Annotated in this window: 44 protein-coding genes, 1 tRNA gene and 1 riboswitch (1 of these 46 running past the window's edge); of the genes, 31 read left to right on the top strand and 14 right to left on the bottom strand. The window is 57.3% G+C overall.

Features of this window, described 5'->3' with window-relative positions; genetic code table 11:
• From CSQ86_RS06610 to CSQ86_RS06585, 6 genes are all read left to right on the top strand, one after another.
• On the top strand, window positions 1-192 hold the final stretch of the coding sequence (locus tag CSQ86_RS06610; RefSeq protein WP_100494332.1) for a PHP domain-containing protein. 702 nt of this gene lie to the left of the window's left edge; 192 of the gene's 894 nt are visible here — the last part of the coding sequence; its start codon lies off the left edge, out of view; the stop codon is at window positions 190-192.
• Between the two features lie 169 nt (window positions 193-361).
• Window positions 362-1,714, top strand: a complete 1,353-nt coding sequence (locus CSQ86_RS06605) for an ABC transporter substrate-binding protein (RefSeq protein WP_100494331.1) — start codon at window positions 362-364, stop codon at window positions 1,712-1,714.
• 95 nt (window positions 1,715-1,809) lie between these two features.
• Window positions 1,810-2,745, top strand: a complete 936-nt coding sequence (locus CSQ86_RS06600; RefSeq protein ID WP_100494330.1) for a carbohydrate ABC transporter permease — start codon at window positions 1,810-1,812, stop codon at window positions 2,743-2,745.
• A gap of 2 nt (window positions 2,746-2,747) precedes the next feature.
• Window positions 2,748-3,755, top strand: a complete 1,008-nt coding sequence (locus CSQ86_RS06595) for a carbohydrate ABC transporter permease (protein WP_100494329.1) — start codon at window positions 2,748-2,750, stop codon at window positions 3,753-3,755.
• Between the two features lie 76 nt (window positions 3,756-3,831).
• Window positions 3,832-5,913, top strand: coding sequence for a beta-galactosidase (locus tag CSQ86_RS06590; RefSeq protein ID WP_100494540.1), 2,082 nt, complete (start codon window positions 3,832-3,834; stop codon window positions 5,911-5,913).
• A 42-nt stretch (window positions 5,914-5,955) separates the two neighbouring features.
• Window positions 5,956-7,014, top strand: a complete 1,059-nt coding sequence (locus tag CSQ86_RS06585) for a LacI family DNA-binding transcriptional regulator (protein ID WP_100494328.1) — start codon at window positions 5,956-5,958, stop codon at window positions 7,012-7,014.
• 80 nt (window positions 7,015-7,094) lie between these two features.
• Here CSQ86_RS06585 and CSQ86_RS06580 read toward each other — a convergent pair whose 3' ends face one another.
• Both CSQ86_RS06580 and CSQ86_RS06575 read right to left on the bottom strand, forming a co-directional pair.
• Entirely contained in the window at window positions 7,095-7,319 is a 225-nt protein-coding gene (locus CSQ86_RS06580; protein WP_100494327.1) for a DUF3107 domain-containing protein, read from the bottom strand.
• 70 nt (window positions 7,320-7,389) lie between these two features.
• Window positions 7,390-9,081, bottom strand: coding sequence for a phosphotransferase (locus CSQ86_RS06575; RefSeq protein WP_100494326.1), 1,692 nt, complete (start codon window positions 9,079-9,081; stop codon window positions 7,390-7,392).
• Window positions 9,082-9,192: 111 nt separating this feature from the next.
• On the opposite strand from CSQ86_RS06575, the gene CSQ86_RS06570 reads away from it, so the two are divergent.
• The gene (locus CSQ86_RS06570; RefSeq protein WP_100494325.1) at window positions 9,193-10,779 is read left to right on the top strand and encodes an ATP-dependent helicase; all 1,587 of its coding nucleotides are present in this window, start codon (window positions 9,193-9,195) and stop codon (window positions 10,777-10,779) included.
• Between the two features lie 21 nt (window positions 10,780-10,800).
• On the opposite strand, the gene CSQ86_RS06565 is transcribed toward CSQ86_RS06570, so the two are convergent.
• The gene (locus CSQ86_RS06565) at window positions 10,801-12,507 is read right to left on the bottom strand and encodes a zinc-dependent metalloprotease (RefSeq protein WP_100494324.1); all 1,707 of its coding nucleotides are present in this window, start codon (window positions 12,505-12,507) and stop codon (window positions 10,801-10,803) included.
• A 151-nt stretch (window positions 12,508-12,658) separates the two neighbouring features.
• On the opposite strand from CSQ86_RS06565, the gene CSQ86_RS06560 reads away from it, so the two are divergent.
• The 10 genes from CSQ86_RS06560 (at window position 12,659) to CSQ86_RS06515 (ending at window position 25,591) form a co-directional block, all read left to right on the top strand.
• Complete coding sequence (locus CSQ86_RS06560) at window positions 12,659-13,498, top strand: S16 family serine protease (RefSeq protein WP_243387687.1); 840 nt, start codon at window positions 12,659-12,661, stop codon at window positions 13,496-13,498.
• Window positions 13,499-13,587: 89 nt separating this feature from the next.
• Window positions 13,588-14,004: a DUF3052 domain-containing protein gene (locus CSQ86_RS06555; protein WP_100494323.1), complete on the top strand. Its 417-nt coding sequence runs from the start codon at window positions 13,588-13,590 to the stop codon at window positions 14,002-14,004.
• Window positions 14,005-14,108: 104 nt separating this feature from the next.
• A tRNA-Val gene (locus CSQ86_RS06550) sits at window positions 14,109-14,182 on the top strand.
• A gap of 273 nt (window positions 14,183-14,455) precedes the next feature.
• The gene (locus CSQ86_RS06545) at window positions 14,456-16,024 is read left to right on the top strand and encodes a DivIVA domain-containing protein (RefSeq protein WP_100494322.1); all 1,569 of its coding nucleotides are present in this window, start codon (window positions 14,456-14,458) and stop codon (window positions 16,022-16,024) included.
• Entirely contained in the window at window positions 16,021-17,208 is a 1,188-nt protein-coding gene (gene dxr, locus CSQ86_RS06540; protein WP_100494321.1) for a 1-deoxy-D-xylulose-5-phosphate reductoisomerase, read from the top strand. The genes CSQ86_RS06545 and dxr overlap by 4 nt, the downstream gene beginning before the upstream one ends.
• 58 nt (window positions 17,209-17,266) lie before the next feature.
• On the top strand, window positions 17,267-18,475 hold the full coding sequence (gene ispG, locus CSQ86_RS06535) for a flavodoxin-dependent (E)-4-hydroxy-3-methylbut-2-enyl-diphosphate synthase (protein ID WP_100494320.1): 1,209 nt from the start codon (window positions 17,267-17,269) through the stop codon (window positions 18,473-18,475).
• Window positions 18,476-18,543: 68 nt separating this feature from the next.
• Entirely contained in the window at window positions 18,544-20,256 is a 1,713-nt protein-coding gene (locus CSQ86_RS06530) for an alpha/beta hydrolase family protein (RefSeq protein ID WP_165773794.1), read from the top strand.
• Window positions 20,257-20,532: 276 nt separating this feature from the next.
• Complete coding sequence (locus tag CSQ86_RS06525; protein WP_165773776.1) at window positions 20,533-24,015, top strand: tetratricopeptide repeat protein; 3,483 nt, start codon at window positions 20,533-20,535, stop codon at window positions 24,013-24,015.
• A gap of 62 nt (window positions 24,016-24,077) precedes the next feature.
• Window positions 24,078-24,797, top strand: a complete 720-nt coding sequence (gene recO, locus CSQ86_RS06520) for a DNA repair protein RecO (RefSeq protein WP_100494317.1) — start codon at window positions 24,078-24,080, stop codon at window positions 24,795-24,797.
• Window positions 24,798-24,799: 2 nt separating this feature from the next.
• Complete coding sequence (locus tag CSQ86_RS06515) at window positions 24,800-25,591, top strand: isoprenyl transferase (RefSeq protein ID WP_100494316.1); 792 nt, start codon at window positions 24,800-24,802, stop codon at window positions 25,589-25,591.
• A gap of 271 nt (window positions 25,592-25,862) precedes the next feature.
• Here the strand turns inward: CSQ86_RS06515 and CSQ86_RS06510 are convergent, their stop codons facing one another.
• The 11 genes from CSQ86_RS06510 to thiM form a co-directional block, all read right to left on the bottom strand.
• On the bottom strand, window positions 25,863-26,639 hold the full coding sequence (locus CSQ86_RS06510) for an ABC transporter permease (RefSeq protein WP_100494315.1): 777 nt from the start codon (window positions 26,637-26,639) through the stop codon (window positions 25,863-25,865).
• A 138-nt stretch (window positions 26,640-26,777) separates the two neighbouring features.
• A complete protein-coding gene (locus tag CSQ86_RS06505; protein WP_100494314.1) occupies window positions 26,778-27,833 on the bottom strand; it encodes an ABC transporter substrate-binding protein in 1,056 nt (351 codons plus the stop codon).
• Window positions 27,834-28,322: 489 nt separating this feature from the next.
• Complete coding sequence (locus tag CSQ86_RS06500) at window positions 28,323-29,885, bottom strand: glycoside hydrolase family 32 protein (RefSeq protein ID WP_100494313.1); 1,563 nt, start codon at window positions 29,883-29,885, stop codon at window positions 28,323-28,325.
• A gap of 152 nt (window positions 29,886-30,037) precedes the next feature.
• Complete coding sequence (locus CSQ86_RS06495) at window positions 30,038-31,081, bottom strand: LacI family DNA-binding transcriptional regulator (protein ID WP_100494312.1); 1,044 nt, start codon at window positions 31,079-31,081, stop codon at window positions 30,038-30,040.
• A 20-nt stretch (window positions 31,082-31,101) separates the two neighbouring features.
• On the bottom strand, window positions 31,102-32,472 hold the full coding sequence (locus CSQ86_RS06490; RefSeq protein WP_100494311.1) for a serpin family protein: 1,371 nt from the start codon (window positions 32,470-32,472) through the stop codon (window positions 31,102-31,104).
• A 9-nt stretch (window positions 32,473-32,481) separates the two neighbouring features.
• A complete protein-coding gene (locus CSQ86_RS06485) occupies window positions 32,482-32,955 on the bottom strand; it encodes a hypothetical protein (protein ID WP_100494310.1) in 474 nt (157 codons plus the stop codon).
• 116 nt (window positions 32,956-33,071) lie between these two features.
• Window positions 33,072-34,445, bottom strand: a complete 1,374-nt coding sequence (locus tag CSQ86_RS06480) for an MFS transporter (protein WP_100494309.1) — start codon at window positions 34,443-34,445, stop codon at window positions 33,072-33,074.
• A 295-nt stretch (window positions 34,446-34,740) separates the two neighbouring features.
• Window positions 34,741-35,118 carry a thiamine-binding protein gene (locus tag CSQ86_RS06475; RefSeq protein ID WP_100494308.1) on the bottom strand — a complete coding sequence of 126 codons (378 nt, stop codon included), beginning with the start codon at window positions 35,116-35,118 and terminating at the stop codon, window positions 34,741-34,743.
• 10 nt (window positions 35,119-35,128) lie between these two features.
• Window positions 35,129-35,926, bottom strand: coding sequence for a bifunctional hydroxymethylpyrimidine kinase/phosphomethylpyrimidine kinase (thiD, locus tag CSQ86_RS06470; RefSeq protein ID WP_100494307.1), 798 nt, complete (start codon window positions 35,924-35,926; stop codon window positions 35,129-35,131).
• Between the two features lie 54 nt (window positions 35,927-35,980).
• Window positions 35,981-38,722, bottom strand: coding sequence for a phosphomethylpyrimidine synthase ThiC (gene thiC / locus CSQ86_RS06465; protein ID WP_100494306.1), 2,742 nt, complete (start codon window positions 38,720-38,722; stop codon window positions 35,981-35,983).
• Between the two features lie 93 nt (window positions 38,723-38,815).
• A complete protein-coding gene (thiM, locus tag CSQ86_RS06460) occupies window positions 38,816-39,712 on the bottom strand; it encodes a hydroxyethylthiazole kinase (RefSeq protein ID WP_100494305.1) in 897 nt (298 codons plus the stop codon).
• Window positions 39,704-39,811, bottom strand: a riboswitch (TPP riboswitch). It overlaps the preceding gene by 9 nt.
• 173 nt (window positions 39,812-39,984) lie before the next feature.
• Here thiM and CSQ86_RS06455 point away from each other — a divergent pair.
• From CSQ86_RS06455 to CSQ86_RS06390, 14 genes are all read left to right on the top strand, one after another.
• On the top strand, window positions 39,985-41,406 hold the full coding sequence (locus tag CSQ86_RS06455) for a C1 family peptidase (RefSeq protein ID WP_100494304.1): 1,422 nt from the start codon (window positions 39,985-39,987) through the stop codon (window positions 41,404-41,406).
• Window positions 41,407-41,523: 117 nt separating this feature from the next.
• A complete protein-coding gene (locus CSQ86_RS06450; RefSeq protein ID WP_100494303.1) occupies window positions 41,524-42,996 on the top strand; it encodes a glycine--tRNA ligase in 1,473 nt (490 codons plus the stop codon).
• Between the two features lie 155 nt (window positions 42,997-43,151).
• Window positions 43,152-44,393 carry a tRNA dihydrouridine synthase DusB gene (gene dusB, locus CSQ86_RS06445; protein WP_100494302.1) on the top strand — a complete coding sequence of 414 codons (1,242 nt, stop codon included), beginning with the start codon at window positions 43,152-43,154 and terminating at the stop codon, window positions 44,391-44,393.
• A gap of 100 nt (window positions 44,394-44,493) precedes the next feature.
• Window positions 44,494-45,702, top strand: coding sequence for a cell division protein FtsZ (gene ftsZ / locus CSQ86_RS06440; RefSeq protein WP_100494301.1), 1,209 nt, complete (start codon window positions 44,494-44,496; stop codon window positions 45,700-45,702).
• 12 nt (window positions 45,703-45,714) lie between these two features.
• Window positions 45,715-46,203 (top strand): cell division protein SepF, encoded by a 489-nt coding sequence (locus CSQ86_RS06435; RefSeq protein WP_100494300.1) that lies wholly within the window; start codon window positions 45,715-45,717, stop codon window positions 46,201-46,203.
• A gap of 125 nt (window positions 46,204-46,328) precedes the next feature.
• Window positions 46,329-46,631 (top strand): YggT family protein, encoded by a 303-nt coding sequence (locus tag CSQ86_RS06430; RefSeq protein ID WP_100494299.1) that lies wholly within the window; start codon window positions 46,329-46,331, stop codon window positions 46,629-46,631.
• 150 nt (window positions 46,632-46,781) lie between these two features.
• A complete protein-coding gene (locus CSQ86_RS06425) occupies window positions 46,782-48,092 on the top strand; it encodes a DivIVA domain-containing protein (protein WP_100494298.1) in 1,311 nt (436 codons plus the stop codon).
• A 20-nt stretch (window positions 48,093-48,112) separates the two neighbouring features.
• Entirely contained in the window at window positions 48,113-48,655 is a 543-nt protein-coding gene (locus CSQ86_RS06420; protein WP_100494297.1) for a signal peptidase II, read from the top strand.
• Window positions 48,655-49,596, top strand: a complete 942-nt coding sequence (locus CSQ86_RS06415) for an RluA family pseudouridine synthase (RefSeq protein ID WP_100494296.1) — start codon at window positions 48,655-48,657, stop codon at window positions 49,594-49,596. Before CSQ86_RS06420 ends, CSQ86_RS06415 begins: the two co-directional genes overlap by 1 nt.
• Before the next feature lie 148 nt (window positions 49,597-49,744).
• Window positions 49,745-53,302 (top strand): DNA polymerase III subunit alpha, encoded by a 3,558-nt coding sequence (gene dnaE / locus CSQ86_RS06410; RefSeq protein WP_165773775.1) that lies wholly within the window; start codon window positions 49,745-49,747, stop codon window positions 53,300-53,302.
• Between the two features lie 22 nt (window positions 53,303-53,324).
• The gene (locus CSQ86_RS06405) at window positions 53,325-53,723 is read left to right on the top strand and encodes a DUF4186 domain-containing protein (protein ID WP_100494294.1); all 399 of its coding nucleotides are present in this window, start codon (window positions 53,325-53,327) and stop codon (window positions 53,721-53,723) included.
• Window positions 53,724-53,805: 82 nt separating this feature from the next.
• Complete coding sequence (locus CSQ86_RS06400; RefSeq protein WP_100494293.1) at window positions 53,806-54,687, top strand: aldo/keto reductase; 882 nt, start codon at window positions 53,806-53,808, stop codon at window positions 54,685-54,687.
• Between the two features lie 111 nt (window positions 54,688-54,798).
• The gene (locus tag CSQ86_RS06395) at window positions 54,799-56,676 is read left to right on the top strand and encodes an oleate hydratase (RefSeq protein WP_100494292.1); all 1,878 of its coding nucleotides are present in this window, start codon (window positions 54,799-54,801) and stop codon (window positions 56,674-56,676) included.
• 22 nt (window positions 56,677-56,698) lie between these two features.
• Window positions 56,699-57,199, top strand: a complete 501-nt coding sequence (locus tag CSQ86_RS06390) for a GNAT family N-acetyltransferase (protein ID WP_100494291.1) — start codon at window positions 56,699-56,701, stop codon at window positions 57,197-57,199.
• Window positions 57,200-57,671 lie beyond the last annotated feature (472 nt).

The raw sequence follows: 57,671 nt of genomic DNA, 5'->3' as shown, positions 1-57,671 counted from the left end.
GTGTGGCATCGTGGCAATCCGCCGGAACAGCGTGAACGGTTGCTGGGGCTTTGCCGGCGTTTCCATCTACTGGTGACCGGTGGTTCGGACTGGCATGGTAAAGGCAAGCCGAATCTGTTGGGGGAGAACCTCACCGATGAGGCGACCGTGGCGGAAATAGTGCGCCGCGGTGTGCTGCCGTTGTATCGATAGATCTCGATGTGAATCGCGGGATATGATTCATATCCTGCTGAATAATGTGCGGAAATTTACTGCGTGTCGCTCGGTTTGACATTTTGGTACACAGGTGTATCATCATGGGTATTGGTACATAGGTGTACCAAGGAAGCATCCCGAACAATGGGGTAGGAGGAGACACATCATGCGTAACGTCAAGAAGGCCATCGCGGCAACAGCGGCAATCGCCACTCTCGTCGGCCTTGCGGCCTGCGGCAACGGAAGCGGTGACGGCAACGCCAACAAGGGCGACGCCGATAAGGCCGAACTGGTGTTCTGGGGCTGGGATTCCGGCAATTCGATGAAGGACATCATCGCCAAGTTCGAAAAGGCCAACCCCGGCATCACCGTGAAGTTCAACAACACCGGTACCGCCGAGAAGACCTCCACTGCGCTTTCCAACGCCATCGCAGCCGGCAATGGCGCTCCGGACGTCGTGATGCTCGAAGACCCGACCGTCACTCAATTCGCCGTCACCGACGGTCTTGTGGATCTGAGCGAATTCGGTGCCGACAAACTCGCCGATGACTTCGCAGCTGGCCCGTGGAACAAACTCCAATACAACAGCAAGCCATACGCACTGCCGATTGATTCCGGCCCGGAAATGTTCTTCTACAACAAGGCCGTGTTCGACAAGGCCGGAGTGGACGGCGAATCCATCAAGACCTGGGACGACTACTACGAGGCAGCCAAGAAGATTCGCGCCACCGGTTCCTACATCACCAACCTGGCCGGCACCTCCAACGACTACCAGCCGTTCACCGCACAGATCTGGCAGGCCGGCGCCCAGCCTTGGAAGGTCGATGGCGAGAAGATCACCATCAACATGACCAAGGACGAAGGCATGCAGCGCTACATCAAGTTCGTCCAGAAGCTCATCGACGAAGACCTTGTAGACACCAAGACCCCGAACTGGTCCGACGATTGGAACCGCGAACTCAACGACGGTACCATCGCATCCCTGACCATCGGCGCCTGGATGCCGATCAACCTGATGACCGGCGCCCCTGACCAGGCCGGCAACTGGCGCGTCGCCCAACTGCCGCAGTGGGAGGAAGGCCAGGAGGTCTCCGCTGAAGACGGCGGCTCCGCACTCGCCGTGGTCAAGCTCTCCAAGAACCAGGCCGCAGCCTACAAGTTCATCGAATACATGACCCACGGTGATGGTGCCCAGGTCATGGCCGATACCGGTACCTTCCCGTCCCTGAAGAAGATCCTCACCTCCGACTCCTTCACCGATCCAACCACTGAAGCCAACAAGAAGACCAACGACTACTTCGGTGGCCAGAACGTGAACGAGGTGCTCTCCGAAGCGGCACAGCGCCCGACCGAAAAGTTCCAGTACCTGCCGTACAACCCGTTCGCCCAGTCCTCTTACGGTGACGAGGTCTCCAAGGCCTACACTGGCGAAATCACCTTGGAACAGGCGCTCGAGAACTACGGCAAGAAACTGGCCGAGCAGGGCGAGCAGCAGGGCTACACCGTCACCGTCAAGTAAGATTCAGCCGGCGTGATCCGGGTGACCAGGAGCGGGGATGCTCCCCAGTATCCCCGCTCTTTTTATGCCCGGACGTTGATGGAAAAGGAAAAGAAATGTCACAAACAGTAGGTGTGAGCCCGGAAATGGCGGGGCTGCACACGCCTGAGGCTCGAATCAACAAGCATAAGGCCGACTGGCGTGGTTGGAAATTCATGTGGCCATTCGCCGTGGTGTTCATCTTCGTGTTCATCATTCCGATTTGCTACGCCATCTACATCAGCTTCTTCAAGAAGCAGATGATCGGTGGCACCAAATTCGTAGGACTTGAGAATTACTCCCGTCTGCTGAGTGACACCCAGTTCTGGAGCTCTGTAGGCCGCGTGGCTATCTTCACCATCTTCCAGGTGCCGGTCATGCTCTTCCTCGCGGCGGCGATGGCATTGGCGCTGGACTCCATGAAGCTGCACGGTACGAAGTTCTTCCGCATCTCCACATTCCTGCCGTACGCTGTGCCGGCCGTGGTCTCCACGTTGATCTGGGGCTTCGTATACGGCGCCAAGTACGGCCTGGTCGGCTCCTTCAATAGCTTCTTCGGCACCCATATTGATGTACTTAGCCCAGATGTACTGCTTGCCGCCATCGCGAACATCAACACGTGGGAGTTCACCGGCTACAACATGCTGATCTTCTACAGCTCGCTGTCCACGATTCCGCATTCCCTGTATGAGGCGGCTTCCATTGACGGTGCTTCCGAATGGCAGATTGTCAAGTCCATCAAGCTGCCGGAGTTGAAGGGCTCCCTGGCGATCACGGTGATTTTCTCCATTATCGGCAGCTTCCAGCTGTTCAACGAGCCAAGCATCCTGCAAAATATGGTCCCCGGTAATGCGATCACCACGTACTACACGCCGAACATGTACGCCTACAACCTGAGCTTCTCCGGTAACCAAAGCAACTACGCCGCGGCCCTGGCCATCGTCATGGCAATCATCACCATGGCCATCGCCTACATTGTGCAGCTGAAGAGCATGAAGGAGCAGATGAAGTAACCATGAGCACTGCAACTATGACTTCGAACGGACGCCTCACCGAGGCTGAGCTCAAGGCTCAGGAAAAAGCAGCCAAGGCCGCCGAAAAAGCTCGTCAGAAGCGCATCGCCGCCGACGAAAAAGCAGAACGTAAGCGTGCGGCCAAGAACGGATTCTCCAATCCGGCCAACCCGACCCGCTCCATTGGCCTGACCGTCGTCTGCGCGATTTTCGCCATCTACTGCCTGTTCCCGTTCGCCTATCTGGCGATCAACGCCACCAAGACCCAGGCCGACTTCACCAGTACGTTCGGCATGGGCTTTGGCAAGACCTTCGCCTTGTGGGACAACATCGTGACGGTCTTCACCTACCAGGACGGCATCTTCGGCCGCTGGTTCATCAACACCATACTCTACGTGGTGGTGGGCGCCGGCGGCGCGACGCTGCTCGCCATCATGGGTGGCTACGCGCTGGCGAAATTCCGCTTCCCCGGCCGCAACCTATGCTTCGCCATCATCATCGGTGCCATATCGGTGCCGGGCATCGCGCTGGCTGTGCCGCAGTTCCTGCTGTTCGCCAAGCTGAACCTCACCAACACCCCATGGTCGATGATTATCCCCAGCTTGGTATCCACGTTCGGCTTGTACCTCATGTGGATCTTCTCCGATCAGGCTGTACCTGATGAACTGTTGGAAGCTGCCCGCGTGGACGGCGCGGGAGAATTCCGCACATTCTTCCAGATTTCCCTGCCTCTCTTGGCTCCTGGCATTGTGACCACCGCATTGTTCGCCATCGTGGCGACGTGGAACAACTACTTCCTGCCGTTGATCATGCTGAAGGATTCCAACTGGTATCCGCTGACCATCGGTCTGAACCAGTGGAAGGACCAGGCCTCGACGGCCGGCGGCCAGGCCATCCAGAACCTGGTGATCACGGGCTCGTTGATCACGATCATCCCGCTGGTTATTTCCTTCCTGTGCCTGCAGAAGTACTGGCAGTCGGGCCTCGCCGCAGGAGCCGTCAAGGAATAATCCCAAAACTCTGGCTCCCTTCAACGGGCTCATGACCCACAAGGGAGCCAATACCAATACCATTCAAGGAAACATCATGGCAGCACGCAGATCGTTTACATGGCCGGCATTGTTGACGAGCGACGGTCGAGGCATCGCATTCGGTGGCGACTACAATCCCGATCAATGGTCAGACGACATGGTGGATGAAGACATCCGCCTGATGCATAAAGCACATGTCAACACTGTGGCCCTCGCCATCTTCAGCTGGGACAAGATCGAGCCGCGTGAAGGCGAATTCACGTTCGATTGGCTCGACCAGATTATCGGCAAGCTGGGCGAAGCCGGCATCGCCGTCGATCTTGCATCCGCCACGGCTTCCGCTCCGATGTGGCTGTATGCTAAGCATCCGGAAGTACTGCCTCAAGACAAATATGGCCATACCGTGAACCCCGGTTCCCGCCAATCCTGGCAGCCCACGAGTCCGGTGTTCAAGGAGTACGCGCTCACCCTATGCCGCAAGCTCGCCGAACACTACAAGAACAACCCGTATGTGACCGCTTGGCACATGGGCAACGAATACGGCTGGAACAACCGGTACGACTACTCGGACAACGCCCTCAATGCCTTCCGCGTATGGTGCGAAGCCAAATACGGCGACATCGAGGCACTAAACGCGGCATGGGGCACCGCCTTCTGGTCCCAGCATGTCAATGATTTCAGCGAAGTGTTGCTGCCACGTCACATGGGCGGCGATGCGATGGTGAACCCCGCCCAACAGCTCGACTATGAACGGTTCGGCAATGATATGCTGCTCGACTTCTACAAGGCCGAGCGTGACGCCATCGCCGAGATCTGCCCGGATAAGCCATTCACCACGAACTTCATGGTCTCCACCGACCAGTGCTGCATGGACTACGCCAAGTGGGCAAACGAAGTGGACTTCGTGTCCAACGACCACTACTTCCACGAGGGCGAATCCCATCTGGACGAGCTCTTATGCTCGGACGCGCTCATGGACTCATTGTCCCTGGGCAAACCCTGGTACGTGATGGAGCACTCCACGTCCGCGGTCCAGTGGAAGCCGCTGAACACGCGCAAACGCCACGGCGAGCTCATGCGCGACGCTTTGGCACATGTGGCCATGGGGGCCGACGCCATCAACTTCTTCCAATGGCGGCAATCCTCCTCAGGCGCCGAAGCGTTCCACTCGGCCATGGTGCCGCACGCCGGCGAAGATTCCAAGATCTTTCGCGGCGTATGCGAGCTCGGTGAGGCGTTGCACACACTCTCCGAGGCAGGGCTGCAAGGCGCCGAACTGGAACATGCAGACACGGCCATTCTGTTCAGCGCCGAATCCGAATGGGCCACGCGCAGCCAGACGCTGCCCAGCATGCAACTCGGCCATTGGCATGATGTGCGCGACTGGTACCGGGGGCTTCTGGACGCAGGTCATCGTGCCGATGTGGTGCCGCTCGCCTACGATTGGAGCGGCTATCGGACCATCATCCTGCCCACCATGTTGATTCTGTTCGATCAGGACGCCCAACGTATCGCGGACTTCGCGCAGGCCGGCGGCACCGTGATCGTCGGATATGCCACGGGCATTATCGACGAGAACTTCCGTGTTGGTCTCGGCGGGTACCCGGGTGCCGGGCAAGGACTCCTGCGCGATATGCTTGGCGTTCGTAGCGAGGAATTCAATATCCTTGGGCGTGAAGCCGAAGGCGAGTCCCATGAGATACGGCTCACCAACGGAAACGTGTCAAGGCTCTGGCAGAACGACGTGACCTCCCTGGCATCGGATGCAACGGTTATCGCCGCGTACGTTGGCGCAGAAGCCGCCGACTGGGAACTTGACGGAGTGCCTGCCATCACCAGCCATCCATACGGCGCCGGCACCGCCATCTATGTCGGCTGCGATATGGATCGGCAAGGCATTGCCCTGTTGGCTGGCGCCCTCGGGTTCAAGACAGGAGACCCACGAATTGTGCACACTGTTCGGCGGACGGCGGACGGCACTGGATTCGACTGCTATCTCAACCGCGGCAAACAACCTGCAACCCTGCCGAACATTGATGGTGAACCCATTATCGCCTATCGATGCGGCAGCGGTTCGGTGTCTGGCGAATATGTACTGCAGAGCAATTCCATACTCATCACCAAGCGGGTAGAATGACCCTGTTATCGAAGCGGCGCATGGGATAGTGAGGAGATTCACGTGAGCGAGGCACATCCGGGGGCAAAAAGGCGCGTAACGTTGCGCGATGTGGCTCAGACGGCCGGTGTCTCGCTCAAAACCGCTTCGAACGTAATCAATGGTTCCGGGCGCATGAGCAGTGAAACAAGGGCCAAAGTCGAGGCGGTTATCAAGGAACTTGGCTATCAGGTGAATGTGGCCGCGCGTAACCTAAGCCGCAACCATACCGGATTCATTACGCTCGCAGTACCTTCGCTCACGCCGCCATACTTAGCTGAGCTCGCCAATCGCACCATCGATGCCGCACGCCAGCATGATTACTCCGTATACGTGACCACCTATGCGGAAGGATCCGCCAAAGGCGCCCGGGATCTGCTGAAGAAATTCAATTCCACTGTGTCTGATGGCATGATCCTCTCCATGAGTGAGGTGGAAAACATCAGCAAAAAGGATTTGGAGGTCGACTTCCCGCTGGTGGTGGTCGGCGCTCGCACCACATGGGGCATTGCCGACCATGTGACCCCGGATGATGTGAATGCCGCGGCCCAAGCGGCAGGTTACTTATATGATCACGGGTCGAAGAGATTGGCGGTGATTGGTGCTCGTGGCGACTATGACGAGGCCGCGTTGCTGCAATCAGTGGAAGGCAATGCGCAATTGCGATTGCGTGGTGTGATTGAAGAGGCACATCGTCGAGGATTGGCCATTGACCCGCGATTGGTTGGTGCCACCGATCAGGATTGGACGATTGGTGCCGGTGCCCGTGTGACCCAGCAGCTGATCGATTCAGACGTGCCATTCGATGGGGTAGTGGCACTGAACGATCAATTGGCCATCGGCGCGTTGACTGCACTGCGCATATCGGGTTACGACGTGCCTGAACAAGTGCAGGTGATTGGTTTCGACAACATCGAAGAAGCCCCATACCTGCAGATCCCGCTTACCACCATGGATTCCCGGCTGGAATGGACGGCGCCGACAGCCGTGAATCGTATTCTTGCCCGTATCCGAGGGGAAATTACCGAGCCGGAATTATTGACCTGTTCCTCCCAAGTGATCGCACGAGCCACCACACGTTAGCAATGTGCCCATGTATGCAATGATCCCCTCTGACCATCGGCCAGAGGGAATCGATCAGCGGTAGTTTTGGGTAATGCCGATCACAGTGCGCCGAAGCCCACTGCATGCTTGGTGTCGGAGCCGATGATGGCGTAGCCCAATGCCTTTGCCGGCACGATGATGCGGCGGCCCTTGTCGTCGGTCAGGTCGATGGTCGTTCCTTCGGCAACAGCCTGTGCGATGGCGCTGCTTACTTCATCGGCGGACTGTTCGGTGCTGAAGTTCACCGGACGTGCCACATTCTCGATGCCCAGTTCGATATCCATAATGCTCCTTGATATATGAGATGGTTCTCTGCTCTATTGTGCCGTATTTATTGTGCCGCATGCGCACAGGTTACGCCTGCGGCGTGGAAACCTGCTGACTCGTGATGGTATTGCCTTCATGATCGTAGCCGCTCAATCCGGCTCGAGCGTCACGCAGTGCGCGTTCCTCACGTTCAAGCAATGGAATCACCGTGGTCTCCGCGGAGTTGAACGCCTGTGGCTCATGCTCGCCCGTATCGTCATCATCGCCCGTGTCCACGGCAGTTTCCTGCGGATGGGCCTTCATGCTTTGGCTTTCGGCAAGCGCGTCATTGATGGCCTTGCGAGAGGCCTTCTCACGCTCGTTCAGGTCGATAAGTTCCCTCAACGTGATGGTGGACGAGGAACTTGGGGCTGCCGTGCCTGCAGGCTGCGGTTTGGTGGAACCTGTGGCCGTCACCGGGCGGTTGGCGGTTTGGTCATCGTTCTGTGCTGCGGCTTGTGCGGCGTCGCGGACCGCCGCTGCGGTGAGCTTCGGCGTCACATCCACACTGCCAGCGGCAACGATGTCCGCAGAACCGGTGCGGTCCGGATCATTGGTATCGTCATTACCCTTGTCAGCAGTGCCGGATTGCTGAGGTGCAGCTGCCGCGGCAGAGGTCTTCCGCTGGTCATCATTGAGTAGCGTGCCGACCGTGATGGTTGACGGATTGCTGCCGGATTTACCCGCAGCGCTCGATTGCGGAGCGGTGGTGGCTGACTTATGGCTGATCACACCCAGCTGATGTGCGAGGCGTTCTACCTGAGCCTTGAACTGCACGATACGGTCATTATCGGCACGATTCAGAGCCTGAATGAAATCACCCACTTGCTCCATCTGCAGCCAGAGGTTGGCGCGCAGCATAATGAGGTCGTCCAAACGGGAACCCATCATGCGGCCATAGGCGGAAAGCACGGCATTGCGGTGAGACTCGTCCAATTTGCCGAAAATCCATGCCAGATCACGTGCCGGATCATTGACCTGCATATCCTGCCAATTGGTGATTGCCGTGATGGTGGACCCGGAGAACAGCAGATCGCCATCGGAAAAACCACCATGCACTGTGCAAGTGGTGAACGACCATAAGCCTTCGGTCTCGATGATACGGGCCCAACTATTCGTGATCTCCTGCGGCACGTGGCCAGCCGAGCGCAGACGGCGAATCCATGCGATGAGTTGGGCGCGAATCTGCCCGGTGGAGAACACGGGATATTTGGCGGCTTTGAGAAAAGCCGTGGGAAGACGGTGGATCGCGCCCAATGCGGTACCCACTGCAGTGCAATCATCCAACGTGAGCAGGTCAAGGGGACGAACCTGACCCTCATTGTGCGCGGCGATCAGCACCGTCGTCTCACCAGTGGGACTTGGTTTTTGGTTCGGCTTCGTCGCGGCGGCGGGGGACTGGTCCAATGCCTGTGCAGTCGAACTTGCACCCGGTTGCGGCACATTGCCTGGCGCAAACGCAATAACATGATCCAAGCCGAAGCCAAGACCACCCGGCTCACGAGCGGCATTCAGCGTCTGTGCCGCCTGCACGCGTCGAATCAGGCGGGCACGGCCCTCCTTGGTGTCGGTGGCGTATACGTCATACAGTTTGCCGGAGGCATCCTGCACAACCGCCTGGTCAATGCCTTTCGCCTGATCGGTGGCGCTTTGCTGGGTGCTCTCTCGCACTCCGGCAACGGCCAGATTCGGCAGAACGGCCGAGCTCAATGCCGCCAACATGTAATTGCTTCGTCTCATCACCCTTCCACACTAATACATGTCTTGTGCTTCAGGGGCGTGGCGCGGGCCAAAAAGTTCGTGAAATGGACGTTGCCGCGTCTCACATGGCAGCGTGCCACAATGGAGGGCATGGAACAGGCGCAAAAAATCCTTGAAGGCCTCGATGAACGTCAACGTGCCGCGGCCACCACGCTCAACGGGCCGGTGCGCATCATCGCCGGTGCCGGCGCCGGCAAAACACGTACCGTCACCCGCCGCATCGCCTATGCCTGCGCCACGGGGGCATGGAAGCCGGAACGTGTGCTCGCCGTGACCTTCTCCGTGAAGGCGGCGGCTGAAATGCGTGCCCGACTCGCGCAATTGGGGCTTGCCGGTGGCGCGAGGGAAGGAGGCTCCACCGCTATAGGCCACGGTGCTGCGTCTGCGGCAGTCACCGCCGCCACATTCCATTCCGCGGCGCTGCGCCAACTCAACGGCGTTTGGATGGACGTGTGTGATGCTCCCTTCCCTCATTTGATTGAAGATCAGCGTGACGTGGTGTCCCGCGCCATCACACGAGTCACAGCCTCCAGCGATATCGATCCATTGATGGTCCGTGACGTGCTCGCCGAAATCAACTGGGCCAAAGTCTCTCTTGTGTCACTCGATGATTATGCCCGCGTATGCGCATCCGCACGCCATATGCCACCAGCCGGATTGGAACCTCAACGATTCGCCGATATCTATGGCGAATACGAGAAGGAAAAAACCTCTCGCGGGGAAATCGATTTCGATGACATCCTGCTTCTGGTGTGCCATATCATGGATGATTTCCCCGAAGCTGCCGCCCGGATACGCTCCTCCATCGGTTGGCTGACCGTGGACGAATACCAGGACATTTCCCCGTTGCAACACCGCCTGATGATGCTGTGGCTCGGTTCTGGCCCGGACGGCAAAACCGCGATGAACCGCAATGTATGCGTAGTGGGGGATCCGGCGCAGACCATCTATTCCTTTGCCGGCGCCTCAAGCTGGGATCTGCTGCGATTCTCCGATGAATTCGGTCCGCTCGCCGCAGATATCGATCTCAATACCGATTATCGATCCACACCCGAAGTGGTGTCGCTCGCCAATGAGGTGCTCGCCAAGTCACCGAACCGTGAAGACTATCTCAAACTGGTTTCCGCCCGGGCATCCGGGCCGCGAATCAGCAGAACGGTATATGACACCGATTTCGAGGAAGCGCAGGGAGTGGCCGCACGCATACTACGACTGATACGCCAGGGGGTGAAACCGTCCGAATGCGCCATCCTGACACGTATCAACGCTCAACAATCAGTGTTCGGTGCCGCACTGCGCCAAGCAGGATTGAAATTCCGAGTGCGTCGGGATGCCGGGTGGCAATCGTCCGCGCTTGCCGATGATGCCGCATCGAAGCGGGCATTGCTTGAGGCCATGGGGCTCAATGCCAATGGCGTTGAATTCGCCGACGATCCGGGCGTGACCATTTCCACGATTCATGCATCCAAAGGTCTGGAATTCAATCATGTATTCCTCATTGGATGCTCCGAAGGCCTATTGCCCTATGGTGCACCGGGGGCAGGTGATGCGTTGGAAGAGGAGCGCCGCCTGATGTATGTGGGCGTCACACGTGCTCAGGATTCGTTGCATGTCTCATACGCCAGAACCAAGGACGGCTATGGCGCCCAGCAGCGCCAGCCGTCCCGGTTCCTGTAATCCGCGGATTATGCGGTTCGATTATTGGGCGTCGTTTCCGGTGTTGCCTTCATCGTCGCCGTCTTCGCCTTCGTCAAGCAGCTTCGACAATTCGGCGTCCCAGTCAATATCGGAAGTCTTGCCATCCGCCGCCGGATGTCCGGAATGGGCGTCTCCGGAAGCGGTGGAGGCGTCACCGTTCGCCGTGCCGGAAGACTGCGGATCGGCAGGTGCATCCGAAGGCAGGGTCGGCAGCAGATCGGGGTGCGACCATTTGGCGTCACGGCCTTCGGAGCCCTCCGCTGCCGTGATCATCTCCCACAAGCCGGCGGCTTCGCGCATGCGCTTCGGGCGCAGCTGCAGGCCGAGCAGACTTTCGAATGTGCGCTCGGCGGGACCGCCCATGGCGCGTTCGCGACGCATCATCTCACGAAGCTGTTCGATATGCGGCAGATGCGCCATGCCTGCGCGCCACACCACGCAATCCACCCAGCCTTCCACCATGGCCAGTAGGGATTCCAGCGAAGCCAATGCCTCACGTTGCTCCGGTGTATCCGGAATGCCCACCTTGGTGAGGTTCACGGCGCCGGAAATCGACTCAGGGTCCATGGAGGTGGCATCGCGCAACTGCTCTTCCATCGCGTCCAAATCAATCGAAATACCGCGGGCATACTTGCCGATCAGCGCCTCGAATCGTGGCATCAGCCACGGAACGGAAGCGTACAGGCGAGCATGCGCCATCTCCTGCAGGGCCAGGAAGGAAAGCACTTCGGACTCGGGAATCTTCTCAGTGGTGTTGAAGTCGGCGAACGCGGCCTCGAATTGCGCGTTCAGTTCGGCATCCTGCGCATTGGCATCCTCGGTGGTCATCGCAGGAGTCTGAGCCGAAGTAAAGCCAATCGGATTGCCGGAAGCTGTGGTGGAAGCGTCATCAGCCGAAGCTGCGGATTGCGCGTCGCTGGGAGTCTTGCCGTTTAACATCGCGGCATATTCAGTGGCATTCTGAGCGATCAGACCGCCTGCAGGGTTCTTGAGCAGTGCAATTCCCTGGTCGAAACTGCCATGCACCTCATGACTGAGATTGCCGGCGGCGTGGCCTAGCTGCATGGCGAACGATGTATTGCCCAGCAGCTTCATCAATTGCGCAGGATCCTTCATGCCATCGGGGATCGGAATCGGCACCGGACCGGCGAACATACCGGCGATCTCGCCCTCGCCGTCGCCCAACATGCCGCCGAGTCGTTCGGAAATCACAGAAGCCAGGGCGTCGTTCATCGATTCGGCAACCGGAGCGGCGAACTTGGCCCACTGGTCGATGGTTCCTTCCACCCAAGCGGCGCGGGTGAGCACATCCGGTTCACCGGGAGCGGGATTGAATTCGCAGGCGGTATCCAGCCACAGATTCGCTTCGCTCATCGCACGACGTGCCGCCTCGCCGTCCACAGCGGAGACATTGGAATCAGATCCGGATGCATTGGCCTGCTGCAGGGCGATGGATTTGGCCAGCTTCACATTGATCGGGCCTTCCTCGACCGTGCGCTGCATGTCGGACATGGTATTGAGCCCGCCTGCGGTGAACGCTGCCATCATCTGCTGTACTTCGTTGGGATCGGGCAAGCGGCTCGGATCCTGGCTCATCAATTGCTCGCGGATCTCTTCAGGCAATTGGCTGATCTGCTGCCATGCCATTTCACCCTGAATCGGGCCGAAACATTTGATCAACCATTCGTGAATCGCGTTCTCGTCCATGCGTATCCTTCTTTACCGCGGTATGGGTACCCCAAGATGTGATTACCACAAGTGTAGGCGGTGCCCGCGCCCGTTCGCCCCGGGCCAAGCGCCGATAATGTCGATGAAGCCGAATGACTGCGGCTTCCACCCCTTGCCTACACTATTGGATATGTTCGCACGATTCAGGAAGTATATTGCCGGTCGCTCCCCGCGATATTTTGCGGGAGCTTTGGCTGTGATAGTGGGCGTAGTGGTGTTGTTGCTGCCCAGTCCGTATGTGATTGAGATGCCGGGACCTACCCAGGACGTGCTTGGAAAGGCAGACGGCAGCGATGTCATCGTCGTTTCCGGCGATGGAGTCACCACCTATAAGGATTCAGGCAAGCTGCTGTTGGTCACTGTAAGTGCTTCCGGTGTGCCTGGATATCCGATTATCAATGCGCAGGCGGTGTGGGGGTGGGCGAACCCCCATGTGGAGGTCATGCCGCGTGAAGCTGTGGTGCCTATCGGGCAAACGGCGGATGAGTATCAGCGCAAGGTCGATAAGGACATGTCCGGTTCGCAGGGCAAAGCCAGCGAAGTGGGGCTGCAATATGTCGAGCAGCATGCGAGTGAGCTCGGCCTCGACGCCGGCAGTCTCAAAAACGCGAACGTGGAGATGCACGTCGATAAGATTGGTGGCCCCTCCGCCGGCATGATGTATACGCTGGGACTGATCGACAAACTGACTCCGGCCAAGGAAAGCGGTGGCAAGACCATCGCCGGCACCGGCACCATCAACGCTAAAGGCAAGGTCGGCAAAATCGGCGGCATCCGCTTGAAGATGCTTGGCGCCAAGCGCGATGGCGCCACATGGTTCCTCGCTCCGGAAGGCAATTGCGGCGAGGTGGTCGGTCATGTGCCGCAAGGGTTGCGCGATGTGCGCGTCGCCACGCTTGAGGAGGCGTATCAGGCTCTGGTGTCCATCGGCAAAGGGCAAGGCGAGCAGTTGCCGCACTGTGCCGCGTGACCGGTGTGCGACACATTTGGTGGTCAATCAGCGAGATTTTTTATGAAAGTTAACGCGATTGTTCGCTAAGACTTGCTAATGTGTGCTCTGTGAATCAAACGGCATCACAGAACGCGGAAGAATTTGGGTTTGAGCCTGGCGACATCGTCCAGGAGTGGCTTTGGGACGACGACGTGGATGATTCCATCCGCGCCAAGATCGAGGACCTCACGGGCGAAGACCTCGTGGACGAGGACTACAACTCCGCCGTGGACGGAGTCATTCTGTGGTGGCGCGATGGTGATGATGAGGATGAATTGTCCGACACCATCGTCGACGCCTGCGGTGTATTGGATGACGATGCTCCGATGTGGGTGCTGACCCCCAAGCCGGGCCGTCCGGGTGCTGCAAGCTCCTCCACCGTACAGTCCGCAGCCCAAACCGCTGGCATGAATGCCGCCACCCCGCTGACCGTCAGCAAGGATTGGAATGGTATTCGCCTGCGTGCCTTCGGCAAGGGCCGCTGACTTTTTCTTAACGCATAGGTCCGCAAGCCAGACGCGATGCGCGGCACGCCCGAACAGGGGAAGTTGACAGATTATGCCGGTCATGCGCTATTGTGGACACCCGCGGGCAATTAGCTCAGTTGGTTAGAGCGCCACCTTTACACGGTGGATGTCGGGGGTTCGAGTCCCTCATTGCCCACAGTTCGAGATTGTTGGAAACAAGCCGCAAAGCCTTATTGGAGTAGGGTTGAGCGGTTTTTTCATTTTCATCCGGTTTCACCGTTTTTCACCCGTTTTCAGAAAAATGTGCCCAAAATGTGCCCAAAATGTATCTGCGTCATGCGGTAATCGGCATGATTGCTCCAACAAACGCTATAAACTGTGAAACTCCATCGAACGGGAGAGACTGAGTCGTAACAGTCACGTAAAGTGGTGAACAGAGTGTTTCATCCAGCAGGAGGTTGATTAACCGATGGCGAAGGAAGTTCGTGAAGGGGACGGCAAGGCAGGAATCGCGCATGCCGGTAAGCGCAAGCTGGGATACGATACCGCGCAGGTGGATGCTTTTCTGGAACGTGCGCATGCCTTGTACGACAGTGATGGCATCAATCTCACCCAGCAGGACATTCAATCTGTTTCCTTTGATTTGGCCAAAAACGGTTATGTGATTAGCCAAGTCGATGCAACGTTGAACCGCCTTGAGCGTGCCGTGGTCGATAAGCAGACCGCGTGGGAAATCTCGCAGCAGGGTCGTGTGGCATGGAAGGCCCAGACCGAGAAGCTGTATCAGGAAGTTGCCTCACATGTGGAGCGCGCCCCACTTGAACGATTCAAGCCCGGTGAGCCGAAACACCCCTCATACGATAAGAAGCAAGTGGATCGCATCGCCGATCAAGTGGTTGATAAGGCAGCGGCCGCACTCGGCGTCGACGGTGTTACTCAGGACGATGTGAAAGGTTTGGCGGACCTTAATGCCAGCTCGGTGAATAACGTGATCTTCACGCAGCGCAAAGGCAAGAAAGGCTATGACGAGCGTCAGGTCGATTACTTCCTCAATGTATGCGTCCAACTGCTCAGCCGTTTGGAATCCTACGCACGCGTGAGTGATTATGTGACCAACGGTCCCGCTTCGGCGGAACAAACCGCGCCGGCCGATAATGCTTCCCCTGCCGCCGCCGATGAGGTCTCGCCGCTGATTGCGGCAGGTGTTGAGCGTTCTGCCGAGGTGGCTCCCGCTGCTGCCGCTACTGGTGAGTCTTTTGATGCGTTACGCAAGGCGGAACAGAACCTGTTCCCGGCTCCAGCTACTTCACAGGTCGCGGAGGCCCCGGCTGCCGTCAATCCTGCTCCCGTGTCATATGCTCCCGCAGCCGTGGCTTCGACGCCTGCCTCCGAACAGTCTACGGCTGCTGCACCACACGCTCCGGCGTACCAGCCGACCCCGGAACCTGAATCGTTGCCATCATTCCAACCTGCAATCCATCCGGTTTCCACCGCTGCGGCACCGGTTGCGGCTGCGGTTCCTGCTGCATCCGATGGTGGAACCGCAGCAGCCGCTCAGGCTCCGATCCCAGCGATCGCGGACGTGACGGAAAACAATTCGTCTTTGGCCGCACTGGCTCATATGGCTGAAATTTCCCAAGAATTGCCGGCTGTGGATGTTTCGTCATTCACTCCCAAGATGCCAAATCTCGATACGCCGAACGCGCTGAAGCTCAACGATTCACCTGCCATGCCATCATCGTTCGCTCCGGCAAACAAGCCTGCGCATACAACAGACCCCGCTCCTTCATCTGTTCCGGAAACGCAACCGCAGCAGCCTGCAACGGCGGCACCGCAGCCAGAGCCCGTGCCGGTGGCACAGCCGCAAACACAGCCTCAGCCGGTAAATGAATCTGCCGAGCCGAAGAAAGATGCCGAAACCAACAAGTCCGGCAATCTCTTCCCGCTCATCCCCAATCTGGACGATGACCTCGGCGTATCAATCCCGGATCTTTCATTCCCCACTTTGAACGATGACGATATGAAGAAGGAACAGTGAGCGAAGTCTCCCATCGTAATGTCGTACTCCTTGGTTCCACAGGCTCCATCGGCACCCAGGGACTGGATGTCATCAAGCGCCACCCCGAACGCTTTACCGTAACCGGTTTGGCGGCGGGCGGCGCACATATCGAGCTCCTGGCCCAGCAGGCGGCGCAATTCCACGTGCCGCAGGTAGCCGTGTTCGATGCGTCCAAGGTCAAGGCACTGGAAGAAGCCCTGATTCAGGCCGGTGCACCACAAACACAGGTTAGCGGCGGCCCCGAAGCGGTAATCGCACTCGCCGCATCCGGAGCCGACGTTGTATTGAACGGCATCACTGGATCAATCGGCCTTGAACCATCCATCGCTGCGCTACAGGCCGGTTCCCAACTGGCTTTGGCCAACAAGGAGTCCGTGGTGGCTGGCGGCCATCTGCTGTTCGGCTCTCAGGTTCGCGACAACCAGATCAATCCGGTTGATTCCGAGCATTCCGCCATCTGGCAATCCCTGCGTTCCGGTACGCATGCCGAAGTTTCCAAACTTGTGGTCACCGCATCAGGTGGTCCGTTCCGCGGTTGGAAGCGTGCGGATATGCAGCACATCACCCCTGAACAAGCCTTGCATCACCCCACGTGGAACATGGGGCCTGTGGTGACGATCAATTCCTCGACCCTGATGAATAAAGGACTTGAAGTCATCGAGGCTTCCCGGCTGTTCGATATTCCGCCGGAGCGTATCGATGTGACGGTTCATCCGCAATCCATCGTCCACTCCATGGTTGAATTCATGGACGGTGCCACCATCAGCCAGGCCTCGCCGCCGGATATGCGCCTGCCTATCGCATTAGGCCTTTCCGCCCCCGATCGTATGGATCATGTGGCCGCAGCCTGTGACTGGACCAAGGCCGCCACATGGACCTTCGAGCCGCTGGACAACGAGGCATTCCCCGCCGTGCAATTGGCCCGCCATTGCCTGGCCGCGTCCGAAAAGCATACGGCGGTGCTCAACGCCGCCAATGAACAGGCCGTGCATGCTTTCCTCGATCATCGTCTGCCGTATCTGGGCATTGTGGACACGGTCAAAGAGGTGTTGGACGAGATGGACGCCGAATTGCGCGGCAACCCGTTGTTCACCGACGTGGAGGAAATGAACCAACTGGAGCTTGAAGCCCGCAGACGCGCGGATGTTCTGATAAGCAAGTAGCAGTTTCTTCTCGGTATCTTCCCTGTGATTTTGCGGGAAGACCAAGAATATGAAAGGCATGAGCTTGAATCCTGTAGAAAAGCCGTTCCGTAAAACCGGCGATCCGGTTGCGCTCACCAGCGAATCTCCCTTGCACCCAAGGCGCAAGTCCCGTCGCATCATGGTCGGTCCTGTGCCGGTCGGTGGGGGAGCGCCCATCTCCGTGCAGTCGATGACCAACACACTCACCGCCAACGTGGGCGCCACCCTGCAGCAAATCGCAGAGCTCACCGCAGCCGGCTGCGATATCGTCCGCGTTGCCGTGCCGAGTCAGGATGATGCCGACGCGTTGCCGGAGATCTGCAAGAAGTCGCCGATTCCGGTGATTGCCGATATCCATTTCCAGTCGAAGTACGTGTTCCAGGCCATTGACGCCGGTTGTGCCGCCGTCCGCGTGAACCCGGGCAACATACGCAAATTCGACGAGGTCGGTCCCTCCATCTGCAAGGCGGCGACCGATGCCGGCATCTCATTGCGCATTGGTGTGAACGCCGGATCGCTCGACAAGGAACTGTATGCCAAGTACGGCGGCCCGACTCCGGAAGCGCTGGTGGCCTCTGCCTTGAAGGAAGCCCATATGTTCGAAGACGTCGGCTTCCACGATTTCAAGATCTCAGTCAAACACCACGATGTGATCACCATGGTGGAGACCTACCGGCTGCTCGCATCCAAAGGCGACTGGCCGCTGCACCTCGGCGTTACCGAGGCTGGTCCGGCATGGCAGGGCACCATCAAGTCCTGCCTGGCTTTTGGCGCGTTGCTGGCAGAAGGCATCGGCGATACGATTCGTGTGTCCCTCTCCGCGCCGCCTGTCGAAGAGGTCAAAGTCGGCTGCAAGCTTCTGGAATACATGGGATTGCGTCCGCGCAAGTTCGATATCATCTCCTGCCCGAGCTGTGGTCGCGCCCAAGTGGATGTGATCCAGCTGGCCTCCGCGGTGACCGAGGGGCTCAAAGACATCACCGCTCCGATTCGCGTGGCCGTCATGGGCTGCATCGTCAACGGTCCCGGTGAGGCTCGCGAAGCCGATCTTGGCGTCGCCTCCGGCAACGGCAAGGGCCAGATCTTCATCAAGGGCAAGGTCATCAAGACCGTGCCGGAAGACCAGATCGTGGATACGCTGCTCACCATTGCCAACGACATCGCCTCGCAGATGGAAGCCGAAGGCAAGGTGCCGGCCAATGCCACTGGTCCGGTAGTCGTGCCCATCCAGCATCCCGGCCACTGACGTCACTCGACGTGTCCGATCAGAACCAGCAACATGCGGTCAAGCCGTGGACCCGTGGCCACCGGCTTATGGTGAGCTTGCCCATTTTCATCATTCTGATCGGCATTCTGGTTTCGATTTCGAACCTCACCACGGTGCCCTGGAACATCGAGCCCACAGGCCAATCAATGGCCACGCTGAGCGACGATACGGATGTGACGTTCGATGTTCCAGACAATCAGACATTGCCCGCCAAAGGAACCTACGAGGTTGCGGAGCGGTCGATAACGCTGAACATCGCGCGCGATGGTTCGCTGTCCAAACAACAGGGGGAGCGGAACAAGGCCAGCGCCAGCGGCGTGCAGGCAATCAAAGTGCTGATTCGCGAGCCTCAGGGAGCTTCCGGCGCACATCCGGCTGTGGTGTTCATGCATGGTGCAGGTTACGGCACCGCTGACAATTCCTTTGGAGACGTGGCATCCGATCTTGCTTCAGCCGGATTCGTAACGGCAGTGATGGATAAGCCGGTGTGGAATACCACTGACATCAACCGTGATTATCCGGCGTCGGCCAAAGCCTACGATCAGGTCATCGAATACCTACGTGGACTGAATGCCGTCGACGCGAAACAGGTCGGTATCTATGCCACATCGGAATCGACTTGGATCTCCTCATACCTGCTTGGACTGGACCATCACATCTCATTCCAGATTCTTCTGAGCCCGATGGTGTTTTCGCCACGCCAATCATTGGGATTCTTCGTCACCCAGGATTTCACCTTGGCCGGTGCCAACGATGGATACCAATCCATTGTGCAGCGTCTGTTCAGTGTCGATGCGGGGATGTTCGGCCTGACCAACCTTGACCTGGACACCCTCAATCCCACCGCCTACTCCATCCCAACGTATGTGGCATACGGGTCCAAGGATGTGATGACCGCCCAAGTGGAGGGAGTACGCGCGATTCTCTACAACGCGCATGAGGCGGGCAATTGGAATGTGACGGTGCGTAGCTACCCTGTGGCCAATCACGTGTTACGTTTAGGCGATGAGGCCGAGGAAGGCACACCATTCGCCGACGCCTATGTGGATGACCTCATCGACTGGGCGGTGGGCACCACGCGAGGTCTGAAGCAGACCAGCGAACGGGTGGCCGGCACGAACTTGTATCAGTCCATTGGCCTGCCAGGCGCATTGAAGGCACGACCATCGGGAACGGTATATGGCGTGATACTGCACGTCACCATGGCGTTGTTGCTGCTGGCCTCAACCGTGCTGGGAATCGTGGCTATTATCCGCAAGTTCATTTCGGACGTGCGCTGGCGTAAGCAGCGGCGCGTGGCATTGCGGCAGGGCGGATCGCTACCAGCCAAACCGAAGATTCTGGGATTCGCGCATGGCTTCGGCAATGCGTTGCTCACATTGACGCTTTCCACGCTGGCCACATTGGCGATTTTCTTTGCGGGCCTCGGCCAGGTGGTGATGGGCGTCGTCAAACTTGCCTGGGGTAGCGCACCTACGGAAACGCCAGGTGTGATGTATTGGAGCTGGCCGGTCATCCAAGTGGTGTCGATTATGGTGGTGTGGGCATGGTCGCGCGTGTTCATGCGTTTGATTGAAGTCGCTTGGCATCGTGGACTTATTCAATGGCCGCCGCGTAAGGACGCGGTCAAAAATATCATTACCGGTCAGGAGCCGGTACTCGCCTCCACACGATTCGGCCGCATCCTGTTCTGGTTGGTTACGTTCGCCATGCTCTACGTATTGCTGTTCTTCGCATTCTGGGGCCTGTTCATTTACTGAATTTACTGATGACTGATAAACTGGGGAATCGAGAAGATCAATCGAATCGTCGCATGACAATGTGGTTATGCATGGGGTGATTCGCATCAGGGAAAGAAGCCTCCCATGTCGTCCCCGAATTCCAAGCAACCTGTATCTCAATCGTTCGGCAATACCTCTGGTAGACCTTCAAGGGACATTGCCACATCACGAATTTGGCCGTTGTGCCGTCTCTTGCTCACCATTGCGATTGCTCTCATTGTGGCGCTCAGTTTGGCGTTTCCGTTTGGTGCACGGATGTATGCCGAACAATCGATTCCTGATGCCTCCGTATTCAATGCTCAACAGATTACTGCCGTTCCTAAGGGCACCAAGAAAATCAATGGCATGGGCACCCGACCATTGCCGCTGCTCGATGATAAGGCAACGCAGGCGGTGAAAGACAAGAATGCTCAGGCCGTAGATGATGCCGGCAAAGCGGTGTTTGGCGATGATTGGGACTCCACGGTCACAACTGCGTACCAGCAAAATTCGACAGGCGGGTATTTGCGATCCATCAATGCTGCTGCTCAATCGCAAATAGCTAATGCATTGCAGACAATGGATGCCAAGAAAACCGATGACGTAGTCAATTTGATGGGACTTCTGGCATCGTTCGGTGACTATCGGGCAAACCTTCCATATAACGCAGATAAACACAGCGACTTGCCAGGCTATGGCATGGCCAACGCCGACTACATGGTCATCGCCGTATCACTGGCCTATGAGGCTCCGCGCGTGTTCAATACCTGTGATGTGCAGCTGCAATCCGCTAAAGTATTGGATCTGTTCTATCCCTCGCATGGAGCGGATGTCATCAGTGCGTACGATAAAGCAGCCACGTTGTGCGGCGATGATGCCACACCTGCAGTGGCAAAAATCCAATACATAATGTCCATGTCGCAGCAAGGTTGCGCAACAGATGACACGGTTGGGTATGGCGTTCTGGCTAACAATAGGCAATGGGATGAAATCGACAAGCAGCTCGATACCCTGATGAAGAATCACAATACAATACCTGCCGCATATACAGTGGCAGGCGATGTCTATACCGCGGTGGCGGATGACATTAGTCCAGAAGGTTATGGCAATTTCTTCATTCAATATTTGCGCAAGAACGCCATCGCCGCGTATGAGAATGCGCAGAAGCTTTCTACGCTGCCGCAGATCGAAAGCTCTCTAGCCACTGCATACTCCAACGCCGGAGAATACGAGAGGGCGGTGAAACTACTCGACGGCAACGATAAGGCTCTGGCCGTGGATGCGACTCGCAGCGTATATGCGGATGCTCTGGCACATACCGGAAAATTCAGCCAGGCAGCAAAAATCGAAGCCAAGTTTATGTCTACCTATGGCAAAGAACAGAGCAATACCGTGCGAACGGAAATCGCGAATGGGCTGGGATGGCCTGTTACCCAGACGGACAACGTTCGTGATGTCATGCTGTCCCCGAACTGCGGGGCTCCTGGCGTCTTGCAGGATTTCACCTATATGCCCGAGTACCGCGATATTGCGGATGTAACACTGAACTCCGACGAGAACGATGCCGTGGATGCTCAGTATCAGTTGGCCCGAGACGGCTCTTGGAGATTGCCGAAGCTCTCTCGTGCGCCGGAAAACTACATCATCTACCTGCTTATGGCCGGTGAATATAGCACCGCCAAACAATATTGCCCAGGTGGCGACTACTCGTCCAGCAAACTTTGCCTCGCGGTATATAGCGGCAGCAACACGGCACCTGAAGGACCGTTTGGTGATGCCACCATCGCATTGGTGGACATGATGCAGAATCTCTGGCGATATTATGGCCAGCGGGATAAGGCCAAGGAAACTCTGGAGCAGTCCACCAGTGTTTCGGCGGCAATGCTCAATGATCGTTTGGGTGAGATTCTCTTCCTCGATGAGGACTATGCCGGCGCCGCGAAGCAATTTGAACAAGCGGCGGAAGGCTATCAATCCAATTGCTATAGTTTCAGTGGGGCGGCGACCAGCCCCGCGTGGGCGAAACTCCGTCAGGCCACGGCATTGCGTATGGCCGGCAATGTGGCTGACGCGCGCGTCGCGGCGGTGGATGCCGAGTCATTGATTGGCGTTTGCGCTGCAGCTTTGGCGTCCCCCACGACCGACAATTTCATGGAGAACGAGCGTACAGCCGAACAGGCATACATCAAACAGGAACAAGCCCAGAACTATTACGACCAGAAGCAATACGATGAGGCGTTTGATCTGGCCACGCAAGCGGTTCCGTTACGCGATGCTGCAGATGCCGATTCCGTAAAGAAGGCGGTGCGAGGCGCTTTGGAACAACTTGCATCCGTATCGGCGTTCGCGGCTGGCCATTATCAGGCTGCGGAAGTCTGGGCCACCAAAGCATTGGTCTATGATCCCAAGAGTCCGCTGTATCAGGAGGCGCTCGCCGACGCCAAACGTGCCTTGGCGGAGGAATCCGGTTCATCATCGAGTGAATCGGCTGATGCTTCGGATACCGGTTCATCCGGATCCTCCGATACCAGCGCAGAGGCCGGCGAAAAGAACGATGATCAATCCTCGCAAAAGCAATCCATCACCAATACCGACGAGTTGATGGAGAACTATCGCGATGCCTTGCAATCCAACGATTCGCTGTTCTCCTCGTGGAACAACCTTGGCGTATTGCAAGCGCGGCAAAACGATATCGACACGGCCATCAACTCGTTCGAACGGGCTGTGGCCGCCAAGCCGGATTACTCATTGGGCTGGTTCAATTTGGGTGTTGCCGAATCCAGGCATGCGAGTCCCGTGTCGTTCCTGCGTTCGCAAGGCGCTTTCGGCAAAGCGGGCAGCCTTGACTCGGAATTGAAGAATGCCGATAGGGAATTCGTCTTTGACGACAATACATACAGTACAAAGATTGACGTGTCCAAGGCGATTCCCGAGAACCTCCAGCTTGCCGAGAATCTTCGCTCCGCGCCGCGCATGTTGACCGCAAGCTTGGGATTGCTGGTTCTGGGGCGTATCATCATGGCTCTTGCCGGCGATTGGATTACCGGCAAGGTGAGTGAGGATGTGACGCCTCTGCTGGATAAGATTCGCAAACGCATCATGGCGTTGTTGCGCCCACTTGGCGGTATGAATGCGAAACGAGCCGTAGCAGCAGATGGATCTTCAGCCTCAGCTCCTGTTACTACGGATTCCGTGCCGCAACCCAGCGCATCACTTGCCGTAAGAATCATCAGCGGACCGTTACTGACCATGGTTGTGTCGTTCGTATCTTTGATCTGGATCAGTGGTGCTTCGTCAGTCGCCGAATATGTGCTTGCCGGTGTGATTTCGCTGGCGTTGCTACTCATGCCGGCTATCACGGCGGCATGGGTGGGCAAGAACCGAGATCATATCGATCATCATCGCTCGTTCTGGCCTGCTTCGGTAATTACCGTGGTGCTTACGCCGTTCCAGTTGGGCTTCGCGCCACCCTCGCCGATTGACGCATCGGTTGATGGTAAGGAAACGGCCTGTCATAAGGGCCGATGGGGCATGGGTGTGCTCGGTGTAGCGACTATCGCCATGTGCGTGGTCGCGATGGTGACTTCCGTGCCGACGATTCGCATGGCCTCTGCGACCGCATTGGTGGTGATCGGCTCGGCATTGACACCGGTCGATCCGTTGGACGGTGCGCAGATTGATTTGCCAAAATGGCTGGATTGGCTGATCACCGTGGCCATGACTGTTACCACGATTATCACTGCCATGAACATCCTCTAGTCATGCAGTGCCATTCGCTATGATGGATGGCGCTACACAATGATGATGGGGGAGTAAACGTTATGGCGTTATACCGAGATGAGGGTGTGATTTTGCGCACCGCCAAACTCGGTGAAGCCGACCGCATCATCACCATTCTGACCCGTGGCCATGGGAAGATTCGCGCGGTGGCCAAAGGCATACGTCGAACTAAATCACGATTTGGTGCGCGCCTTGAGCCGTTCATGCGCGCCGATCTGCTGATAGCCGAAGGGCGGTCGCTGGATGTGGTCTCACAGGCCGACTCCGTAGCCTCCTACGGTACCGCCATCGCCGTTGACTACGAGGCATATGAAGCGGCTAACGTCATCGTGGAAACCATTGATAAGCTCGCCAGTTCGGAGCATGAGTGTGTGCCGGCGCAATATCAATTGCTTATCGGTGCGTTGAATGCATTGGCCAAGCATGCGCATGCACCCCAAGCGATCAGCGGGTCGTATGTGATGCGCGCCTTGGCCTTGGCCGGATGGACGCCGCGCATGGGAACCTGCGTGGTATGTGGGCAGCACATGGGAGCCTACTTTTCCGTCGCCTCCGGTGGAGTGATGTGCGAGGCGGATCACACCACCGATGCGCGGCGAATCCCGCCGAGAGTATTGCAGGAATTCCAGGCGCTGATCCAAGGCAATTGGACGGTGCTCGATGGCACGCCGCTTCAGCGTGCCACGCAAGAGTTGGTTGAAGATTGGGCGGAGTATTACTTGGAACGCCCGATTCGTTCGCTGCGCTTGATAGATTCATGAGTATGGCTTTTGAGAACGTTGATTACACGTCATTGGACATTCCCGCTGCTCCGTTCAGCGACCCGTCCCGTATTCCTGATTTCCCGAAGAACAAAGTACCCCGTCATGTGGGTGTGATTATGGACGGCAATGGCCGCTGGGCCAAGCAGCGTGGCATGATTCGTACCAACGGCCATCAGGCCGCGGAACCGGTGGTGTTCGACACTATCGCCGGTGCCATCGAGGCCGGTGTGCGTTACCTGAGTCTATATACGTTCTCCACTGAGAATTGGAAGCGTTCGCCTCAGGAAGTACGTTTCCTGATGGGCTTCTCCCGTGAGATCATCCACCGCCGCGTGGCACAGATGGATGAGTGGGGTGTGCGCGTGCGCTGGTCCGGGCGTCGCCCGAAGCTGTGGAAGTCGGTGATCGACGAGCTTGAAATGGCGATGGAACGCACGAAGAACAACAAGGTCATCGATGTGGTGTTCTGCATCAATTATGGTGGCCGTGCGGAGATCGCCGACGCCTGCGCCGCAATCGCCAAGGAAGTGCGTGATGGCAAGATCTCCGGCGATCGTGTCACCGAAAAGATGATTGCCGACCACCTCTACAACCCGGATATTCCCGATTGTGATCTGGTGATTCGCACCTCCGGCGAGCAGCGTACATCGAACTTCCTGCCGTGGGAGGCTGCATACGCCGAACTTGATTTTGTGCCGGAGCTCTTCCCGGATTGCGGCCGTGAAGTCCTCTGGCGTGCCATCGACGACTACATCCATCGTGATCGCCGATTTGGTGGTGTGAAAAAGTGAACAGTCCAGTGGATTGTTCACTCACGCCGCCGAGCTGGGCACGATAGTGCCCAGTGAGGTGATGTTGAGTCTGCCGAAGGCAGTCAGTAATTGCTGGAGGCGTGAAAAAGTGAATCTATTGGCCGACGGCTGGTGGGATGTGCATTGTTCGACTGTGAGCAGCGCAGGCGTGTGCTAAGCTCTGCGAGCACAAGCCGGAGCGAGGCCAAACGGCCTTGAGTGTGTCGAACAATGCACATCCCACCAGCCGCCTAGCTGTGGTGCCGTTTTTCTACTGATCCAAGTCCTCGTCTTTGCCGTTGCCGAGGGTAATCCATTCGACCAGGGAGATAAGGCCCAAGAGGATTGCGGTTTCGGCGATGACGACCACTGTGGCGGAGAAGATCAGTGGCGTGCGGAACGAGTTGAAGGCGGCTTGCAGCCAGATGCCCAAGCCGTTCATGGCACCCAAATATTCCGCGGTGGCTGCGGTGCCGAAAATATAGGCGGCGGAAATGCGAATGCCGCCGAAGATCTGGCGTGCGGCCACGCGTAGCTTGACATGGAAGAGCGTCCATATGCGGGTCGCACCGCAGGTCAACGCCACATCCTCATAGAATCCCGGTACCGCAGTGAGACCGCGTGCGGTCTGCACTGCGATGGGAAACACCCCGAAGACGGCAACGATTACGATCTTGCCCAATGGTTCGAAGCCGAACCAGATCATGAAGAGCGGGGCCACAGTAATCAGCGGAATTGTCTGGGCTGCTGCCAACAGAGGGTAGAACGCACGATACATCGTTTTGGACACATATAAGCCAATGCCGATAAGCACGCCGGCAATGATGGCGATGCTAAAACCAGTGAGTCCTTCATAGGTGGTGATGGCGGCAGCCGTCATCAAATCAGGCCAGGTATCAACCATCGAGGCCACGATCTGGGTGGGGGAGGCGAGCACGCGTTCGGAAATATGCCCCGCTTGAACGGCGATTTCCCAAATCACCAGTAATCCGCCAATAGTGATTGCCGGCGGCGCAATCCTAGCAAGCCAAGATTTCAGTTGCTTCATAAGATGACTTCTCTAGCGTTGTAGAACTCAAACGGCTCCCTGACATGCCTGACATGGAGGGAGCCGTTTATCCTCGTGACTCCCATCTCATGGGGGGAGCTGGCTCATAAAGTGAGACTGAGGAAGTTGTAAGGAGGTTCAGGCCACGTAATCGTTGGTGGCGAGTTCCTTGGCCTGCGGGGCTTCGGCCGGATTCTTGCCGTCCTTGTCCTTGTAGGTGCCTGCCTTGTACTGGAAGTCCAGATACGGCTGGGCATCATCGAAGTTCACGGTACCGGGCAGGTTCTTGGCGTCGTCAGTGGTCCAGTAACCGTTCTTGGCGATCTCCTCCATGGAGGTGCGGGTCAGCTTGGAATCGAGCTGGGCCTCCTTGGCCTGAGCCACCAGAATGTCCGCGGCTTTGTCCGGGTTGGCCAGAGCGTAGTCGTAGCCCTTCTTGGTTGCGGAGATGAATTTCTTCAGGGCGTCGGCGTTCTCGGAATCCTTCAGCCAGGAGTCATTGACGGCGAAACCGAGCTGATCCGGATTGCCCGGAACACCCCAGTCGGAAGCTACGAAGCAGTTCAGGGCCGGGCCGTTGAGTTCGCTTTCCACGCCCTCCCAAGTCACGTAGAAGCCACCGAAATCACCCTTGCCGGAGGTCAAGGTTTCGAAGGTGTTGGTACCGGCGGTGGCGGTCTTGATTTCGCCCGTGCCGCCAGCGTACTTGATCATCTGCTGCACCACGGCGGTCTGCTCGGCCGACCCGAAGCTCACGAACGTCTTGCCGGAAAGATCCTTCGGGGTCTTGATGTCGGTGCGGGAGGCCAATGCACACCAACGGGCCACCGGCTTTTGGGTCAGATCGAAGACGAACTTCAACTTGGCACCTTGGGAATTGAATGCGGCCACATTGCTCAGCGTGGTGAAGCCCACGTTGGCCACGCCGTTCTCGACGCTAGTTTCCGCGCCGGCCTGAGCGGTCGGCAGAATCTTCACATTGACGCCGGCATCCTTGTAATATCCAAGCTTCTGAGCTACGTACAGTCCGATGTGGTTGGTGTTCGGCGTCCAATCCAGCATGAACGACACAGTAGGCGTGCTGGAGTTGCTGGAATCGGAGGAATTGGTGCTGCCGCATGCAGCCATGGTCAGGGACAGGGCAAGCGCTCCGGCTGCGGCCGCGAACGTGGTCAGGCCCTTCTTGATATTCATCATCTTCTCTTTCACCTTGCTTTCTGCGCATATGCGCTTTCGGCCTGATGCTCATGCGTGGGAAGGTGAGGAGCCCGCGCGAGACATCAAACCATACACCCAGATGACTCACGCATTGATGGAAGCGTTGAGTGGGTGTTATTCAACTGATGTGGGCACGGTTGCTGCCACCAACCGCGCGAACGGCTCCCAGTATAGCCGCACGCTTGGAAGGCAAGGTGGAAGGATGGTTAGTGGGGCGTTTGTTTGTTTGACTCGCGATTATGCTCCGCTGAGTTACGTCCAGTGGGGTAAGTTGAAGGCCAGATATTGGAAATGCTTCACTGGGAGGCTGTCAGTGAAGCAAAACCACGGGTTTACCGTGGAGCCGCCCCATTGAGTAGCGGTCAGTGGGGCAAAGACGAGAGTTGGTATGAAAAATGCCCTGCTGACGAGCTGTCAGCAGGGCATTGCGGAGTGCAAGGCGTGGTTTTGCCTCAGTGAGGCGTATTACTCCAAACCAATCGACTTCAGATGGTGCAGCTTCAGCGAACTGACTGCAAGCGAGCCTGATTCGGCGGACAGCTTGATGGCGCGTGGGCCATTGGAGGCGAATGAGTATTCGCTCAGCACCTGGTGGCCGCCGTTCACGTAGACCTCTACGGAGCCGCGGTCTACGAACACGCGCAGATCCAGCGTATCGGCGGCCAGCTCTGCCTCGGTGAGCGGTGCCGTACGGTAGCCGCGATCGCCGAACTTGAGGGTCTGGCGATCCACCACCACGCGACCAAGCTGATCGTCATAAGCCACATAGAGGTACGAGCCATCATCTGTTGCATGGACCTTCAACCCGGCACGCTCGGCGGTGGTGCGTTTCAAATCAATGGACAGTTCGATTTCCACGGCTTCGGCATCATCGGAGATGATCTTCTCGCAGTCGCCATCCAGAGTAATGGAACCGTGATCGAAGGTGTCTTCGCGAAGCTCCTCCATTTCCGCCACCGGAGCGGTGACCACGTCGCCGTCGTTGCCCAGCGTGATTTCGCGCGGCAAGGTGAGTTGACCGCACCAGCCGTCATCCATCATCGGGGCGGGATCCATGAACGGTGCCATCCAACCGTAGACGATTTGGCGACCATCCGCTCCTCCGGCGTTGAAGGACTGCGGCGCGTAATAATTATGTCCGCAATCCCAGGGGCGGAACTCGGTTTCCGGTTTGAACTCACCGCCCGGCTCCCAAGTGCCGATCATGTAACCAGCATTGCTTTCATTGCGGTTCGTGAATCCGTTCGGCTTGGAACCCATGGCGGAGAAGCCGATGACCCATTTTTCATCGCCGTTCTTGTCTTTGAGCGGGAAGAAGTCCGGGCATTCGAGCATGAACACGTTCGGATCCGGGTGCTCGAACAGCACACGTTCGTACTTCCAGCTCACCATGTCTTCGGAGGTGAACAGCCACATCTGGCCGCGCTTTTCGGCTGAAGAGACACCGAAGGTCATATACCAGGTCTCACCGGTCTTCCACACCTTGGGGTCGCGGAAATGATGCCAGACCCTATCGGTCGGGCAGTCAATGATTATGCCCTGCTTGGTGGCAGAAGTCAGCTCATCGTTATCCGCAGTGGCGAGCAACTGCACTTGCCAATCATCGGTGCGATTGGCGGGATTGCGCCAGCGGTGCCCGGTGTAGTAGAAGCGCAACTTGCCGTCATCACCGATGGCTGCGGAACCGGAGAACACGCCATGCTTATCCTCCTCCAGCGAAGGGGCGAACATAATCGGTTCACGCTTCCAGTGGATCATGTCGGCGGAGGAGACATGGCCCCAATGCATCGGGCCCCAATGGGAGCTGTAGGGGTGCAGCTGATAGAAGACGTGCCAGCGGCCCTTGTAGTAGCACAAGCCGTTCGGGTCGTTGATCCAGCCGGCGTTGGAGGCAATATGGTACTTCGGGTACCAGCGGTCATTGCGCTTGGGCTCCAATGCAGCGATGCCTGCTTCGGCTTTGGCGAGCTCGGCATTGTGGTCAAGAATCGGATGGAGCTGAGGGGTCTTCGGCGTGAAATCGGTCATAACGGTCCTTTACTGGTTGGAGCTGCTGTGTTCCACGGGGAGTAGCACCATTGCGTTCGGTTGTGGATGGTTCAGTAGCTATTATGCGACGTCAATCGATTGACGTCAATCGATTGATGAATAGTGTGTCGCAGCATTCGGCATTGGAGATACTACTTGCGAACGGAATCTTTCTCGATTAACGCGCAATGAATCGCTGCCGGCGTGGATGTGTTCATCGGCGGCAGGGGGGCAGCGGTATCCGGCCAATCCATGTCAGCCAATGATCGTTCCTCGATTATCGACACCAGTTTTGCTGCAGCCCAGTAGCCCATTTCGAAATGCGGCAGTTCCACAGTGGTGAGCTGAGGGACGAGCGTATCCGCGAATACACGATGATTATCCACGCCGACCACGGAAATATCGCGGCCTATCGTCAGCCCGCGTCGTGCGGCGCATTCGTAAACATACCAGGCCCGGGCATCGTTGAAGCAGAAAAATCCATCCGGCTGAGCCGCGTCGAACAGTTCATTGACGGCAGCCAAAGCCGGTTCGTTATTGCCGACGTGCACTATAAGACGCTCATTAACAGATCTGCCCGCTTCGGCAAGCGCAGTGCGATACCCCTCCATACGACCTCGTTCGGCGACGATGGGACTCTCCGCACCCACATAGGCAATGCGCTCGCAACCTGCGGCAAGCAGCCGCTTGGTTGCATCGTATCCGATATGGAACTCGTCCGGTTCGATGCTGGCAGTCTCGCCTGTTCCATCGGTGGCATCCATCAACACCAATGGCGTGTCTTTGAGGGCCTCAGGCACTGTGACAATACGATTTGACATCTTCGCATAGAGGAATCCATCAGTACCGTAGCGTTTCAATGCGGCGATTTCCTCGGCTTCGTTCCGCGGCCCGTCGGTACTGACCACAATGAGCATATAGCCCAGCTGTTGGGCCGCGCGTTGCGCGCCTAAAATCATACCGCCCGCATATGGCGTGGTGGCCACGTCTTCGCTGATGAATCCAAGCATATGCGTTCGTCCGGTGCGCAATGAACTGGCCAGAGGATTGGATCTATAGCCAAGTTGCGAGGCGATGTCACGCACCTCATTGGCGACGATATCCCGAACGCGACCCTCGTCGCGGTTGTTCAACACCAGCGACACGGTTGAGACGGATACGCCTGCCTGCTTTGCAATCTCCTTCATCGTAACCATAAGGTCAAACGATACACCCACTACAGATTGCGTACCGCTCCGATAAACAGCGGCACGTCATCCGGCGTGGTCAGCGTATACAGGAATGGTCGGTCCACAGTGAACTCCACAATCTGCTGTTGTGAGGGTGCTCCAGCAGAAGATGCTCCTGCTTTGGTGAACGCCGAAGCCTTCGCCCCGTGCTCATTCACTGCGATGCGTGTGCCTTGGATAATCGAGCCGATGAACAATTCTTCGGCGGGAGCAGCGTCTGTCATCTTGCTGAAATCGGCAATTCGGGCAGCAAACGCATCGGTGACACCCAACTTTTTCAATGCTTCAATCGAATCATCCGAGGAGAATGTGCTCGTGATAGTGAAACGCGGCAAAGCAACGTTGACCAAAGCTGGTTCGGCTGCTACGCCCCAGCCCTCGGGAGCATCGGTCATACATCCGTACTGATATGACGATCCCAAGCAAGTGCTCAATGCCCAGTGCAGTTTCTCGGTGTTTTGGATAATGTCATCGAAGCTGCCGGCTGCCGGCAGCAGCACGGTCAATGCACCACCGTTATCGAACGGTATGGAGATGCGCTGCCATGTGCTGTTGGAATCATGTGCCCAAACCATGCCCTCGAATGTTTGATTCATCATCGGCACTGTACTATCGCTCTTTGTGCCGTGGAAGGTCTGTTCATTGGTGAGCTCAGGTTTGAACGGGTCCTGCCAGCGCCCATCCGCAACAACAGTATTGATGATGGAGAGCACTTCGGTGCTCTGTAAGGTGATTCGCGGTTTTAAGGAGCCCTGCGTATGCTGGTTAATCCATTGGCTCATGCGCTGTGCTGCGGCGTCATTGAACGGCAGAGACTGCGCATCCGCATCAAAAGCATCCTTGATGCCTACTTTGAAATCCTGGTTCAGTGTGTATTGATTATCGACCCACAACGAAGTCGCGGTGCTCATCTGAGATTTCGCGCCACTGTACCGGCCGTTGATGGAACTCAACAGCGACTGATAATCCTTGTTGCCCAGTGATGTAGCGCCCAGCGTTTTATTCAACTGTGAACGGGTTGCGCCATCCGCTCCTTGCGCGGCGACCGCTAGAGCCATCCACATCGAGACAGGAGAGTAGTTCACATTGCCCTGATTGTTCTGAGCCGACTCCATCTGCAGAAATGCAGAAGCGGATTGATATGCGAAATCAGAAGAACTGGTAATCGCCGACTGCGTGGCGTGCCGCGCGGCCGGTTTGAACAGCTGCATCGTGAGCAGCCGGCCGTCGCCAACCGTCCACCACGCACCGCCGCATGCGCAAGCGATAAGCACAATCACCATCATGATGGCGATACGAATCTTGTGCCTACGCTTGCGCTGCCGTGCTTGGTAGTCGTTGATACTGTGGCCCTCCATCACGGTCTCCTAAGTGTGCCGGACTCGTGCGATAGCCCAACGTACGAGAAGCAACACTCCGAATCCCGCAAATGAGGCGACTGCGAACACCAGCAGGAAATACCACACCTGATCCATCGTGGACCAATTGATATACCAAGTGCCCATATTCGTGCAGACTGATTCCACCGAACATTCGTCATCATAGGGAGTGATCAGTGCGAAGAGCAGCGGGAACGCAATCACCGAGCACAATAGTGGGAACACCAGCGCTCGCAGTGGGCGGGCAAGTGCCGCGGTGCGAGACGCATATACGGCATTGGCTATCAGCAACACTGGCGGAATAACAAAGTTGATTAATAAAGCGCCGCCCATTTTGGCTTCGCCACCCATGAGAATCGATATCAGCAACAGACCGTAGACGATGGCAACAGCGGCCATGCAACCAATGGAGCGCGCATCGAAACGCACGGAACGAGGTGATGAAAGTGCTTGCGATGCCATGGTATGTCTCCTCTTCATTGAAAACGGCATACTGACAATTCCATAATAAAACGGGCTTGGCAGCAACACGAATGGTTGCAGCCAAGCCCGTTGGAACGGCCTATAAAGGCTGACTATCAGTTCACCGAACGGCGAGCGGTCTCCACGCCGAAAATGCCGACGATAAGCATCGAGGCGATGGCGATCACGCTGATGGACACGAAGATGGATGTGGCACCGAGGTTCATGAGCATCCAGCCCACGACCATCGGCATTAGCACGTTGAGCAGCTTGGCGATGGCATTGGCCACACCCACGCAGCGGAAGCGTACCTTGGTGGCGAACAGTTCAGGAGCGTACACGGCCACCACGGAAGCCATGAGCACGTAGAGGCACATCATGAGCAGGAAGCCGACGATAATGGCGCCGACGGTCGAAGTCTGGTAGGCGTACATCATGCCGAACACACCGGTGAAGAGGAATGCCGGCACGATGGTGCGCTTGCGACCGATGCGATCGATGAGCAGGGAGCCGATCAAGCAACCCACCGGGGCGCCGAGCATCATCATCGTGGAAGTGGTCAGCGAGGAGGACAGATTGATGCCGCGCTTGACCAGAATGGTCGGCACCCAGGAAGTAAATGCGTAGGAGCACACGTTGGTGGCACTTACGGCCACGATGGCCACGAGCAGGCAGATGCCGAGCGAACGGCCACCGGCGTTGCGAGTGGAGGCGTTAGCGGACTTGGCGGATTCATCAAGAGGATCGGAACCATTGGCTTCAAGCTGCTTGACGATGGCGTCGGCCTCGTCATAGCGGCCATGCACGGCGAGCCAACGCGGAGACTCCGGGATATCGCGACGAAGCCACCAAATCACAGCGGCCACAAGGCCGATGCCGACGAACAGTGGGCGCCAACTCCAGCGAGGAATAATGAATGCACACAGCAGCATGGCGACCGGCACACCGCAGTTGGCCACGAGTGAAACGATCGCGCACCAATGGCCGCGGCGGTTCATCGGAGCGAACTCGTTGACCATGGCGAAACCGGTGACGATCTCAGCGCCAAGGCCGAGGCCCGCACCAAGACGGCAGAGAGAAAGAATGGCCATATTCGGAGCGAAAGCGCCAAGGAAGGTGAAACCGCCGAACAGTAGCAGGTTGATCTGGTAGGCCACGCGACGGCCCTTCAAATCGCCGACGAAACCGGCCAGCAATGAGCCGACCAAGAGTCCCAGGAAGCCGGCGGACATGAACGTGGAGTTCTGCGCCACGGTGGACCAGTGGGTGGACAGTGCGCTGGAGGCCACGGCACTGCCAATGTATACGTCGATGCTGTCCATCAGCATGCCGGCCGCAACCAGGGCGACGATGCGATGGAACATCGGAGTCTCATGCGCACGATCCATGCGCGAAACGATTTCTTCTACCTGAGCATGATTCTCGGCGGTACGAGTCTGATTGGTATTCATTGCGGAATCATGGGAAATCTGCTGTTCTGCAGCAGTCATAGTGAGCGCCTCTTCTACATCCTGTTGCAGGGCAACCGCTCAACGGTCTATTGCCATGCAACGAACTCATAGCGCGGGTTCGACTTCGTTTGCCTTCCCATTGTGTGGGATAGGCAACGATTTCAAGCCTACGTCTTGAATTCACCTACAGGGCCAGCATTGTGAGCTGGCTCACGTATGTCAGAAAAGAACTATAGGAGCGTTTTCCTGAGGCTCCCGGCGTGGGTCACATTGTGAGCGGATATGGAACGGGGTGTCTCACTATGAGACACCCCGTTCCAATCGATGTGTGCGGTTATTGCTGATGCTTTTCCGCCAGGATCTTGTCCACCAGCTTCGGCTTTTCGGTCAGCTGACCGGTGAAGCCAGGACGAATGTCCATGTGAAGCACCAGTGACGTGCGGTAGCCCTGCTCGGCAAGCTTCTTAGCGGCCTCGCCGGCCACCTTGAGCACGTCGTCGAGGTTGCCTTCCACGTTCGTGAACAAGGCGTTGGTCTCCTGCGGCAAACCGGATTCGCGGATCACCTCAACTGCCTGAGACACGTAGGGGGAGACCTCAGAACCCACGCCGGCAGCGGAAACCTGAATCGCCGCAACGGTGTTCAGATACGGTTTGCCGGTTTCCGGATCGATTGGCACTTCCTGCTTCACGGCATTGCGATCAACGACCATAGCGTTCCTTTCAGCGGTACTTCCAGAAGTGGTCCATCGGGCCGGAACCGTGGCCCAGATCGAGCTGTGCCTTCAGTGCGCCGGTCAGGTACTTCTTTGCGTGCTTGATGGCTTTAGGCAACGTATCGCCGAGTGCCAAGTAGGAGGCAATCGCGGAACTCAGCGTGCAGCCGGTGCCATGGGTGTTCGGGTTGTTGATGCGTACGCCGTCGAACCAAGTCACCGTGCCGTCGGTTTCAGCGAGCACATCGTTGGCGTCTTCGGTACCATGGCCACCCTTGACCAGAGCCGCGCAGCCGTACTGTTCGCTGATGCGGCGGGCTGCGGTCTCCATATCCTCCTGATCATGAATCAGGGTGTCGGTCAGGGCCTCGGCCTCCGGAATATTCGGCGTCACCACGGTGGCCATGCCGAACAGTCGACCGGTCAGAGCGGCGATGGCGTCATCGCTGATGAGCTTGGCGCCCGAAGTGGCCACCATCACCGGGTCGAGCACGATGTTGGCGGCGTGATGTGCGGTCAGGCGGTCGGCGATGACGTTGATGATGTCCGCGGAAGACACCATGCCGATCTTGACAGCGACCGGAGGAATGTCCTCGAACACCATGTCGATCTCATCGGCCAGAATGTTCGGCTCAGTATCCTGAATGGAACGTACGCCGGTGGTGTTCTGTGCGGTCAGCGCGGTGATGGCGCTCATGCCGAACACCCCACATGCCAGCATGGTTTTCAGATCGGCTTGCATGCCGGCGCCGCCGGATGAATCGGAACCTGAAATCGCAAGTACTGCTGGCAAAGTGGTGCTCATAATTTCTCCTTTAAAACTCGTGACATTGACGAGCGTAGCGAGGTGGCTGTACGTTTACTGAGCCTTCTGGTACAGCTTCGAGCCGCCCTCCTGGAACTTGCGGCTCATCTCCGCCATGCCCGCGGCGATATCATCCGCATTGGTACTCGGCGTAGCGCCGGTTTCCAATGCGCCACGAGCTTCCTGGGCGGATGGAATCTTGCCGGCCAGCGTATCCTGCACCAGCTTCTCCTGCGCGGCAGCACCGCCGAATTGCTTGCGGATGTTCTGGGAGATGGCCATCGAGCAGAACTTCGGGCCGCACATCGAGCAGAAGTGCGCCATCTTGGCGGGCTCGGCGGGCAGCGTCTCGTCATGGAAGGCGATGGCCGTATCCGGGTCGTAGGAGAGGTTGAACTGGTCGAGCCAACGGAACTCGAAACGAGCCTTGGAAATGGCCAGATCGCGGTCCTGCGCATGCGGATGATGCTTGGCGATGTCGGCTGCGTGGCAGGCGATCTTGTAAGCGATCACGCCCTGCTTCACATCATCCTTGTTCGGCAGTCCGAGGTGTTCCTTCGGCGTCACATAGCACAGCATTGCGGTGCCGTAGCGTGCGATTTCCACGCCGCCGATGGCGGAGGTGATGTGATCGTAGCCGGGGGCGGTATCGGTAGTGAGCGGTCCCAAGGTATAGAACGGAGCGTCCTTGCAGATGGCCTTTTCCATTTCGATGTTCATGCGCACGGTGTCGAACGGAATGTGGCCCGGGCCTTCGATCATCACCTGGACGTCCTTGGCCCAAGCGCGCTGGGTCAGTTCGCCCAAGGTCATCAGCTCGGCGATTTGCGCGGCGTCGTTGGCATCCGCCAGCGAACCCGGGCGAAGGCCGTCGCCCAGAGAGAACGCCACATCGTACTTGGCGAAGATGTCGCACAGTTCATCGAAGTGGGTGTACAGGAAGCTTTCCTGATGATGCTGCAGACACCATTCGGCCATGATCGAGCCACCACGCGAGACGATGCCGGTTACACGGTTGGCGGTCAGCGGCACGAAGCGCAGCAGCACGCCGGCGTGGATAGTCATGTAATCCACACCCTGTTCGCACTGTTCGATCACGGTGTCGCGGAACAGCTCCCAGCTGAGCTTGGAAGCATCATCCTCCACCTTCTCCAGTGCCTGATACATCGGTACGGTGCCGATCGGAACGGGGGAGTTGCGCAGAATCCATTCGCGGGTGGTGTGAATGTCGTTGCCGGTGGAAAGATCCATCACCGTGTCGGCGCCCCACTTGGTGGCCCAAGTGAGTTTCTCCACTTCCTCGTCGATGGAGGAGGTCACGGCGGAGTTACCCATGTTGGCGTTGAGCTTGGTCAGGAAGGCGGAACCAATGATCATCGGCTCCGCTTCCGGATGGTTGATGTTGCATGGCATTACGGCGCGGCCGGCGGCAAGTTCAGAGCGTACAAGCTCCACATCGCAGTTCTCGCGCTCGGCGACGTACTTCATTTCCGGAGTGATGATGCCGTGGCGGGCATACCACATCTGGGTCACCGGATGGTCCTTGGCCCGCATCGGCTGATGTTTGCGGCCGCGCCATTCCTTCGTAGCACGACCACGCTTGATGGCGCGCTTGCCGTCATCACCCAGGTTACGGCGGCGGCCTTCATATTCCTCAATATCGCCACGGTCGCGAATCCAATCGAGACGAAGCGGCTTCAGGCCTTCCTTCGGATCGCACTTGGGGCCTTCGGTGTTGTAGTCGATGAACGGCGGGTTCGGGCCTACGCCGGGGGTGTCGGAAAGCTTGATTTCGGTGTATGGCACCTCAAGATCGTACGAGCCGAACTGGTTCTCGAAATGCACCGACTTGGTCTTGCGGATATGCGCCTTATCGCGTTGCTTGGAACCGCGGGCCGCGATATCCACACGCTGTTGCTTGGCGAGCTTCTGCGCTTCCTTGGCCTGCTTGGCATTGGTGAACTTCTTCTCGGAGGCTTCGGCGCCGGCTGCTGCTGTGCCCTCCTGAGCGGCCTGGGTGTCCGCTGCAGGCGTGTGGGTCACGATGCGCGGAGCGTAGCCGTGCTTGGCGTCGCCGCGAACGGCCTTCCACGCTGCAATCATGTCCTTGGTGGTCTGTTCCGGATCGTCAGCGCCAGCGATGGCGGATACCACAAACCATCCTGCGGCCTTGGTGCCGGCGAGCATGGCCATATCCTTGACGGTTACGCCGCCGCCCACCACCACCGGGAAATCACAGGCGGCGCAAATGGTGTTGATCTGTTGGGCGTCGAGAGTCTTGCCGGAACCATCATTGCCACCCACGGAAGCTTCCGGTTTGGTGGTGGAAACATGCAGCGGTCCGGCTCCGATGTAATCGATGCAGCCATCGGGCAGCTCATTGATGAGCTTGACCAGGCTTTCGGTCTCGGCGGAAAGACCGACGATGGCTTCGTCGCCGAGCAGCGCGCGGGCCTCGCGCGGTTCCATGTCGGTCTGGCCGATGTGCACGCCGTCCACCTTGATGCCCTTGCGGCGAGCCTGCCACACCACATCGGCACGATCGTCGATCACAAAGGCCACTGAATCAGACTTGTTGTTGTCTTCGATGATCTGCGCGATGTCCTGGGCCATGGCGGTCAGTTCGGAGGCATCGGCGTTCTTGGCGCGCAGCTGGATGAATGTGGCGCCACCGCGTAGGGCCTGATCGACGACGTCGGTCAGCGGTCGGCCTTTGCAATCATCCGGGCCGACCACAAAGTATGCGGAGAGGTCGAATGAGTCACGCATGGATGCGTATGGATATTCGTTGCTCATTATTGTTCCTTTGATTGTTATTGAGGAAGTCTGTGTGTGAATATGACAAAGCTGCCGGCGGAGCCGACTGAGGGGAGTCATATCGGGGAAAAATTACTGCATAAGAATTTCGCTGCCGGCCACCTGCTCGGCCGTCACATTCCATAGGGCGTCAAGGAATGCCACTTGGAAGGAGCCGGGGCCCTTGGCATCAGCTCCGGCCACTTCGGCCGCACGGTCATAGAGCAGGGAAGCGGCCAATGCGGCAATCAGCGGTTCGGCGACCGCAAGATACGTGGCGGTCACGCCGCCCAATGAACAGCCGGCTCCTGTAATCTTAGCCATCAATGCGCTGCCGCCGGGCAGACGATAGACGTGCTCGCCGTCAGTCACCAGATCGACTTTGCCGGACACGGCTACTGCAGCCTGGTGATTTGGCGCGGACTGCGCAAGGAACTGTGCCAGCAGTTTCGCCGGCTCGACTGCGGCATCCACTTCATCCACGGACTCCACGCCTGCCGGGCGGCTTGCGTTATCCGCATCAAGTAGACCCCACATGTTGGCCAGGGCGATGACTTCGGAAGCATTGGCGCGAATCACCGTCGGAGGAGCAGCCTTGAATGATTGCAGAATCACGGTACGGGTCTTGCCGATGCCGGCGGCCACCGGATCGAGCACCCACGGTTTGCCGAGATAATTCAGTCGTTGCGCGATGGTCGGCAGCGCATCCTTATAGAACGGCAACAACGTACCCACATTGATGTAATTCGCGCCGGCGATCTTCGCGGTTTCAATCACATCGTCCGGCAGAAAGCTCATGGCTGCGGTGCCGCCGGCGGCAAGCTGTGCATTGGCCACCAGATTGATGGTGACGAAATTCGTAAACGATTGTGCCAGGGGCGTCTTGTCTTTTACGTCTCGCACCGCCTGTGCTATGGCTTCGCGCAACGATGCCAAGTCGTTTGCCTGATGTGTGCTAGTACCACAATGTACGTGCGAATCGTCGCTCATATCACTGCTCCCTACGATGGTCTTAACCAACAGGTTCTAAGGGTTAGGCTCTCTGCCATTCTCAACCCGCTGTTGTCGCGGGTTCCCCTGCATTACGGTGTTGACGCTATGCGCCGATGCGGACATTTTCTTTACAAATACGAACAGAATCGTTGATTTTTATGTGATTATTCTGGCGCGTCGCCGATTCGCGTGGTATTGCAACAGTTTTCTGATGCGGCACGCGTGTAGGATAAAGCTCGTTTGCTTGAATTCCCAATTCTTCGGGAGGAATGATGACCAATCAATCTGCTGTTGACGCCGCGCATCTCAAGGAATATTCGCGTGCATTCAATGCTGACCGTGCCAATCTGGTGGCCGCCAATGCGGCTGTCTCCTCCGGTGTGCTTGCCGCAGCCACCGATTACCAGGGCCTACGCAATCTGCCTCGAGACTTCTCCATCGAGCTGAAGCAAGGCTCCATCACCAATCAGGAGCGTTCAGGTCGTTGCTGGATGTTCGCATCGCTCAACACGCTGCGTTATGAACTTATGCATCACTGGAATCTCGAGGATTTCGAATTCTCCGAAACCTACCTGTTCTTCTGGGATGCCATCGAAAAGTCCAACACCTATCTTGAGCATGTGCTGGAGACCTTGGATGAGCCCACTGATTCCCGCATCTTCGAGGTCATCAATGATGGACCGTCCGATGATGGCGGTTGGTGGCAGATGTTCGCTGCGCTGGTCAATAAATATGGTTTGGTGCCGAAATCCGCATACCCGGAATCCGCGAACTCCCGCGATTCGGATGCGTTCAAGCAGTATCTCAACACTAAACTGCGTGAGTTCGCCGCGGATTTGCGTCGCCGTCATGTCGCCGGCGAGTCTGTGGAGACATTGCGCGAAGCCAAGCGCAAGGATATGAACACGGTGTATCGCATCTGCGCCGTTGCGCTTGGCGAGCCGCCGGAGACGTTCGATTTCCTGGCACGAGTCAAGGATGACGACGATGACAAGGACGAGAAGGATAAGACCGGCAAGTCCGCGCAGACCAAGAGCGAATCCGGCAAGGACGAACGCAAGCAGATTCGCGAAACCGGCATCACCCCGCTTCAGTTCTATAAGAAGTACGTGCCGGTGGACGTCAACGATTTCGTCACCATCTCCAACGCCCCGATGGTTCGCACGCCATTCGGCAAGCGCTACCGCATTCGTTACACCGCGAATGTGATCGAAGCCGGTGATATGGAATTCGTCAACGTGCCGCTTGATGTGTTCAAGAAGGCCGCCGTCGATCAGATCGCAGCCGGACACCCGGTCTGGTTCGCTTGCGACTGCATGCAGTTCGCGCTACGCGGCGAAGGCATCTTCGACCGCGACACTGTGCGCGTGGATCAGCTGTTCGGCACTGAATTCACCTTCGACAAGGCGGACGGCCTCGAATACGGCGACCGTCCGAGCAATCACGCGATGACACTCACCGGCGTGAACCTGGACGAAAACGGCAAGCCGAACCGTTGGAAGATTGAGAACAGCTGGGGCAAGGACAACGGCAAGGATGGCTACTATGTGGCCTCTGATACCTGGTTCGACCAGTTTGTCACCGAACTTATCATCCGTAAGGACATGCTTGACGAGGCCACGCTGGCCGTCGCGCAGTCCAAGCCTGTCGAACTCGAACCGTGGGAGCCGCTGACCCGCCCCTGCCGCTGAGATCGATATTCCCTCGCTGCCCCATATACCCCATATATAAAGATGATGTAGGGGAGTGCCGCTATTCTGAAGCGGTTGTAAGCAAGTCCCCAAACCGTTCAAACCAGAAGGTGCATTGTGGCTCAATCTAAACTCGATGAAGTCGTATCCCTCGCAAAACGTCGTGGCTTCGTATTCCCTGCCGGTGAAATCTATGGCGGCACTCGTTCCGCCTGGGATTACGGCCCCCTTGGCGTTGCCTTGAAGGACAACATCAAGCGTGAATGGTGGCGTTCCATGGTCGTCACCCGTCCCGACGTGGTCGGCGTGGACACCTCCATCATCCTGCCGCCTGAAGTATGGGTGGCTTCCGGCCACGTAAGCGTGTTCAATGATCCGCTCGTCGAGTGCCTGAACTGCCACAAGCGCAATCGTGCCGACAAGCTTGAGGAATCCTACGCCGAAAAGCATGGCGATAAGTTGCCGGAGAACGGCATGAAGGACATCGTCTGCCCGAACTGCGGCACCCGTGGCGAGTGGACCGAACCGCGCGACTTCAACATGATGCTGCGCACCCATCTTGGCCCGGTCGAGGATGAAAACAGCCTGCACTACCTGCGCCCGGAAACCGCTCAGGGCATCTTCGTGGACTTCAAGAACGTGATGACCTCCTCTCGTTCCAAGCCGCCGTTCGGCATCGCGAACATGGGTAAGTCCTTCCGTAACGAGATCACTCCCGGCAACTTCATCTTCCGTACCCGCGAGTTCGAGCAGATGGAGATGGAGTTCTTCGTCAAGCCGGGCACCGATGAGGAGTGGCACCAGTACTGGATTGACGCTCGTACCCAGTGGTATCTCGACCTTGGCGTCAAGCCGGAGAACCTGCGCCACTACGAGCATCCGAAGGAGAAGCTGGCCCACTATTCCAAGCGCACCGTGGACATCGAATACAAATTCGGCTTCCAGGGCTCCGACTGGGGCGAGCTCGAAGGCATCGCCAACCGCACCGATTTCGATCTTTCTGCTCATGCCAAGCACTCCGGCGAGGATCTGAGCTACTTCAACCAGGCCACCGGTGAGAAGTACATTCCGTACGTCATCGAACCGGCTGCAGGCTTGACCCGATCCCTGATGTGCTTCCTCGTGGATGCCTACGATGTGGACGAGGCCCCGAACACCAAGGGCGGCGTCGACAAGCGTACCGTGCTGCGCCTTGATCCGCGTCTGGCTCCGATCAAGGCTGCGGTGCTGCCGCTGTCCAAGAAGCCGGAACTGCAGGAAGTGGCTCACAACCTGGCCGCCGACCTGCGCTTCAACGAGTGGATGATCGACTACGACGAGTCCGGGGCCATTGGCCGCCGTTACCGTCGTCAGGATGAAATCGGCACTCCGCTGTGCATCACCGTGGACTTCGACACCCTCGAGGACCATGCCGTGACCATTCGCGAACGCGATACGATGACTCAGGAACGCGTCGCCCTCGACAAGGTGGCTGATTATGTCGCCGCTCGCATCAGCGAGAAGCGCACCCGTGTGCCGCTGAAGCCTGTCGAAATGGGTGGTGAACCTTGGCCTGCTTCCGGTATTCAGGAAGCCGGCGGTTTGTACTGATCGGCGGACAGGAAGATATCGATTCTGGCTCCCCTTCTTGAGGGAGCTGTCACCTTAGGTGACTGGGGGAGCACCGTATGCTCCGGACTTACCCTCAGTTTTGCATTGCAAGGCAGCTCCTCTCAGCGAGGGGAGTCGAACTATGTAGGAACAACGTGACAGATAATGCTGAAACCGTGATTACCGAGCATCACGAAACCGATAACCTCGATCCACGTACGGACGCACCAGCCCGTACGGATGTGCCTGCGCATATCGCACCCGTGCAACTCGGCAACATCACTGTGCCCACTCCGGTCGTGTTGTCGCCGATGGCGGGAGTGACCAACTGGCCTTTCCGCGTGATTTGCGAGGAATATGGTCCCGATGGTCTGTATGTGGCGGAGATGATCACCGCACGTGCGCTGGTGGCGCGCAATCCCAAGGCATTGCGACTATGCCATTTTGCGCCGAGTGAGAAGATTCGTTCGCTGCAGCTGTACGGCGTCAATCCCTCCATTACCGAGCAAGCCGCAAAAATCGTGGTCGACGAGGGAATGGCCGACCACGTGGACCTGAATTTTGGCTGTCCGGTTCCCAAGGTCACCCGTCGAGGTGGCGGTTCGGCATTGCCGTGGAAGACGGATATATTCAGCGATTTGATTTCCCGTGTGGTCGCCGTATGCGAGCCTGCGGGCATCCCGGTGACCGCCAAGATCCGTGTCGGCATCGATCACGAGCATGAGACCTTCCTTGAAGCGGGGCACATCGCCCAGGAGGAAGGTTGCAAGGCGGTAACGCTCCATGCGCGCACCACGGCTGAATATTATGGTGGTCATTCGGATTGGTTGCGTATCGGCGAGCTCAAATCCCATCTTGATATTCCGGTATTCGGCAATGGCGATATCTGGGGCGCCGAAGATGCGCTGGAAATGGTGCGAGAAACCGGTTGCGATGGCGTCGCAATCGGCCGTGGATGCCAAGGCAGGCCGTGGCTGTTCGCCAACATCAAGAATGCGTTCGCCGGCGATCCGGAACGCGTCAATCCAAACCTTGGGGAGGTCTGTAAGGTCATTCATCGGCACGCCGAACTGCTCACCCAGTTCTATGACGGTGACGAGATGATGGCGGTGCACGATCTGCGTAAGCACATTGCTTGGTACCTGAAGGGCTTCCCTGTAGGTGGATCTACGCGAAAAGCCTTTATGGAATGCGAGAATCTGGCTGACGTGGACCGCGAAATCGCCCGACTTGATCCGACCATTGAATACCCACCGCGAGTCATCGATAAGCCACGTGGTCGTGTGCGCTTTGCCAAGAAAGTGCATCTGCCATACGGATGGCTGGAATCGCGTACCACCTCCCATGAGGAGCGCGAAGCCTTGTTCGGCGATGACCCGATGGACGCTAGTTATTAAAAATATTGCACAACACGCACTATTCCATGTGCGAATTGACTCCACGAGTAGGCCAGTTGCGCTACTCTTGGGTGTAACCGTGAAGTGACAGGAGCCAAACGTGAGCGAGATCGCCCAGACTGAGTTCAACGACAAGACCAACATCAAGGTCGTCGGCGTAGGCGGAGCCGGCGGCAATGCCGTTAACCGTATGATCGCCGAAGGATTGCAGAACGTTGAATTTGTGGCGGTAAACACCGACGCGAAGGATTTGCTGCGATCTGACGCTGATGTCAAGATCTCTCTTTCCGATAAGTCCAGTCGTGGTCTTGGCGCTGGAGCCGACCCCGAGCGTGGCGCAAAGGCGGCGCAGGATCACCAGTCGGATATCGAGGAATCCCTCAAGGGCGCCGACATGGTCTTCGTCACCTGTGGCGAAGGCGGCGGCACTGGTACTGGCGCCAGCCCCATCGTGGCGCGCGCCGCGCACCAGCAGGGTGCCCTGACCATTGCCGTGGTCACCCGTCCGTTCAGTTTCGAAGGCCCGCAGCGTTCCGCATCAGCTGATTACGGCATTGAGAACCTGCGCAAGGAAGTCGATGCCCTTATCGTCATCCCGAACGATCGTCTACTTGAGCTGTCCGATCGCTCCATCGGCATCATCGAGGCTTTCAAGACCGCAGATACCGCACTCTTGGCCGGTGTGCAAGGCATTACCGATCTGATTTCCATGAATTCCTACATTCATGTGGACTTCTCCGATGTGAACTCCATTCTGCGTGGGGCGGGCACCGCACTGTTCGGCATCGGTTCAGCCCGGGGCGAGGATCGTGCGACCCAGGCCGCCGAAATCGCCATCAGCTCCCCACTGCTGGAGGAAAGCATCGAGGGCGCTCATGGTGCGCTCATCAACATCGCCGGCCCGACCGATCTGAAGCTGCAGGAAGCTTCCGCCGCCACCGAACTGGTGCGTAAGGCCATTCACCCCGAGGCCCAGATCATTTGGGGTCTTGCATTGGATGATGCCTACGGCGACGAGGTGCGTGTTACCGTCATCGCAGCTGGATTCGATCATGTATCCTCTCAGGATGATGCTGATCAGGAAGTGGTGACTCCGGTAGTGCCCACTCAGGCAGCAAAGCCCGCCGCAACTCCCGCGGCTACGGTGGCCCAGCCCGCTCCGGCTGCACAGCCTTCGGCTCAGCCGGCGTTCGTGCCTACCACCGGGGATTCCGCGTCGCTGCCGTTCGATGACCCGACTTCCGAACATCCGACCATCTCTCTCAACGATCCCGCAGGCGATCTCGACATCCCTGATTTCCTGCGCTGAAAGGACTAATCCATGGCTGGGTTCATGAAGAACGCGATGTCCTATCTGGGCATGAGCGATGTGGCCGACGATGATGATGAGTTCGTCGAGGAGGAAGAGGAGCAGCAAAAGCCGCAGCCGAAACCCAACTTCGATTCCGATCACACGGTGACCCCGATGGCTCAGACGTCCACGACCACGAATTCGTCTGCGAAGACCACGCCTTTCCAAGGCAGCGGCCGAGTAAATCGTATTACCACGATTCACCCCAAGTCCTATGAGGATGCACAGCTGGTTGGCCGTGCCCTTCGCGATGGCGTGCCGGTGGTCCTGAATCTGACTGGCGTCTCCGAGGCCGTAGCCTATCGCATTGTTGACTTCTCCGCTGGCGTGGTGTTCGGTGTCCGTGGCTCTCTCGAGCGTGTGACTCCGCGTGTGTTCCTGCTCAGCCCAGCGCAGGTCAACATCAAGGTCGAGGAGCCTGCGAACGCGGCTTCCGCCCGCGATCTCTTCTCTGACTGATCTGACTGAGCCTGGAGTTTTTACTGGCGTTTTCGCTGACAATTGGCCGATCCCTGTAAAGGAGTCGGCCAATTGTCATTGTGCTCCCAGCAAATTGTTCATATCCGCTTGTTAGGCTTACGCCCATGTTGTCCTTTGGTTTTGCTCTTATCGGCCGTATACTTGGCGGTCTGATCAACGCCTACATCACCGTGCTGATCATCCGTATGGTTCTCGACTGGGTTTCCATATTGGCACGCAACTGGTACCCGCGCGGCATCGTGGCGCAGCTTATCAACCTTGTGTACACCATCACCGAACCGCCACTGCGCTGGCTGCGCCAATACATCCGACCATTGCCGCTGGGAGCGATTAGCCTTGATATGAGCTTCCTGGTGTTGTATTTCGCTTTGGTGATACTCGAAAGTGTTGTTTACATCATCTTCTGATACGAAAAATCAGCTGATTTTAATACAAATACGGCATGTCGCGCCTTGAAAATCGGCACAGAACCCTCATGAAACGATGGGGTCGTGATAGCATCAATACTTGATACCAACGTAAGCGAGGGCAAAGCCCCAAAGCGAGGTGCAATATTTATGGCTCTGTTGACGCCGAAGGATATTAGGGAGCATACCTTCCAGACCGTGCGATTCAAGGAAGGCTACGATGTCGACGAGGTTGACGACTTCCTCGATCAGGTCACGGAGACTGTGGAGGCTCTGGGACGTCAGGCTGTAGCCGGCGGACAGGCGACTCAGGCTCTGGGTCCCGACGTGACCAACCTGAATGCCAAGATTTCCGAGCTGACCGGTCAGGTGCAGCAGCTGCAGGCAGAGAATGCCGATCTGAAGAAGGCAGCTGCACAGGGTCCTCAGGCTTCCGCCGAGGGTGAGCAGGCTGCACAGCTGGCAGCCACGAAGCTGAGCGAAGCTGAGGAATCCAACCGCGCTCTCGCCGCTCAGAACGATCAGCTCAAGGGCCAGGTTGATCAGCTCAACGCTCAGATCGACCAGCTCACTGCTCAGGCTGCTCAGGCTTCCGGCAACCAGGAGGCCGTCGGCCAGCAGATTGCAGCCATTCAGAAGGAACGCGATCAGTTCCGTGCCGCCAATGAAGAGCTGTCCCGTCAGCTTGCTGCCGCTCAGCAGCAGGGTGGCGTCGCCCAGCAGCAGGCCGCTCAGATTCAGGAGCTGTCCCGTCAGCTGGAAGAAGCCAAGCAGCGCGAGAACCAGCTGCGTGCCCAGGTTTCCAAGGTCGAGCCGAGCACCGAGACCGGTTCCCTGCAGAAGATTGCAGGTGCTGCTTCCATGCCGGGCAGCGAGCCGGAGCGCGCTACCGCAATGCTGACTTTGGCCATGCAGCTGCACGATCAGTATGTCGAGAAGGGCAAGACCAAGGCTAAGGAAATCACCGAAGCCAGCCAGAACAAGTACAACGATCTGGTCACCAAGGCCAACACCTACTCCGACCGCACCCGTTCCGAGGCCGATGCCTACCGTGATCGCGTACATGCTGATGCCGATGCCTACTCCAAGAGCACTCGTTCTGATGCCGACGCCTACTCCGAGAACACCCGTGCCGACGCAGACGCCTACTCCGAGAAGACCCGTCAGGATGCCGATAAGTACTCCAAGACCCAGCACACCGATGCTGACGAGTACGAGGCAGATGTGCAGCGTCGTGCAGCGGAATACGATAAGCAGACTCGTTCCGCCGCCGATACCTATGCACAGCAGGTTCGCGACAACCTGCAGAACCAGTCCAAGGTCATCGAAGGCAACATTCAGAGCCTCAAGCAGTTCGAGACCGAATACCGTGCACGCCTCACCGAGTTCCTCGGCCAGCTGGCAGCTCAGGTTTCCGAGTCGAACAACTACCAGGACCAGACCTCGTCCAAGGCTAACTGAGCGTAGGTAGGTTAGGTCGTATGACGAACCAACAGGGACGGCTGCGCATTCGCGCGGCCGTCTTTGCATGTGTAGCAGCCGCCGCCTTGATTGTCGATCAGCTCACGAAAGCGTGGGCTATGGCGGCATTATCCGATGGCCAGACCATCGTAGTGATTCCAAAGTTGCTTTCCTTCACGCTTGTCCGCAATCCTGGCGCTTCGCTGGGTATGGGGTCTGGTGCAACATGGGTGATCTCTTTGCTGGCTATCGCCGCGTGCTGTGCGTTGCTTTATTGCGGCTTGCGCACGGTATCGCTGAAATGGACCGCTGTATTGTCCTTCGCTTTTGCAGGCGCGTTTGGTAATCTCATCGACCGCGTTATGTATGCCGATGGATTTCTCAATGGCAAAGTCGTGGATTTCCTGAATTATGGATGGTCGGTCGGCAATGTGGCCGATGTGTATCTGGTCATTGCCGGTATCGCCATCGTGATTCTGATTCTGCTTAATGAGCCATTCTCCGGTAAGGATCTGCAGCCTCAGCACAGTGATGATACTGAAACAAAGGTGGACGCCGAGTAATGAATCGTATGGTTCCTGCTCCTGACGCGCTCATCGGTAAACGATTCGATATCGCCGTGGCGAAAATGCTCGGCATTTCCCGCTCCAAGGCTGCGGAGTTGATTGATTCCGGTCAGGCTCGTGTGCTTGGCCGTGATGTCGCTCGATCCAGCATCCTAGCTGCAGGAGAGACTGTCGAATTCGATTTGACCGAAGAGCATGCGGAACCTGAGCCTATCGCCAACGATATGGCAGTGGTCTATGAAGATGATGATGTCGTCGTAGTCGATAAGCCCGTTGGCGTTGCCGCTCACGCTTCAGTCGGTTGGACCGGCCCTACGGTTTTGGGTTCTTTGCGAGACCGCGGCGTGCATATCACCGCTCTCGGTGCGGCGGGCCGAGAAGGCATCGTTTCCCGTTTGGACGTTGGAACGTCGGGCCTGATGCTCGTCTGCAAGTCCGATCTTGCCTACACTGAAATGCGCCGGCAGTTCTCGGAGCATGAGGTCAAGAAAACATATCATGCGCTGGTACAGGGGTCGTTGAAGCAGGATAAAGCCACTATCGAGGCGCCGATCGGCCGGGCGAAGGTCTCCGATTTCCGCTTTTGCGTAACCCCTGCCGGCAAACCCGCCGTGACCCATTGGGATGTGATGGAACGATTCGGCCATGAGGCCACGCTGGTTTCCGTAAACCTTGAAACCGGGCGTACGCATCAGATTCGTGTGCATTTCTCCTCGATCGGTCACCCATTATGCGGAGACCCGATGTATGGTGCCAATCCAGTGTTATCCGAGGCGCTTGGTCTGGACCGCCAATGGCTGCATGCGATGAAACTTGAATTCCGCCATCCGCGTACCCGCATATGGACCACAGTGGAATCCCATTATCCCGCTGATTTGGCACAGGCGCTTGAAATCATGCGGGATCGTCACACAGATGTTGCTCCCATAGCTTCCTGACTGTAGGTTTTCGAACTCTTACTGTAGGTTTTTTGACGTTCACTGTAGGTTTTTGAACGAAAAACGTTGAAAATCCTACGGTCGGTGTTGAAAAACCTACAGTCAGCAACGGTGAAGGCTGAGAAGAGCGTGCGGTATGGTGGAACGCATGGCTGAAATGGGGAACTTCGTACATCTGCACAACCACACGCACTATTCGTTGTTGGATGGTGCCTCGAAGATTCCGGCATTGGCGAAACGCGTAGCCGAATTAGGTATGCCGGCCGTTGCCATCACCGACCATGGCAACATGCATGGCGCTTATGAGATGTATACCAATTGCGTCTCCAACGGCGTCAAACCGATCATCGGCATCGAGGCGTATGTGACACCGGAGACCGCTCGTCAGGATAAGTCTCGTGTGCATTGGGGCACCGAAGCCCAACGACGTGATGATGTGTCCGGTGGTGGTTTGATTACCCATATGACCATGTGGGCGGAAAACGATGAGGGTCTGGTCAATCTCATCAAAGCCTCCTCGGTTGCGAACCTCGAGGGCCGTGTGATGCGATATCCGCGTATGGATAAGGAAGTCTTGGCCACCTACTCCAAAGGCGTGATCGCTTCATCCGGCTGCCCCTCCGGTATCATTCAAACGCGCTTGCGTTTGGGGCAGTTCGATGAGGCGTTGCGTGCGGCGGGGGAGTTCCAGGATATTTTCGGCCGGGATAACTTCTTCATCGAGCTGATGGATCACGGGCTTTCGATTGAAACGCAGGTGACCAAGGACCTGCTGACCATTGCGAAGAAGCTCAATGCTCCTATTCTGGCGACGAATGATTCGCATTATGTGCATGCCGAGGATGCCGGCGCACAGGATGCGATGCTGTGCATCAATTCAGGTTCCCGTCTCGACGACCCGGACCGGTTCAAGTTCGATGGAACAGGTTATTACATCAAAACGGGCGAGGAGATGCGCACCCTGTTCAAGGAGTTTCCTGAGGCATGCGACAATACGCTGAGGATAGCCGAGCGTTGCAATGTGATGTTCGATGATCACGAGGACGGCGCGTTCATGCCGAAGTTCCCCTGCCCTGAGGGATGGGATGAGACTTCCTTGTTCCTGAAGAAGGTCGAGGAGGGTCTGGAGAAGCGGTATGACGGCAACCCTCCTCTTGAGGTGCTGAAGCAGGCTGATTACGAATGCGGTGTGATCTGCCAGATGCAGTTCTGCGGCTACTTCCTGGTGGTGGCCGACTACATCCAGTGGGCGAAGGACCACGGCATCATGGTGGGGCCGGGCCGTGGCTCGGCGGCAGGTGCAATGGTGGCCTATGCAATGGGCATCACTGAGTTGGATCCATTGAAGCATGGTCTGATCTTCGAGAGGTTCCTGAACCCGGAACGTGTGTCCCTGCCGGATATCGACGTCGACTTCGACCCTGAAGGCCGCGCCCGTGTGATTGAGTATTGCGGCGAGAAGTACGGCACCGATAAGGTTGCGCAGTGTGTGATCTACGGCACGATCAAGACGAAGCAGGCGTTGAAGGATTCGGCTCGAATCATGGGTTACGAATTCTCGGTGGGTGAGAAGGTCACCAAGGCGTTGCCTCCTGCTGCCACGGGCGGTAAGGATATCAGCCTGCACGACATATTCGATCCGACGGCGAAACGCTATGCGGAGGCACGTGAGTTCCGTGAGATGTACGAATCCGACCCGGATGCACGCCGCATCACCGATGAGGCCAAAGGTATCGAAGGTCTGATTCGCCAGACGGGTGTGCATGCATGCGCCACGATTATGGGTAGCGCGCCGATCACGGACACGAGCCCATTGCTGGAACGTACCGACGGCACGATCACGACCACGTTCGAATACCATACGTGCGAAACGTTGGGCCTGGTCAAGATGGATTTCCTTGGACTCTCCAACTTGACGGTGATTCATGACACGTTGAGGAACATCGAGGCGAACGGCAAACCGGCCATCGACTATACGAAGATTCCGCTGGACGACAAGCCCACCTATGAGCTGTTGTCGCGCGGCGACACGTTGGGCGTGTTCCAGCTGGATTCCGACGGCATGCGTTCCCTGCTCAAAACGTTGAAGCCGGATAACTTCAACGATATTTCCGCATTGATCGCCCTGTATCGTCCGGGCCCGATGTCGATGGACTCGCACACCAATTACGCAAAGCGTAAGAATGGTTTACAGAAGATCACGCCGATTCACCCCGAGCTTGAGGAACCGCTGAAGCAGGTGCTCGACGAGACGTATGGTCTGATCATCTATCAGGAGCAGGTGCAGTCCGCAGCTCGTATTTTGGCCGGCTACTCGCTGGGCAAGGCAGATGTGCTGCGTCGAGCCATGGGTAAGAAGAAGCCTGAAGTGCTGGCCAAGGAGAAGGTGCCGTTCTTCGCCGGTATGAAAGAGCACGGCTACTCCGAGGAAGCCGCCAACGCGGTGTGGGATATCCTGGTCCCATTCTCCGGTTACGCGTTCAACAAGGCGCACTCCGCCGCCTATGGCCTGATTTCCTATTGGACCGCGTATTTGAAGACCCATTATCCGGTCGAATTCATGGCCGCCTTGCTGCAAGGTGCGGCCACGAACAAGGACAAGACCGCCTTGTATCTTGGCGAAGCACGCCGCATGGGCATTCAAGTGCTTTCCCCAGACGTGAACGAATCGGTGTACGAATACTCCGCAGTCGGTGACGTAGTCCGATTCGGTTTGGGTGCCATCCGCAATGTGGGCGAAAAAGCCGTGGCGGATATCATCGCCGAGCGCGAAGGTCCGCGCGGCAAGTTCGTGAACTTCATGGACTTCATTCGTCGTGTGCCGCTGACTGCGCTGAACCGTCGACTGGTCGAATCCTTGATTAAAGCCGGTGCGTTCGACTCCATCGATCCGAACCGCCGCGCTTTGTTCACCGTGCACGAGGCCGCCATCGACTCGGTGGTGAGTCTGAAGCGCAAGCAAGCCGAGGGACAATTCGACCTGTTCTCTGATGATGAGGACGGGGGAGCCGAGGCCATGGGCGATGCTTCCGTGACTGTTCCTGATGTGGAGGAGTGGGATAAGAAGACCAAGCTCAATTTCGAACGTGAAATGCTTGGCCTGTATGTGTCCGACCATCCGCTTTCAGGTATGCAATCCGTGTTGGCCAGCTTGAGGGAGATGTCGATCGCACATCTGATCGACCGCGCCAAAACCATGCCCGACGGCCAACAGGTCACGTTGGCCGGCCTCGTGACCGGTGTGGATCGTCGTGTTTCCAAGAAGGGAAACCCGTGGGCCATTGTCACCATTGAGGACATGGAAAGCAGTATCCAATGCATGTTCTTCGGCAAGGTCTATGAAGCCGCCGCCGCAGAGCTTGCGGTGGATGCCGTGGTGCAGATTCGCGGACAAGTGGAACTGCGTGACGAAACGGTATCCTTGAGGGCTACGGAAATGCAGGTGCCCACGTTGGAAGCCGAGGATGAACGACCGCTGCTCATCACCTTGCCGACTGTGGCATTGGAACGCGACCGTATGGCTCGCCTTGGGCAGGTGTTGGCCAGCCACCCTGGATACAGCGAAGTCCATCTTGCCATCATGGATGAGAAGGGCAACGCTCAGGTGCTGACGTTCGGTGATCGGTTCCGTGTGAAGCGTGATACGTCACTATTCGCCGAAATCAAGATTCTCTTTGGCCCAAGCTGTCTACCTGCTGCCGCGTAATTCGCGACTACCATAGCGAACCGTGGCTAACGTGGAAGCTGAACAAGACGAACAACGCTGGATAGCGGAAACCTTGGAGCGGTTGTCTCATTCGAAATTTCGCGCCAAGTTCGTGCTCTCGGATAAAGACCGTGCCTACGCTCGCGCCAAAGGCAAAGCCATCATCAATCGGCATGCGCATGAGATGCTGCATGATCGCGTAGGAGCCGCCGAACCTAAAAATGACGGCAGACAAACGCCGTGGCGCGGGCATCCAGTATTCACGGCCCAACATGCAACGGCCACCTGTTGCCGCGGCTGTATTGAAAAATGGCATCACATTCCCCAAGGCCGGGCACTTACTGATGAAGAGACCAATAGGCTCGCGGATTTGGTTATGGCTTGGATCGAACGTGATTTGATTCACCATCCGGTGCAGTAATCGGGTGAGATGCTGGCCAGACGAACGTCGCAAACTTACAATGGGCGAGGAATAAGAATCGCATGGAAGGGAAGCGATATCTATGAGCCAGCAACTCGAATCGCCATCAATCACGTTACAAGACAAAGCCAAGTCCGTTATCCCGCAAATTGGATTCGGTACGTTCCAGATTCCGCCAGAGGATACGCAGCGCGCCGTTGAGGAAGCTTTGGAAATCGGTTATCGCCATATTGATACCGCAGCCGCCTACTACAACGAAGAGCAGGTGGGTGATGCGCTCAAAGCCACTGGCATGGCCGGCAAGGTTTGGGTGACCACCAAACTGCGCAATTGTGACCAAGGCTATGACTCGGCGATGGTGGCATTCGAGGAATCCCGCAAGAAGCTCAAGGTCGATGTCATTGACATGTACCTGATTCACTGGCCGTTCCCCGCTGCCGGTTTCTATAAGGAAACCTGGCGTGCACTGTTGAAACTTCGTGATGAGGGCGCGATCCGCGTGCCTGCAGTCAGCAACTTCCTGCCTGAACATCTGCGCGTGATCATCGAGGACTCCGGTGAAATGCCTGCCGTCAACCAAATCGAAGTGCATCCGCGATTCAGCCAGCCGGGCAATCTCGCATTCTGCAAGGCGCACGGCATTGTGGCTGAAGCATACAGCCCGCTTGGCCATGGCAAGGATATCGAATCCGAGCCCGTTGTCGCTGCGGCTAAGGCACATGGTGTGACTCCTGCCGAAGTGGTGTTGCGTTGGCACACACAGGAAGGTCGTATCATTATTCCGAAGTCGAAGCATGTGGAACGCATGCGTCAGAACCTTGCCAGCGCTAGCTTCGATCTGACGCCCGCTGAATTGGCTGCCATCGACGCATTGGATGAGCCAAACGGCAATGTGAGCGCCAATCCCGCTACATTCACCCACTCCCAGTCGTGGGCCGATCAGCATGTACGCGGCAATATCTGATAAACCCCACACAATGCCGAGCGTTGCCTATGGCAAAGCGACGAGTAATGCGACAAGATGTCTGTCAAAAGGTTGACGTGATGTCAACATACTCTCCAAAGGAGGAGCGTCATGTACTATTCCAACGGTAATTATGAGGCTTTCGCCCGTCCGAAGAAGCCGGCCGGAGTTGATCACAAGCATGCCTACATCATCGGCACTGGGCTTGCGGCACTGTCTGCAGCCTGCTATCTGGTGCGTGATGGCCAGATGCCCGGCGATCACATTCATATCCTTGAAAAGGACCCGGTACCGGGCGGTGCCTGCGATGGCGCGGATATCCCCGGTCTCGGCTACGTGATGCGCGGCGGCCGAGAGATGGACAATCATTTCGAGGTCATGTGGGATTTGTTCCGCTCGATTCCTTCCATCGAAACCGAGGGCGTGAGCGTACTGGACGAGTACTACTGGCTCAACAAGGAAGACCCGAACTATTCCTTGTGCCGTGCCACCAAGGATCTCGGCAAGGATGCAGGTTTCCAAGGCAAGTTCGGCTTGAGCGACAAAGCCTCCCAAGAGATTATGAAGCTATTCTTCACGCCGGATGAGGAGCTTTATGACAAGCCCATCACCGATTTTTTCGATGACGAGGTGTTGAACTCCAACTTCTGGCTGTACTGGCGCACGATGTTCGCCTTCGAGAACTGGCATTCCGCGCTGGAGATGAAGCTGTACATCAAGCGCTACATCCACCACATCGGCGGTCTGCCTGACTTCTCCGCATTGCGTTTCACTCGCTACAACCAGTACGAATCGATGATTCTGCCGATGGTCAAGTATTTGGAAAGCCACGGTGTGCAATTCCAGTACAACACCAAGGTGGAGAACGTGGAATTCGCCATCGGTGGCGGAGACGGCCCTAAGCGCGAGCATACCGGCGTCGGTCAGGACACGATTTTGAAGATTCAAGCCACCTCCGGTGTCTTCAAGCGCAATCCATACAGCTCGCCCACCAAGAAGCTCGCCGTGCGTTTGGATATCGATCACGAGGGGGAGAAGTCCTCAATCGATCTGACCGCAGATGATCTGGTGTTCATCACCAACGGCGGTTGCGTGGAGAACTCTACGATGGGTTCCCAGAACTCGCCGGCAGCTTGGAATCCGGATTTGAAGCCGGGCGGCGGCTGGGATATGTGGCGCAACATCGCCAAACAGGACCCAAGCTTCGGCCACCCGGACAAGTTCTGCTCCGACCCGCAGGCCACCAAGTGGATGAGCGCCACCGTCACCACCCTCGACAAGGAGATTCCGCCGTATATTCAGAAGATCTGCAAGCGTGACCCGTTCACCGGTCACGTGGTCACCGGCGGCATCGTGACCGTCACCGATTCCAACTGGCTGCTGAGCTGGACGCTGAACCGTCAGCAGCAATTCCGCGATCAGCCCAAAGATCAGCTGTGCGTATGGGTCTATGGTCTGTTCCCGGACAAGCCCGGCAACTATGTGAAGAAGCCGATGACCGAATGCACCGGTGAGGAAATCTGCGAGGAATGGCTCTACCACATGGGCGTCCCGACCGACAAGATCGAGGCGCTCGCCAAGAATCACGCGAATACGGTTCCGGTGATGATGCCATATATCACCGCGTTCTTCATGCCGCGCGCGGCAGGTGACCGCCCGGATGTGGTACCGGATGGCGCTGTGAACTTCGCATTCCTCGGCCAGTTCGCCGAAACCCCACGCGACACGATTTTCACCACCGAGTACTCGATGCGCACTGGCATGGAAGCGGTATACACCTTGCTCGATGTGGACCGTGGCGTGCCGGAAGTGTGGGGCAGCGTCTACGACGTGCGCAACCTGCTCAACGCCACCGTCAAACTGCGCGACGGCAAGCCGGTGACGGATATGAAGCTCAACTTCATCGAAAAGGCGGTGCTTGGCAAAGTGCTGAAGAAACTCGATGGCACTGACATCGCCACCCTCTTGAAGGAATACCACGTCATCTGATTGTCGGAAAGGAAATTCGAATATGACTGCACCGAAAACCTGGACGATTCGGCACGCGACTCTTGCTGACCTTGACGCATTGGTGGCGATTGAAGCGGAATGCTTTCCGGCCGACGAGGCGGCAAGTCGTGAATCGCTCCAAGCTCGGTTGCAGTCATATCCGGAATGCTTCTGGCTACTGACTGATGACGGAGCCATTGCGTCGTTTATCAATGGCTTCGCCACTGACCGCCCTGATCTGACCGATGATATGTATGACGATGCCACGCAACACGACCCACACGGCCAATGGCAGATGATTTTTGGCGTGGATACTGCGCCTCTCTACCAGCATCATGGGTATGCCAGCATGCTGATGCAGCAGGTGATTGAGGATTCGCGTGAGCGCGGTCGCAAAGGTCTGGTGCTCACCTGCAAAGACCGACTGGTCGGCTTCTATGAACGATTCGGCTACAAGGATGAAGGTATCTCCGAGTCCACGCATGGCAATGTGATCTGGCATCAAATGCGCCTGACCTTCTGATTCTCTAGGAGAATTTGAAGGGTTTTTCTCGTTGCCTTGGACGTAGAAGTTCGTTTGGGCAGCGGGAACGATTCATCGCTTTGGGTCTCCTCATGGATGGGGGTTGCCCGTTTGAGTGGGCTGATGGGGAGTTGAACAGGGAATGAATTGTCGCGACACGCCGGTGGCCATGGAATGTCGGTCCTCGCTGATGTGGAAATCGGGCGTAATGTGACAGATAAAGGCGTGGTTTAACTGTTTTGCGACACGCCGAGAGGACGCCGACGTTGCAACGTTTTTGGCGTGTTTTTGTATGCCTGATTTGCGTTTGTTTTGGTTTGCGTGTAAGTTATTCACCTGTTGCCGCTCAGCACGGCGGGCCTCCTGGTTCTGATGGTTCGGGGGTTGGCTTGTTGGTGTGGTGGTGGTTTGAGAACTCAAGAGCGTGTTTGTACTACTTCTTTATAGTCAATGATTGCCAGTCCATCATCTG

The organism is Bifidobacterium felsineum (assembly GCF_002802915.1).
Taxonomy (GTDB): domain Bacteria; phylum Actinomycetota; class Actinomycetes; order Actinomycetales; family Bifidobacteriaceae; genus Bifidobacterium; species Bifidobacterium felsineum.
The sequence above is the reverse complement of the archived record's forward strand: the minus strand, read 5'-3'. Positions and strand labels throughout refer to the sequence as shown.

What these genes read in the sequence shown, in the direction of transcription:
- CSQ86_RS06605 (WP_100494331.1), top strand. Translation starts at nt 362, where the DNA reads ATGCGTAACGTCAAGAAGGCCATCGCGGCAACAGCGGCAATCGCCACT.
- CSQ86_RS06600 (WP_100494330.1), top strand. Translation starts at nt 1,810, where the DNA reads ATGTCACAAACAGTAGGTGTGAGCCCGGAAATGGCGGGGCTGCACACG.
- CSQ86_RS06595 (WP_100494329.1), top strand. Translation starts at nt 2,748, where the DNA reads ATGAGCACTGCAACTATGACTTCGAACGGACGCCTCACCGAGGCTGAG.
- CSQ86_RS06590 (WP_100494540.1), top strand. Translation starts at nt 3,832, where the DNA reads ATGGCAGCACGCAGATCGTTTACATGGCCGGCATTGTTGACGAGCGAC.
- CSQ86_RS06580 (WP_100494327.1), bottom strand. Translation starts at nt 7,319, where the DNA reads ATGGATATCGAACTGGGCATCGAGAATGTGGCACGTCCGGTGAACTTC.
- CSQ86_RS06575 (WP_100494326.1), bottom strand. Translation starts at nt 9,081, where the DNA reads ATGAGACGAAGCAATTACATGTTGGCGGCATTGAGCTCGGCCGTTCTG.
- CSQ86_RS06570 (WP_100494325.1), top strand. Translation starts at nt 9,193, where the DNA reads ATGGAACAGGCGCAAAAAATCCTTGAAGGCCTCGATGAACGTCAACGT.
- CSQ86_RS06565 (WP_100494324.1), bottom strand. Translation starts at nt 12,507, where the DNA reads ATGGACGAGAACGCGATTCACGAATGGTTGATCAAATGTTTCGGCCCG.
- CSQ86_RS06560 (WP_243387687.1), top strand. Translation starts at nt 12,659, where the DNA reads ATGTTCGCACGATTCAGGAAGTATATTGCCGGTCGCTCCCCGCGATAT.
- CSQ86_RS06545 (WP_100494322.1), top strand. Translation starts at nt 14,456, where the DNA reads ATGGCGAAGGAAGTTCGTGAAGGGGACGGCAAGGCAGGAATCGCGCAT.
- ispG (WP_100494320.1), top strand. Translation starts at nt 17,267, where the DNA reads ATGAGCTTGAATCCTGTAGAAAAGCCGTTCCGTAAAACCGGCGATCCG.
- CSQ86_RS06530 (WP_165773794.1), top strand. Translation starts at nt 18,544, where the DNA reads ATGGTGAGCTTGCCCATTTTCATCATTCTGATCGGCATTCTGGTTTCG.
- CSQ86_RS06525 (WP_165773776.1), top strand. Translation starts at nt 20,533, where the DNA reads ATGTATGCCGAACAATCGATTCCTGATGCCTCCGTATTCAATGCTCAA.
- recO (WP_100494317.1), top strand. Translation starts at nt 24,078, where the DNA reads ATGGCGTTATACCGAGATGAGGGTGTGATTTTGCGCACCGCCAAACTC.
- CSQ86_RS06515 (WP_100494316.1), top strand. Translation starts at nt 24,800, where the DNA reads ATGGCTTTTGAGAACGTTGATTACACGTCATTGGACATTCCCGCTGCT.
- CSQ86_RS06510 (WP_100494315.1), bottom strand. Translation starts at nt 26,639, where the DNA reads ATGAAGCAACTGAAATCTTGGCTTGCTAGGATTGCGCCGCCGGCAATC.
- CSQ86_RS06505 (WP_100494314.1), bottom strand. Translation starts at nt 27,833, where the DNA reads ATGAATATCAAGAAGGGCCTGACCACGTTCGCGGCCGCAGCCGGAGCG.
- CSQ86_RS06500 (WP_100494313.1), bottom strand. Translation starts at nt 29,885, where the DNA reads ATGACCGATTTCACGCCGAAGACCCCTCAGCTCCATCCGATTCTTGAC.
- CSQ86_RS06495 (WP_100494312.1), bottom strand. Translation starts at nt 31,081, where the DNA reads ATGGTTACGATGAAGGAGATTGCAAAGCAGGCAGGCGTATCCGTCTCA.
- CSQ86_RS06490 (WP_100494311.1), bottom strand. Translation starts at nt 32,472, where the DNA reads ATGGAGGGCCACAGTATCAACGACTACCAAGCACGGCAGCGCAAGCGT.
- CSQ86_RS06485 (WP_100494310.1), bottom strand. Translation starts at nt 32,955, where the DNA reads ATGGCATCGCAAGCACTTTCATCACCTCGTTCCGTGCGTTTCGATGCG.
- CSQ86_RS06480 (WP_100494309.1), bottom strand. Translation starts at nt 34,445, where the DNA reads ATGACTGCTGCAGAACAGCAGATTTCCCATGATTCCGCAATGAATACC.
- CSQ86_RS06475 (WP_100494308.1), bottom strand. Translation starts at nt 35,118, where the DNA reads ATGGTCGTTGATCGCAATGCCGTGAAGCAGGAAGTGCCAATCGATCCG.
- thiD (WP_100494307.1), bottom strand. Translation starts at nt 35,926, where the DNA reads ATGAGCACCACTTTGCCAGCAGTACTTGCGATTTCAGGTTCCGATTCA.
- thiC (WP_100494306.1), bottom strand. Translation starts at nt 38,722, where the DNA reads ATGAGCAACGAATATCCATACGCATCCATGCGTGACTCATTCGACCTC.
- thiM (WP_100494305.1), bottom strand. Translation starts at nt 39,712, where the DNA reads ATGAGCGACGATTCGCACGTACATTGTGGTACTAGCACACATCAGGCA.
- CSQ86_RS06455 (WP_100494304.1), top strand. Translation starts at nt 39,985, where the DNA reads ATGATGACCAATCAATCTGCTGTTGACGCCGCGCATCTCAAGGAATAT.
- CSQ86_RS06435 (WP_100494300.1), top strand. Translation starts at nt 45,715, where the DNA reads ATGGCTGGGTTCATGAAGAACGCGATGTCCTATCTGGGCATGAGCGAT.
- CSQ86_RS06430 (WP_100494299.1), top strand. Translation starts at nt 46,329, where the DNA reads ATGTTGTCCTTTGGTTTTGCTCTTATCGGCCGTATACTTGGCGGTCTG.
- CSQ86_RS06425 (WP_100494298.1), top strand. Translation starts at nt 46,782, where the DNA reads ATGGCTCTGTTGACGCCGAAGGATATTAGGGAGCATACCTTCCAGACC.
- CSQ86_RS06420 (WP_100494297.1), top strand. Translation starts at nt 48,113, where the DNA reads ATGACGAACCAACAGGGACGGCTGCGCATTCGCGCGGCCGTCTTTGCA.
- CSQ86_RS06415 (WP_100494296.1), top strand. Translation starts at nt 48,655, where the DNA reads ATGAATCGTATGGTTCCTGCTCCTGACGCGCTCATCGGTAAACGATTC.
- dnaE (WP_165773775.1), top strand. Translation starts at nt 49,745, where the DNA reads ATGGCTGAAATGGGGAACTTCGTACATCTGCACAACCACACGCACTAT.
- CSQ86_RS06400 (WP_100494293.1), top strand. Translation starts at nt 53,806, where the DNA reads ATGAGCCAGCAACTCGAATCGCCATCAATCACGTTACAAGACAAAGCC.
- CSQ86_RS06395 (WP_100494292.1), top strand. Translation starts at nt 54,799, where the DNA reads ATGTACTATTCCAACGGTAATTATGAGGCTTTCGCCCGTCCGAAGAAG.
- CSQ86_RS06390 (WP_100494291.1), top strand. Translation starts at nt 56,699, where the DNA reads ATGACTGCACCGAAAACCTGGACGATTCGGCACGCGACTCTTGCTGAC.